General features: G+C 45.6%; 36 protein-coding genes and 1 pseudogene. 21 read left to right on the top strand and 16 right to left on the bottom strand.

The window, feature by feature from the left end:
- Window positions 1-109: 109 nt before the first annotated feature.
- A complete protein-coding gene (locus tag RIB93_RS22880; protein ID WP_446375953.1) occupies window positions 110-2,194 on the bottom strand; it encodes a cation:proton antiporter domain-containing protein in 2,085 nt (694 codons plus the stop codon).
- A gap of 218 nt (window positions 2,195-2,412) precedes the next feature.
- On the opposite strand from RIB93_RS22880, the gene RIB93_RS22875 reads away from it, so the two are divergent.
- Together RIB93_RS22875 and RIB93_RS22870 are read left to right on the top strand one after the other, a co-directional pair.
- Window positions 2,413-3,906 (top strand): anthranilate synthase component I, encoded by a 1,494-nt coding sequence (locus tag RIB93_RS22875; protein WP_446375951.1) that lies wholly within the window; start codon window positions 2,413-2,415, stop codon window positions 3,904-3,906.
- A 336-nt stretch (window positions 3,907-4,242) separates the two neighbouring features.
- Window positions 4,243-4,731 carry a hypothetical protein gene (locus tag RIB93_RS22870; protein WP_446375949.1) on the top strand — a complete coding sequence of 163 codons (489 nt, stop codon included), beginning with the start codon at window positions 4,243-4,245 and terminating at the stop codon, window positions 4,729-4,731.
- Window positions 4,732-4,745: 14 nt separating this feature from the next.
- On the opposite strand, the gene RIB93_RS22865 is transcribed toward RIB93_RS22870, so the two are convergent.
- Window positions 4,746-5,720 (bottom strand): carbohydrate kinase family protein, encoded by a 975-nt coding sequence (locus tag RIB93_RS22865; RefSeq protein ID WP_446375947.1) that lies wholly within the window; start codon window positions 5,718-5,720, stop codon window positions 4,746-4,748.
- 155 nt (window positions 5,721-5,875) lie between these two features.
- On the opposite strand from RIB93_RS22865, the gene pedR reads away from it, so the two are divergent.
- The 3 genes from pedR to RIB93_RS22850 all read left to right on the top strand — a co-directional run bounded on the left by pedR (window position 5,876) and on the right by RIB93_RS22850 (window position 7,434).
- Window positions 5,876-6,163, top strand: coding sequence for a photosynthetic electron transport-dependent transcriptional regulator PedR (gene pedR, locus RIB93_RS22860; RefSeq protein WP_446375945.1), 288 nt, complete (start codon window positions 5,876-5,878; stop codon window positions 6,161-6,163).
- A 217-nt stretch (window positions 6,164-6,380) separates the two neighbouring features.
- Window positions 6,381-6,530 carry a hypothetical protein gene (locus RIB93_RS22855; RefSeq protein WP_446375943.1) on the top strand — a complete coding sequence of 50 codons (150 nt, stop codon included), beginning with the start codon at window positions 6,381-6,383 and terminating at the stop codon, window positions 6,528-6,530.
- Entirely contained in the window at window positions 6,502-7,434 is a 933-nt protein-coding gene (locus RIB93_RS22850; RefSeq protein ID WP_446375941.1) for a M28 family peptidase, read from the top strand. Before RIB93_RS22855 ends, RIB93_RS22850 begins: the two co-directional genes overlap by 29 nt.
- A 6-nt stretch (window positions 7,435-7,440) precedes the next feature.
- On the opposite strand, the gene RIB93_RS22845 is transcribed toward RIB93_RS22850, so the two are convergent.
- From RIB93_RS22845 to RIB93_RS22835, 3 genes and pseudogenes are all read right to left on the bottom strand, one after another.
- Complete coding sequence (locus RIB93_RS22845) at window positions 7,441-8,283, bottom strand: hypothetical protein (RefSeq protein ID WP_446375939.1); 843 nt, start codon at window positions 8,281-8,283, stop codon at window positions 7,441-7,443.
- A gap of 184 nt (window positions 8,284-8,467) precedes the next feature.
- Window positions 8,468-9,113 (bottom strand): annotated as a pseudogene (locus tag RIB93_RS22840) (DNA adenine methylase).
- Between the two features lie 136 nt (window positions 9,114-9,249).
- Window positions 9,250-12,834, bottom strand: coding sequence for a two-partner secretion domain-containing protein (locus RIB93_RS22835; RefSeq protein ID WP_446375937.1), 3,585 nt, complete (start codon window positions 12,832-12,834; stop codon window positions 9,250-9,252).
- 155 nt (window positions 12,835-12,989) lie between these two features.
- On the opposite strand from RIB93_RS22835, the gene RIB93_RS22830 reads away from it, so the two are divergent.
- Window positions 12,990-14,366, top strand: a complete 1,377-nt coding sequence (locus RIB93_RS22830; protein ID WP_446375957.1) for a DUF3370 domain-containing protein — start codon at window positions 12,990-12,992, stop codon at window positions 14,364-14,366.
- 144 nt (window positions 14,367-14,510) lie between these two features.
- On the opposite strand, the gene RIB93_RS22825 is transcribed toward RIB93_RS22830, so the two are convergent.
- Window positions 14,511-15,257 (bottom strand): DUF6920 family protein, encoded by a 747-nt coding sequence (locus RIB93_RS22825; RefSeq protein ID WP_446375935.1) that lies wholly within the window; start codon window positions 15,255-15,257, stop codon window positions 14,511-14,513.
- 263 nt (window positions 15,258-15,520) lie between these two features.
- On the opposite strand from RIB93_RS22825, the gene RIB93_RS22820 reads away from it, so the two are divergent.
- Window positions 15,521-16,420: a phosphodiester glycosidase family protein gene (locus tag RIB93_RS22820; RefSeq protein WP_446375933.1), complete on the top strand. Its 900-nt coding sequence runs from the start codon at window positions 15,521-15,523 to the stop codon at window positions 16,418-16,420.
- A 627-nt stretch (window positions 16,421-17,047) separates the two neighbouring features.
- On the opposite strand, the gene RIB93_RS22815 is transcribed toward RIB93_RS22820, so the two are convergent.
- The 3 genes from RIB93_RS22815 to RIB93_RS22805 all read right to left on the bottom strand — a co-directional run bounded on the left by RIB93_RS22815 (window position 17,048) and on the right by RIB93_RS22805 (window position 19,658).
- Complete coding sequence (locus RIB93_RS22815; protein WP_446375931.1) at window positions 17,048-18,628, bottom strand: BamA/TamA family outer membrane protein; 1,581 nt, start codon at window positions 18,626-18,628, stop codon at window positions 17,048-17,050.
- 128 nt (window positions 18,629-18,756) lie between these two features.
- Complete coding sequence (locus tag RIB93_RS22810) at window positions 18,757-19,059, bottom strand: helix-turn-helix domain-containing protein (RefSeq protein ID WP_446375929.1); 303 nt, start codon at window positions 19,057-19,059, stop codon at window positions 18,757-18,759.
- Window positions 19,056-19,658 (bottom strand): hypothetical protein, encoded by a 603-nt coding sequence (locus RIB93_RS22805; RefSeq protein ID WP_446375927.1) that lies wholly within the window; start codon window positions 19,656-19,658, stop codon window positions 19,056-19,058. The genes RIB93_RS22810 and RIB93_RS22805 overlap by 4 nt, the downstream gene beginning before the upstream one ends.
- Window positions 19,659-19,900: 242 nt before the next feature.
- Between RIB93_RS22805 and RIB93_RS22800 the strand changes: the two genes are divergently transcribed.
- The 3 genes from RIB93_RS22800 to RIB93_RS22790 all read left to right on the top strand — a co-directional run bounded on the left by RIB93_RS22800 (window position 19,901) and on the right by RIB93_RS22790 (window position 23,989).
- Window positions 19,901-20,098 carry a hypothetical protein gene (locus RIB93_RS22800; RefSeq protein WP_446375925.1) on the top strand — a complete coding sequence of 66 codons (198 nt, stop codon included), beginning with the start codon at window positions 19,901-19,903 and terminating at the stop codon, window positions 20,096-20,098.
- Window positions 20,099-20,192: 94 nt separating this feature from the next.
- Window positions 20,193-22,961, top strand: a complete 2,769-nt coding sequence (locus tag RIB93_RS22795; RefSeq protein ID WP_446375923.1) for an N-6 DNA methylase — start codon at window positions 20,193-20,195, stop codon at window positions 22,959-22,961.
- Entirely contained in the window at window positions 22,958-23,989 is a 1,032-nt protein-coding gene (locus RIB93_RS22790; RefSeq protein ID WP_446375921.1) for a ComEC/Rec2 family competence protein, read from the top strand. The genes RIB93_RS22795 and RIB93_RS22790 overlap by 4 nt, the downstream gene beginning before the upstream one ends.
- A 22-nt stretch (window positions 23,990-24,011) precedes the next feature.
- Here the strand turns inward: RIB93_RS22790 and RIB93_RS22785 are convergent, their stop codons facing one another.
- Window positions 24,012-27,539 (bottom strand): glycoside hydrolase family 38 N-terminal domain-containing protein, encoded by a 3,528-nt coding sequence (locus RIB93_RS22785; RefSeq protein WP_446375919.1) that lies wholly within the window; start codon window positions 27,537-27,539, stop codon window positions 24,012-24,014.
- A 313-nt stretch (window positions 27,540-27,852) separates the two neighbouring features.
- Here RIB93_RS22785 and RIB93_RS22780 point away from each other — a divergent pair, with 313 nt between their 5' ends.
- Window positions 27,853-29,811 (top strand): hypothetical protein, encoded by a 1,959-nt coding sequence (locus RIB93_RS22780; RefSeq protein WP_446375917.1) that lies wholly within the window; start codon window positions 27,853-27,855, stop codon window positions 29,809-29,811.
- A 94-nt stretch (window positions 29,812-29,905) separates the two neighbouring features.
- On the opposite strand, the gene RIB93_RS22775 is transcribed toward RIB93_RS22780, so the two are convergent.
- Entirely contained in the window at window positions 29,906-30,061 is a 156-nt protein-coding gene (locus RIB93_RS22775) for a hypothetical protein (protein ID WP_446375915.1), read from the bottom strand.
- A 105-nt stretch (window positions 30,062-30,166) separates the two neighbouring features.
- On the opposite strand from RIB93_RS22775, the gene RIB93_RS22770 reads away from it, so the two are divergent.
- Entirely contained in the window at window positions 30,167-31,501 is a 1,335-nt protein-coding gene (locus RIB93_RS22770) for a TrkH family potassium uptake protein (RefSeq protein WP_446375913.1), read from the top strand.
- Window positions 31,502-31,562: 61 nt separating this feature from the next.
- Window positions 31,563-32,258: a potassium channel family protein gene (locus RIB93_RS22765; RefSeq protein WP_446375911.1), complete on the top strand. Its 696-nt coding sequence runs from the start codon at window positions 31,563-31,565 to the stop codon at window positions 32,256-32,258.
- Window positions 32,259-32,467: 209 nt separating this feature from the next.
- Here RIB93_RS22765 and RIB93_RS22760 read toward each other — a convergent pair whose 3' ends face one another.
- Both RIB93_RS22760 and RIB93_RS22755 read right to left on the bottom strand, forming a co-directional pair.
- Complete coding sequence (locus RIB93_RS22760) at window positions 32,468-33,199, bottom strand: HAD family hydrolase (protein WP_446375909.1); 732 nt, start codon at window positions 33,197-33,199, stop codon at window positions 32,468-32,470.
- A gap of 765 nt (window positions 33,200-33,964) precedes the next feature.
- A complete protein-coding gene (locus RIB93_RS22755; RefSeq protein WP_446375907.1) occupies window positions 33,965-34,543 on the bottom strand; it encodes a CAP domain-containing protein in 579 nt (192 codons plus the stop codon).
- A gap of 146 nt (window positions 34,544-34,689) precedes the next feature.
- Between RIB93_RS22755 and dnaG the strand changes: the two genes are divergently transcribed.
- The 3 genes from dnaG to RIB93_RS22740 all read left to right on the top strand — a co-directional run bounded on the left by dnaG (window position 34,690) and on the right by RIB93_RS22740 (window position 37,495).
- Window positions 34,690-36,657, top strand: coding sequence for a DNA primase (gene dnaG / locus RIB93_RS22750; protein ID WP_446375905.1), 1,968 nt, complete (start codon window positions 34,690-34,692; stop codon window positions 36,655-36,657).
- A gap of 59 nt (window positions 36,658-36,716) precedes the next feature.
- Window positions 36,717-36,842, top strand: a complete 126-nt coding sequence (locus tag RIB93_RS22745) for a hypothetical protein (protein WP_446375903.1) — start codon at window positions 36,717-36,719, stop codon at window positions 36,840-36,842.
- A gap of 113 nt (window positions 36,843-36,955) precedes the next feature.
- On the top strand, window positions 36,956-37,495 hold the full coding sequence (locus RIB93_RS22740; RefSeq protein ID WP_446375901.1) for a YraN family protein: 540 nt from the start codon (window positions 36,956-36,958) through the stop codon (window positions 37,493-37,495).
- A gap of 186 nt (window positions 37,496-37,681) precedes the next feature.
- Here the strand turns inward: RIB93_RS22740 and map are convergent, their stop codons facing one another.
- Together map and RIB93_RS22730 are read right to left on the bottom strand one after the other, a co-directional pair.
- On the bottom strand, window positions 37,682-38,470 hold the full coding sequence (gene map / locus RIB93_RS22735) for a type I methionyl aminopeptidase (RefSeq protein WP_446375899.1): 789 nt from the start codon (window positions 38,468-38,470) through the stop codon (window positions 37,682-37,684).
- Window positions 38,471-38,532: 62 nt separating this feature from the next.
- Window positions 38,533-38,670 carry a hypothetical protein gene (locus tag RIB93_RS22730; protein WP_446375897.1) on the bottom strand — a complete coding sequence of 46 codons (138 nt, stop codon included), beginning with the start codon at window positions 38,668-38,670 and terminating at the stop codon, window positions 38,533-38,535.
- A gap of 352 nt (window positions 38,671-39,022) precedes the next feature.
- Between RIB93_RS22730 and RIB93_RS22725 the strand changes: the two genes are divergently transcribed.
- Entirely contained in the window at window positions 39,023-39,526 is a 504-nt protein-coding gene (locus tag RIB93_RS22725) for a hypothetical protein (RefSeq protein ID WP_446375895.1), read from the top strand.
- A 523-nt stretch (window positions 39,527-40,049) separates the two neighbouring features.
- Window positions 40,050-40,748: a pirin family protein gene (locus tag RIB93_RS22720; protein ID WP_446375893.1), complete on the top strand. Its 699-nt coding sequence runs from the start codon at window positions 40,050-40,052 to the stop codon at window positions 40,746-40,748.
- Between the two features lie 79 nt (window positions 40,749-40,827).
- Here the strand turns inward: RIB93_RS22720 and RIB93_RS22715 are convergent, their stop codons facing one another.
- Entirely contained in the window at window positions 40,828-41,454 is a 627-nt protein-coding gene (locus tag RIB93_RS22715) for a phosphoribosylanthranilate isomerase (protein WP_446375891.1), read from the bottom strand.
- 124 nt (window positions 41,455-41,578) lie between these two features.
- Here RIB93_RS22715 and psaK point away from each other — a divergent pair, with 124 nt between their 5' ends.
- The 3 genes from psaK (at window position 41,579) to RIB93_RS22700 (ending at window position 43,359) form a co-directional block, all read left to right on the top strand.
- Window positions 41,579-41,857, top strand: coding sequence for a photosystem I reaction center subunit PsaK (gene psaK / locus RIB93_RS22710; RefSeq protein ID WP_446375889.1), 279 nt, complete (start codon window positions 41,579-41,581; stop codon window positions 41,855-41,857).
- 142 nt (window positions 41,858-41,999) lie between these two features.
- Complete coding sequence (locus tag RIB93_RS22705; RefSeq protein WP_446375955.1) at window positions 42,000-43,199, top strand: site-2 protease family protein; 1,200 nt, start codon at window positions 42,000-42,002, stop codon at window positions 43,197-43,199.
- A gap of 10 nt (window positions 43,200-43,209) precedes the next feature.
- A complete protein-coding gene (locus RIB93_RS22700) occupies window positions 43,210-43,359 on the top strand; it encodes a hypothetical protein (RefSeq protein ID WP_446375887.1) in 150 nt (49 codons plus the stop codon).
- Window positions 43,360-43,401: the final 42 nt, after the last annotated feature.

Here is a 43,401-nt window from a genome sequence, read left to right as displayed (position 1 = left end):
CGGAAGGGGGATCTGAAGGGGGACTTTGATCTACTGTACTTTATTACAGCGCTTTGCGCTGTAAGGGTTTCGGCAATCCAAAAATGCACGCTTTTCATTACCATTGCTCTTAATACGGTTCTCCAAACAACACTAATGAGCAGGTCAGTTCCTTAATCAATTGTGTGGTAATATCGCTCACTCCTAACCCCGCAATAGTACGGCGACGCAAAGAGCGCAAAATGACCATATCCGCTAACTTAGCTACTTTCAAAATCGCCAGCGCCACATCGTCAGCTTTAATCACTTGTACTTCTGATTTTACCTGCCCTCCCGTGACATTCAGCATACTGATATATTCGTCTTCAATCGCCGCCATGTCAGAAGGTGTCGTTTTAGCCGGACAAACGTGCAGTAATTTCACCTCCCCTTGATGGGTATCAGCCAAGAGTTGAGCCAATCTTACCGTGCGGATTGTCTGTGGCGAAAAGTTTTTCGCGGGTACCAAAATTTTACGCAGGTTGACTGGCTCATCTAAGAGTCGCATTACCGCAACTGGACAGTGAGATGCCCAAAATACCCGGTTAATGATCGTACCAAACAAACGTGCCCGCAATCCGGTATTTTTGCGCCAACTCATGACAATTAAACTGGCATCTTGTTCACGGGCGGTGTGAACAATTCCAGAGGCGATGTCATTCTCAATTCGCAGTACAGGTTTTGCATCAGCTTCAAACTCCGAACTAACCGTTAGCGCTTTGTTTAGGAGTCGCCGACTTTGGCGCAGGTTAACCTGCATCTGGGGTTCGTCCATGTAGGTATGGGCTGGAGAAATGGACAGCGGTATAATTTGACCGGATTGATGACGCGCTAGCAGGGCTGCCATTTCCATTAAATACCCCTTGGTTTGACTTTTGCTAACTGGCACGACTATCCTAAACGGAGCTGGCTCTTGTTCCTCTAACCGTTCAAAGCGATGATTTTCCCACCAAAGTTTGGACTGGCTAATTTTCGGGCTGGCTTTCGGTAAAGGGAGTTTCGGGGCGAATTTTCCGGTTAATAGAGGACCCAAAATAGAGGTGATTAGCATCAAGACAATGACGCTGTTAAAGACGGTGTCTGTGATTAACCCTACCTGCAAACCCACTAACGCGGCGGCTAGTGTGGCGGCGACTTGGGGGATAGACAGAGACCACATCACCATCATCTCGTTAAAACTGTAACGATAGAGGACTTTTGTGATCGCGGCGGCGAGGAATTTGCTTCCCAGCAATCCCACGACAATTGCTAGAGTTAGCCAAAAACTGGTGGTGAGGCTTTCGATAAACACAGGAATGTCGAGAAGTAAGCCCATGTCTACAAAGAAAAAGGGGATAAATAAAACACTACCTACAAACTCCACTTTTTCTTTAACGGGTGAGTTTCCCACCACATCATTAACCGCTAAACCTGCCATAAAGGCACCGACAATCTGATCCACCTGAATAATTTCTGCCCCCACCGAAGCCAGAAACACGGCTAGGAGTACGAACAAAAATTGATTCCCCTCATCATCTCCCGTCCGCCGAAAATGTTCCTTCCCCACCCAGTCAAAGCCAAATAAAACGATGGCGGTGTAAATGGCTAATGCCACCAATTGCTGGAACAAACTATACAGAGAAAACTCTCCCGCGTTAATCGAAACGCAAATGGCTAGGACGAGTAGCGCACTAATATCAGTAAAAATTGTCGCGCCAATGGTAACAATCACGGGTTCTTTCTCAACTAAACCCAACCGCTGGACGATAGGATACCCTAATAGGGTATGGGAGGCAAATAAAGAACCCATCAGCAGGGAGGTATTCCAACCAAAACCAAATAATCGCCCAATCATCATACTGACGATGAGTGGTACGATAAAGGTCATCAATCCAAAGACTAAAGAGCGATGTTTTTTCTTGCGAAACTGCACCAAGTCAATTTCTAGCCCAGCCACAAACATCAGATAAATTTTGCCAATATCGGAGAGCAGCTTCATGGTTTCGCTGTCAGCATCCAATAGCTGCAACCCATTGGAACCCAGGATGACTCCTGCCAACAGCAATCCGACTAACCCAGGCAATCCCAGGCGCTCGAACAACGGCGGAATAGTTAAACTGACTAACAGTAGAATGGTAAACGCAACAATGGGACCTTCGGGTAGCCCTGTTTGTAAAAATGTTATCGATTCATTCATCAGCTTTTGGCTAAAAAATTGCCACTATTTTCTCGATGTCTATTCTTCAATTCCCCGATTTTGCTTAAACCTATTGCTTCGGAATTCCTAGGATCTTGAAGACGGATAGGTAGATTCACTCGCTCAGGAAATTGACTAAATTGTTATTGTCTATAAAGGGTTGATGTTATACAAATATTGTAGCCAAAAGCACAGCATCAGGAAAAATTTACCACAGAATGGACGTGAATACCGCGATCGCACCTGAGTTATTTGCCCTCCCCCAATCCTCCCTCAAGCCCATAGAACCTTGGCATTGGCGCAAGCTTCCTCTGGCTAAGCGTAGTGGTTCGCACGTCTTCGAGGCGCTATTTCTCCATCCCAGAGGAGATTCGACTCTGGGAAACAATTTAGCGGCAAATTATCACATTGCTACTCTCCTCGAAAGCCCTGTGACCCCCTATAATACCCATCTGGCTCGATATTCGATTTGTGCAGGTTCTCCTCGCTTTTTTGAGAATCAACTTCAACTATGGACTCCGCCTGTGGGAGACATTCTACCCTTCCTACGCCGCCTGCTTCAGGTGCAAAAGGCAGAATCGCCTGCACCTGCTGAACTTCCCTTTACAGGGGGGTGGTTAGGATGGCTGGGATATGACTTAGCCTGGGAGATTGAGCAACTCCCCCACCTAAACACCGATCCTCTTCCTTTCCCCATCGCCTACTGGTATGAACCCGAATCCTTTGCAGTGCTGGATCATCACCAGCAAATTCTCTGGTTAGCGACGACGGATGCGGCTCAACTGGACTCCCTGCAACGTCAGCTAGAGGAAGCGGATAGGAAGACAGGAATAAAGACTACACCAGAACCGGACAAAAGTAATCCCATTACTCCTATTTTCCACATCTCCCAGCATGATTATATGGCGGCGGTACAGCAAGCGAAACGATATATTCAAGCTGGCGATATCTTCCAGGCGAATTTGTCATTACGGTTTGAAGCGTATACCGCTTTGGATAGTTGGTCAATTTATCGAGCATTGCAACAGATTAATCCTTCTCCCTTTGCCAGTTATTGGCAAACCCCGTGGGGAGCAATGATTAGCTGTTCGCCAGAACGATTGATTCAGTTGTCTGGCACAAAAGTTGAGACTCGACCGATTGCTGGAACGCGGAAACGTGGCGCTAATTCAACTCAAGATGATCAGTTAGCAAAAGAGTTAATTCTGAATAAGAAGGAAAGAGCCGAACATATCATGTTGGTTGACTTAGAGCGCAATGATATCGGCAAAGTTTGTGAATGGGGAACTGTACAAGTGAATGAACTTCTCACTATTGAACGCTACAGCCACGTTATGCATTTGGTTAGCAATATTATGGGAACACTTAGTTCTAAGTGTGACCCGATAGACTTGATTCGAGGTGTATTTCCTGGGGGAACCATTACAGGTTGTCCGAAAGTTCGCTGCATGGAAATTATTGAAGAACTTGAACCAGTAAAACGCAATTTATTTTATGGTTCTTGCGGTTATTTAGATTGGCGGGGAAATCTCGACTTAAATATTTTGATTCGCACATTGCTGTATCGTAAATCGAGCCATTCTCAAGCTGGGGCAACGGTTTGGGGACAAGTGGGTGCTGGCATCGTGGCTGACAGTGATCCACAAAAGGAATGGTATGAATCTCTACAAAAAGCCCAAGCTCAACTCAATGCGCTGAATCTGCAACTGTAGAGGTGTAGAGGAGATGGGGAAGCTGGGGAAGCTGGGGAAGCTGGGGAAGCTGGGGAAGCAATGTAGAGACGTGCCATGGCACGTCTGGGAGCTGGGGGAGCTAGAGGAGCCAACAAATGACAAATGACAAATGACGAATATTGTCAATCCGCCAAATAGCTGAAAAAAGTTACGAGAAATGGCTGAGGCAGTCACATCCGGATGCCGAAGACAATTATAGATAACTTTCTTAACAAATTGAAAATTAGCATCAGGGTTTTCTTTTTTCAGAGCTATATCACTCCTATAAAGTGTGTCTGCTGTCCCCATCAATTGCTTCCTTACCTACTTAAAAAAATGACAACTGAAGGAAAAGTTTTCGCCATTCTTTTGATGCAATTTAGTCTTCCTCCTGTGCCAGCCATGAAAGCAGTGGACGCTTGGCTGAAACAGCATCCTCAGGAAAATTGGGACACATTGAAAGACTTACTACAACAGAAAAAAATAACCATGGTTAACGGGAAGCTGACCATGATCACTCAACAGAGTGTTACCAATTCCGGTAACGGTGTTGCCCGAAATCAAGGGGGTCAGCTACGACAACCTCAGCCATCATCGGTGAAAACATTTCGATTTCGTGGGGTCACGTATCATAAAGTTGAAATGCCTCCAATTCAGCACTTTACGATGATTGATCCAACCGTTCCACCGGAGGTTTCCCCACCCAACTCTAATGATGATATACCCGCCTGTGATCCTCAAGTCGTGAACTTTCATGAATATGCAGAACGCAAGAAGCGATCGCAGGAAAATCCGGTGACAGAGCGATCGCAAAAACACGGTTGATCTGAGGGAAACCGTTATCCGTTTTCTTTGAGAAACGCTTCCACCTCAGCTAGGGTGGGTTGAGCCGCGATCGCACCCGGTTTGAGTGTCGTTAATCCACCCACAGCACTGGCGTATTTGACCACATCTCGTGCTGACTCTGGCGTCGCTAGACATTTAAGCCCATTCTGACAAAGTTGGTGAATAAAGCCCGCGACAAAACCATCACCCGCCCCTGTGGTATCTTGCACATTCATAGTAAAGGGTGAGAAGGTGTCCTCCTGTTCACCGAGACAGTAGGTTATATCTTGATCTCCATTCGTCACCAAAACTCCTTCAACTGAATCTAGACGATGGGTAATCGCCCCTGCATCCGAGGTATCAAAGAATAACTCCCCTTCTTCTTTGGCTATTTTGAGAAAATCGATTTGCTTGACAAATTCTTTAATCAGTGGTTTAGCTTCACTGGGATCTGACCAAAACATCGGACGCCAGTTAATATCCACTAAAACTTTGACATCGTAGCGATTGGCAAGATTCAAGGCTTTGTAAATCGCTTGTCGGGTTTGGGGATAGGCTAACTCCAGGGTACCCAAAACTAAATAATCAGCTCCCTCAAATAAGGATTCGGGTAACTTAGACGCATCAAGGAAAGCGTCAGCAAATTGGGAGGTGTCAAAATCACCAAATCCAGCAAATTCGCGATCGCCCTTTTCTGAGCGCAGGACGTAAACCTGTCGGGTTGGTGCGGTAGGATGGCGTTGGACACCACTATGATCCACACCCACATCCTTTAACAATTGCACAAGTTGGTTTCCTGGTTCATCGACTCCCACCGATCCGATAAACCCCGCCGGAGTTCCCAACTTAACCAATGCACAAGCCACATTCGCTGGCGCTCCCCCAGGATAAGCTGTCCAGGATTCAACTTGTTCCAGGGATCGCCCCACCTGATTAGCTAGGCGATCGAATAAAACTTCACCGAGGCAGAGAACACGAGGATTAGTCACGGCAATATACACCTCAACTTTTCCCTCAGACTACCAGAGCGTTAACCTTTGGTTAAAAATAATCTCTCAAACCAGGATGAGTTATGGCGTGTAGGTATCCCATAGTTCGTTAGAATTAAAAAGGCATAAGTAGATTTACCAAGGGCAAAATACCTATGGCTGGTGGCAAGTCAGATAAGTCGGTTTCTCTCTCAGACCGAGAATTACAAATTGTAGACCTGGTCGCCACTGGTTTAACCAATCAGGAGATTGCCCAGGACTTGGAAATCAGTAAGCGCACTGTCGATAACCATATTAGTAATATTTTGCAGAAAACCCATACCGATAATCGAGTCGCACTGGTGCGTTGGGCGTTGCAGTGGGGTAAAGTTTGTTTGAATGATATTAACTGTTGTACCTTACCTCCCAAGCCCAATACCAATAACGATGAGGTGGTTTCATAGAACAGAGAGCCGGGGGAGCCATCACGAGACGCGCCATGACCCATTGTGTAGGGGCGGGTTTCACCATTAACGGGAAGGTTTTCACCCAGATGTCACTAAACCCGCCCTGTCTAAATTATGTTGTATTCCCTGTTCCCTGTTCCCTGTTCCCTGTTTCCTGTGACACACCGAGCGAAGTCGAGGTGTTCCCTGTTCCCTGACAAATGACAAATGACAAATGACAAATGCTATTGAGCAAACCCTGGTGGAAAATTCCCCTCCTGAATCGCTCCGGAGCCATCCGACTCGCTATACTGAGTCTAATCCTAGTAATCGTCCTACTTGGCGCATGGTTCCTCATGATCCGAATGCCTGGAGAAAGTTATAACGGTGAACTCCCACCGCTAACTCAAAACGAAATTGTCTTGCAAACTGCGCTTCAGCAAGATGTGGAAAAATTGGCGGGTGAAATTGGACGACGCAACTATTTGTATTATGACGGTTTAATTGCGGCGACTGATTTTTTGGAACGAGAATTATCACAAGCCGGGTATAAAGTCAAGCGACAGGGATACGAGATTGATAATCAAACGTATTACAATCTTGAAGTCGAAATTCTTGGTACTGAAAAACCCCAGGAAATTGTTGTCATTGGCGGTCACTACGATTCAGTCTATACCAGTCCAGCGGCGAATGATAACGGTACGGGCGCAGCCGCAACCTTAGAATTAGCGCGTTTATTTGCCGGAAAAAAGCCGGCTAGAACGCTGCGGTTTGTGGAGTTTGTGAATGAGGAACCGCCATTTTTCCAGACAGATGATATGGGGAGTCTAGTTTATGCTAAACAATGCCGCGATCGCAATGAGAATATTGTGGCGATGCTGAGTTTAGAAACCATGGGTTATTATTCCGATAAAATTGGTTCTCAGCAATATCCATTTCCCTTAGACCGAATTTATCCCTTACAAGGAAATTTTATTGGGTTTATTGGTAATTTAGGGTCAAGAAAGCTCGTTAATAACGTCGTTGAATTCTTCCGCCGCCATGCAAAATTTCCCTCTGAAGGTGCGACATTACCTAATCTAATTCCCGGTGTGGGTTGGTCAGATCAATGGGCATTTTGGCAGCAGGGTTATCCCGGTGTAATGGTTACGGATACAGCCCCCTTTCGCTATCCCTACTATCATACTGACGAAGATACACCTGATAAAGTAGACTATGAACGATTAGCGCGAGTTGTTGCTGGGTTGGAGCAAGTTATTGCTGAGTTAGCAGGAAATAAAGTTAGATAACAAAATTCAAGGGTTATAGCAGATAAACTCAGGAAGACGGTTCTGAATCGCATTCCATTCTCTGGCTAGATTCGTTTCCCCCGGACGAATTTTGCGTTCCTTGAGTTCAGGATGACGGGCATAGAAAACGGCATCAGCAACTTCATTCGGATCATAATTAACCACATCATATCCATCCGACTCAGGCGGTTGTTCACAGTCTCGTGGCGTCCACCTAATTTTATCCGCGATCGCACGACGAATCGCTACCCATTCCTGTTGTAATTGAGTTTGGGAAGGTTGAATTTTCTCACCTTGCATTTGAGGGTAAAGGCGATAGAAGAAAAAATCTGTCCAAGCGTTAACGGCGGAGGAAGGTGCTTCGGCTAAGAGTCTTCTGCATTCATAAAGAATTTGTTGAAAATCAATATTCGATTGAATGTTTTCTAAAGGTATTTTTTTGTAGTTGTTTAGATTGATGTTTTCGTTCTCATCAAATTCCCATGATTCACGGACAGAGTTAACAATTGGTTTGGCTGACGCAGCATCAGTGACGAAGTTGCCATTTGCTGTGCCTCGCCAACAATAACTCAATGCAGTTCTATACTTATAGGCATAACCAACGACTAGGTTGCCTCTTTTTTCCAAAATCAGATAATTTTGGTCATCGGAAATGTTTCGGAAAAAATGAAAGCCGCTTGGTAATGCGTCAAGATTAACGCCTCCTCCTGATTGAGCCAACAGATCGCCTCCAGATTGAGCCACCCCAGGTTGAGGCTGGAAACCTTGGCTACTCGATTTGGCGGGCGCGATCGCAGTCGTTAGACTCAGGACAACAATAGAAAGTTGGGTGATTGTGTGGGTGTTCATGTCTTAGCAACCCCCATTACTGGACAAGAATTTCACTTCTACCTTATATTCTACTAGGCTTTTTCTCAAGTTTAAGCTAAGTTGGCTACGTTACTTGGGTTTTCCGCTTAAGTTGACACGGGCGCACGGGGCTTGCGCCCCTACAATTCTAATCAACTAAATAAGGTGTGCCACACCACTATATTTAATAATTCCTGATTAACAATTCATTAATCTGCCCTCGCCTAGTTGCTTTACTATTAATAGTGCGTTGTGCCTTTACTCGTTTTATCTGATACTCTGCATAAGCAACGTCAAAAAAATCATCCTCTAAGTCTTCATTTTTGGGGTCAGAGTTACTCAAAAGTAACTTGGCTCCTTTCTGATCAAGCACTCGAAAAAAATCTCGTAATCTTAATTGTGACGAATCATCGAAAATTTCTTGAGAATAGGACGTAAAATTAGCGGTTTTGCTTAGAGGTCTATAGGGAGGATCGAAATAAACTAGAGAGCGATTATTAACAAAAACTTCAAACTCGGTAAAATCTCCATAATGAATCTGAGTATTTTGCAGAATTTGAGCCACTGCTCTCAGGTTATCTGCCCGACAAATTTTTGGCTTTTTATATTGTCTTATATACCAGGATAAGTTCACGATTAATATCACAAATAAAAAACTCTTCGATTTTGCCCAACTGAGCAATATACAGAAATACAGAACCACCACCGACAAAAGGTTCAATATATCGATTAATTTTTCCTTGCTCTAATTCCTCAGGCAAGCTTTTATCAATTTCCTTAATCAGTTGGCTTTTTCCACCCGCCCATTTTAGAAATGGTCTGACTTGCATGATATTTGGCATTAACTATAGAGATAATCTATAAATGATGGCTAATAGGGGAATCTGTCTCATTGTATACCAACAGCGGGTTTTGTTGACATCTAAATCAATGTTCTTTTCTCGAAAAGCCTAAACTAGGGAATACCTACAACTTTCCGCAGCTATTTACTTCTGGCATAGTGGAGAGTGTAGCTGTGGGGGATTGCGCGGTAAGAATTATCGTTCCATCGGGCATTTTTACCCATCCTTGTGCCTCGATAATTGGCTTGGGTTGAACAGGAGTTGATGTCACAGGTTCTGGTTTGGGTTGAACATCAGTCTCACCATCCAACGTTACCCAATTACTAACCATTACATCATCACTGAGGAAATCTAACGGACTGGCTGGGATACCGCCGCGACCTGTTATCGTGAAGCTACTGGCTAATGCTGCACCTCCAGCATGACAGGAACGGTCAATTAGTTTCTCTGCATCCACTAACCCAGTGGGTAATTGAATTAAGCCTTGATTGGGGTCAATTGGGTTCAATAATTCCAGGTTATAGTCACCATCAATACCGAATTGGGAACTGGCAGTAATATCACTCAAGGATGTCATATTCTCCCGAAATTCTAACCCAAAGATACGCTGAGTGGTGATATCAATTCTCCCGCCTCGTCCCTCAAACGCATTCGCGGTAATATCACTATTTTCCGTAGGAATACCTGTGACGAAACCCGCATCAATGGTAATATTTCCGCCATCGCCACCCGCGCCAGCTTGTCCGGCGGTGGTGGAAATCGTACTATTACGGCGTAGGAGTAATAAGTTATCAACTTGTAGGCGAATATTACCCCCATCTCCGGATTCACTTTGGGTAATCAGTTCTCCTTGCTGGTTGAGTTGAATCGAATTGGCTTCAATTTCAATATCCCCAGCTTTCCCGCTTCCTTGGCGACTGCTGGCTGTGATTTGAGCGCGATCGCTTACAATAAGTTGTCGCGTTTGTATACTTAAATTACCTGCATCTTGCTCTCCACTGGTTTCACTGGTGATTTTACTTGTTAATTGGGGGTTATCAATCGCCGTTCCTCTCACTTCTACTGTTTCATAGGCATTAATATCCAAAAGTCCCCCTTGACCTTCACCAGTGGTTCGCACCGATACTTCTGCACCATCGCGAACAATTAACTTACCTGTATCAATGGTTATTGTCCCTGCGGTTCCCGTTCCTCGGGTTTCCGTACTAATCTGACTGGGTAAAATTTCTGTAAATTTAGTGCCAGGAATAGTACCAATCACCTCCACAGATTCAGAGGCATTAATGTCCAAGATTCCCCCTTGACCTTCTCCCAAGGTTGAAGCTAAGATTTTTCCCCCATCTCGGACAATTAATCGACCTGTATTAATTCGAGTTTGTCCAGCTATTCCCGTTCCCGCACTAAACGTCCCTAACCAACTGTACTGTATGCCATCCAGAGTAGTTCCAGCAGGGATAGAACCACTAACTTCCACTGAATCGGAAGCATTAACATCCAAGATTCCTCCTTGACCTTCTCCAACCGTAGATGCATCGACTCGTCCCCCATCTCGGATCATTAATTGGTCAGTATTAATGGTTAAATTGCCTGCCTCGCCAGCACCTAATGTAGTAGTAATTATCTGACTGGGATTGAAAAAATAAACCGTTTCACCATCAACTTTTTCAGATTTAAGGATTGCGCCACTGACTTCCACAGACTCAGCCGCATTTATCGTTAAATCTCCTGCAGGTTGGTCGCCAAAAATTTCTGCCTGAATTAAAGAACCATTACGAACAATCAGCCTATTCGTTTCAACCCAAATATTACCGGATTTTCCAGTGTCACTATTATCTATGGCTAGTCCGCTACTTGTCGATAAACTACTCCCATTATCGAGAATGACAGAATCGGTCGTTTTTACGGTGATATTGCCGCTATCTCTCCCTTGTAAAATCGGAGACCCACTATCTATTATATTGAAAGAGATAGTATTAAAACTAGAGTCGTTTTCTAATGAAAGGGATTGGGCTGTAATAGTAATATTTCCCCCATCACCCTGAACCAAAGGACCCGTGTTAATACTACTGTTTTCTAAGAAATTTACTTGACCCTCAGCTTTGACAATAACGTCACCGCCATTTCCCAGCCGTGTGGCTGTCAAAATATCACTTTCTCTAGAAAAGCTAACATTGCCATCTGCTTGCACGATCACAGTACCACCATTTCCTACACCCTCAGCCTCGGCAAAGATACCACTACTGGTAAAGATATCACTATTATCGGAAAAGCTGATCGTTTCACTGGCTTGCACCGTAACATTACCGCCATTGCCAATACCATTAGCATTTGCCAAGATATCACTATTGTCTGCAAAACGGATAGTCTTGGCACTGATAACAATATTTCCGGCATCTCCCGTAGATGCATGATCAGTCGTAGCATTAATCTCAGTATCAGTAATTTGAACCAATTCATTGGCACTAATCCTGACATCACCCGCGTCTCCCAACCCTAAACTTAGTGAACCAATCACGACACCTGATGAAGCAGTAAATGCATCACTTTTGATGAAAACGTCGCCGGAATTTCCAGAAGCATTAGTCCGGGTTACAGCGAGAACAAATGCTCCAGAGGTAGCAGAAAAGGAGTTTGTGTTAATCTCAATATTCCCTCCCTGTCCTGAACTCTCTTCAAAAACTGAATTGCTAACACCACTCCCTGAGCCATTTAAATCCACACTTGCGTTAGCATTAATAATAATATTTCCAGCATTGTCCTTGCCTGATGTACCTGCGACTAACTGCCCGCCATTCGTGACTTTAAAGGTATTAGCATTAACAATAATATTGCCGCCCCCAGTTCCCTGGACAATTACAAGGGCATTATCAGCTAAACTGACATCAGATAATAAACTATCCGGTGCAAAATTCAGGCTCAACGTATCATGATCAACCTGTAATCTTACTTCTCCTGATTCAGCTAAACCTCCTAACTCAATCCGACCCCCAAAAACATCTAAGCGACCCCCCGCTTCTATCCTGACATCACCACCAATCAGCAATAAACTCTTGCCATCTAACACCTGAAGTCCCGGTTCCAATAATTCTCCATTGATAAATCCCCCTAAAACGGGAATTGTAGAAGTGGAACGGTTAACAATTTCGGCTGAGTTCGAGAGTTTGTTAAAAAAGAGAACATTCGGATTGATAGTGAGTAACTGACTTGTTTCCGGTTGTGAGGCGCTAAATTGTCCCTGATTATTCCAGCCAATCCCATTCGCTGTAGTAGCGACAAATGAACCCCCCACATCTAGCTTGGCATTAGATCCAAAGATAATGCCGTTGGGGTTGATTAAAAATAAATTAGGAGTAGAGTCACCAAAGGTTCCCAGCGTACCGAGAATATAAGACGGATTTTTGTCAGTGACTCGTGTTAAGATATTCTGGATATTAGCGGGACTAAAAAAATAGGCTCCTCGGTCAACATCAATATTAAATTCCCCAAAACTGTGAAAGAGATTAATTCCTCGAATAGCACCGCCTTGAATGATATCAATCTGTCCAAAGGGAGTAACAATGGAACCTTCTACCCCCAATGTGTCATCTGGTGTAATCTGAGCAAGGGTGGGATCAGGGAAAGAGGCGATCGCACTCAACATCCCGAAACCCCCAATTAACCACCAGCACCAGGATTGGCGGATTATAGCTGCTGCACTTTTGCTAGTCATGTCTCGGCTTTTTCACTCTCGGTAAAAATCTGTGTTTGCGATCGCCCATTGCGATACTCTGCGATACTCTATTATTTGGCGGTGATCAAAATAATGAAGTATACTTATTCTTTTTGTTCCCCATTCCCTATTCCCGAACAGTCGTTATCCCTTATATGTTCGCATTTTTATCTATTTTACCCCTCGCCCAAGTTACACCTACACCCCCACCCCAAGTGGAAATTATCCAACCGCAAGATGTGCGTCCGTTACCGGGACAATTGGATCAGGTTCCTGTTTTCAATAGCAATAGTCCGGAACTGGTGCAAACCGAGGGAATTTTACTCTCGACGTTTCCTGGACACAACAAAGCCACTCCTAGCGCCCACTTAAACTTTCCCTTTCAGGGGCGTTTTGATATCTTTGCCCATCATGTGGCTAAAGCGCCAACACCGGATGATTTACGGACGCTATATTTGGGACTACTTGTCCATAATCCGAGTACAGAATCGGTTACGGTTGATATTTTGCAAGCGGCTAGTTATTTAAGTCAACCCGATGCACCGTTTATCCAGTTACCCTCTCAAGTTGAGAATCCCCAAGGTACAGTATATGCGGGTCCCGGTAGTCGAGTGATGAGTGATATATTGAGAGGATATCGCCAAGCCGAGTTTCCGCCGCAAGTGGTGATTCCGCCGCAACAAAGCCGCCTGTTACTCAATTTACCGATTCCGGTTAAATCATTGGAACCGCCGATTAATGGGCGTTCTACGTTAATGCGGTTACGCAGTGATGGACAAGTTTATCTAGCTAGTCTCGCCCGTTATGCACCCACCGATGAGGCGGGAAATGAACGCGCCCCCACCCTGGTAGAATGGCAACAGCTATTGGATACAGGGGAATTAGCTGGACCACGCGATCGCGCCCCTACTCCACCAGACTCAACTACGGGTAAAATCATCTATGGGCGGGTTGCAGGTGTGGCTCAAGGATCACAGTGGCAAACTCAGTTAACTGATAGTCCGAGTTCCCAGGTTTTGACGATTCCTGAACCAGGAGACGCCTTTTCTTATGGATTGAGTACCTTAGCAGGTGGACGCTTAGGTACTGATCAAAGTCAGAGTGCGCGGATGCTGGTACGTTATCACGATACGGCTTATTTTGCCCATGGAAACTATGGCGTGCAATATAGTTTAACTTTACCCTTAGTCAATCCAACTCAGGAGACGAAAACAGTTACCGTATCCTTACAAACGCCTCTAAAACAAGAGCAAATTCAGCAGGGATTACGCTTTCTGGAACCTCCAGCAAACCAAGTCTTTTTCCGAGGAACGGTGCGATTACGCTATAACGATGATGCCAGATTACCTCGAACCGGGTATTGGCATTTAGTCCAACGGCGGGGACAAGAAGGGGAACCTTTAGTGACGCTGAACATGCCACCATCAAGTCAAAGATTAGTGCAATTCGATTTTTTGTATCCACCAGATGCAACGCCACCGCAAGTTTTGACAGTAGAAACGTTGCGTGATTCAGTAAGTGGGGACAATTAAAGTTGTTATTTGTCTTGTGTCTTATGCTCCCGATTTTGAGAGTTGGACAACCACCACTCGATTTGCCATACCAACAGATGAGTTAATTGAGGTTCTTCAGGTAGAATTGTTAATTCATGCAAGCGGGTCGCCCCGACAAGGAATTTAACGATAAATTGCCTGATCAATAGTTGCTCTAAAAAATGCCCATTCTGACTCAAAATGCTCACTACCAAAGCGCCATCCAACTAACAAGCGAGTGGGGATAGTATAGCCGCCAAAGGTTCCTTCTTCTTCCACCAAGCCGCCGAAGTTTGCATAATGAAACTCACCACCTTCAGGATTACCCCAACGCTTCAGCTTGACACTCTCCAACCGCCCCTGATTATCAACCGTGAGGATCAGGTTGCTACTCTCGCCAAACCGGGTTAAACTAGCATGGGCATGAACTGCATCCGGTGTCGTCCACGATACATCACGTTGGCACAGAACAGACGGTAACCAGACAAGTTCTGCCAGCATTCGACCCACAGTTGATCGCGTAATATCGGTTCCCGTTGCTGTCATCACTGGAAACAGCCCAAACAACTTCCACCGCATCCCGCCAACACCATCCACAAGCCGATCTGAACCCCAAATCGGTAAGCCATTCATCCGTACCGCCGCCCGCCAAATAAAACCCCGACGCCAAGAGATGACTTGTTCTGCGGTGAAAGGAAGCCAACCCCGTAGTTTAATTTCGCCATGCATCCGCAGTCGCACCCCAGAGGCTAACTTTGTTCCTGGCGCGATCGCATGGTTCAGATAGCGTTGTACCGTATCAGGATACCCTACCAACTGATCCGGTTGAAATATCTGTTCGCTGGGTGGCGTTGACTCCCACAACTCGTTTAGGCAAACCGCTTGACTCATCACTACCTCCAACCCTGATTCTTAAAAACAATTGTCCGGATTAAATCGTTATAATCCAGTATTTATTATTAGTGAAGCTAACCCATTCATCAGGTTGCTATAGGAAGATACAAATCTGTTCTCAGACTACACAAACCTTCCCTCTTTCGTAATCAGCATTCTCCAATCACGAATCATCAATTACCAGGTTGCAATTCACCTAGTCATAAACCTAGCCAATCCATTTGGCGTTTATAACTGCTAGTCCTATTCAAATTGTACCGATGTCACGTCAACATTTATCCAGTCCTCAGCGAAAATTCACTCGACGTTCATTTCTAGTCCTAGGTGGTGCGGCTTTAGCCCAAGGGTTGGGACTTGTTTCCCCAGTCGCCGCCGAGTCTGTCAGTCTTCGCCGTAGTACGATTCTCGGTGTTCCTCTCTATCAAACCCATATTGATTTGACGAACCCCGATACGTTTATCGCCATTGGTTTAGCTAATAATTCCACGTTGGGAAATCATCAAGGGACAATTGGTGAAGAATCCTTTAATCGTATGGTTCGCCGCTATCATGCGGCTGTCGTGGCGAGTGGCACATTTTTTAGTAGCAAAGATCCAAAACGGCTGATGGGAAATATGGTCTCCGCTGGAAGCTTTCTCAAATACAGTCCCTGGGAAAATTATGGGACGACGCTGGGATTACGGGTCGGAAACCAACCGGAATTAGTGACAGCGCGAGTGGATGGAAAACCAGACTGGGAGGAACATTGGTTTTCGATTACTGGGGGTCCCAGATTGCTGAGGAACGGGAAAGTTTGGTTAGCGCCGCGCAGTGAAGGATTTACTGATCCGCGTGTTATGGGTGTGGCACATCGCTGTGCGATCGGGTTTCCCGCTAGTGGGAAAAAATTGGTCTTAGTCACGTTTCTAGAACCGTTACCTCTATGGCGAGAAGCGAAGGTAATGCGGGCAATTGGGTGTAGTGAGGCGATGAATTTAGATGGTGGAAGATCTAGCGCATTATACCACAGAGGGAGGATTTTTGTAAATCCCAAACGGACGCTGACGAACGCAATTGTTGTGTATGACTCTCATCATCCAGCACCGAAATTCTTACGTGAAACTTGGCAGAAGTTTCAACAAGGAGAACGACCTGTTGTGCCGCAGTTATTCAGAGTTTGAATGATTTATTATATCATTTTAAAAAGAGCGATCGCCTGTTCAGATCCCTGTAGGGGCGACCCGCTTGCATAAATTAACACCACCAGTCCATTTAATTTGATCGGGTCGCCCTCTCCTCCAACCTTTGGGTTAAAACGTGTTTATGTGAGAATGTTTGCCAATAACTATTTGAAAGACCAGGGATTTTTACTTATGTTAATGCCATTTGGTTCTGATTTCTCAAAACTAAATGGCATCTATAAAATTAATTTAGATTAGATAGTATAATGGCAACTGTCAATGGTAGAAAATTAATATGAAACGAATCCTAGCAATAGTTCTTTTGAGTGCAGCCGTTGTTAGCGTTAATGACCAACCGCATCTCCCGCTGAAAATCCTCCCGGTTCAAGCGCAAACGACAAACGGGGTTACTTACACAGAACCAAATTTGTTCTCTGTGCAATATCCCGGAAACTGGCTGGTTCAAAAAAATGTTAGTAAAGGGCGACCCGATTCAATTGAGTGGATACAGTTGTTGATTTGTGCAGGCGGGTCGCCCCTACATGAGAATTAAAGGTAAGATATTTCTATTTTTGACTGTTACGAATACATGAATACATGAATACATGAATGCATGAAGACATGATTTCAAAACCGTTCCCCTACGCCAAAATGCACCTGAGAATCTCCCTGATCATTTAAGCCAAAATCAACCTGTACTGGACCAAAGGGCGATCGCACTCTCACCCCAACCCCATAACCCAATCCACTCCCTGGCTTATCTCGCACCTCTCCCGGTTCCCCAGTAACCGTATCCCCTGAACCTAAATCTGTGGCATAATCAGCAAATATCCGACCCCCTAACCAAGTAAACACTGGAAACCGATATTCCGCCGTGGCTTGCAGGTAAGACCGACCTGCACCCACCTCCCCACTCTGATAGCCGCGCACGGAACTCCCCCCGCCGAGGCTAAAGGCTTCATAAGCAGGTAAATCGCCAATCACGGTTCCCCCCTGAAGATTAAACACCAAGGTTTGATCGCCAGAGGTGAACCCAAATAACTCCATCGGCACATACTGGGTATAACTTCCATTCACCCGGTTAAAAATAATATCGGCTTCACCCACAGGAACCGACTGATCCATCCCGACTCTGACATTAGATCCTTGGCTGGGATAATCGGTATCATCGCGATTATCTTGCACCGCTGATAGATTCACCGTCAATAAATCATCTTGACCGCGATCGCTTAAACTCAACGGATTGCCAAATTCATCCACTGGTTGCACCTGATCGGTAAACGCCTGATCCCGAATCGACACCCGCTGATAAGATACTCCTACTCCAGCCTGCCAATTCCCTCCCAGAGGACGAAACACTTCCCCGCTTCCCCCCAAACGATGCACCCAGGGCGTTTCCCCATTCGGCAAATCCACCTCGCGATCGCCGCCAATAAACACCTCCGAGGGAGAACGCTGATTAAACACTGCCAAACTGTACCCTGTCCGCAACGGATCACCCGCAATCCACGGATCAGTAAAACTCACCTCAAATCCTAGGGTATCTTCGCCCCCTTCCAGTTCTAGCGCCAAGTTCTGATTATTCCCGCCCAGATTCTCCTCCTCTAACCGCAACACCCCATAAATCCCTTTTGCCCGACTTGAACTGGGAAAAGCCGTGACATTAAAGGATGAATCCTCTACCACATTCACAATCATGACAATTTGATTGGGTTGATTGGTCTGTTGGAGACTGAGGGTAGCATCCTCGACACTATCTAACTCCGTTACTCGTTCTAACCCCTGCTGGGCGACATCCGGGCGATACACGTCTCCGGGTTGCAGGTCAAATTCTCGCGTAATGATATAAGGACGAGTGTTTCCGGGAGTGGGTTGACCGTCTTGATCAACAAAGCGAACTTGGATATCCGCGATCGCAATAGATCTCCTGGAAGGAATAGGATTACGCCTTGGTGATTGAGGACGTTGAGGCACATCGGGGAGAGTCGTCTGCTTTTGGAAGGGTTGCGATCGCCTCTGGCGGTACGTGGGGTTTAATCCCGCTTCGATGGGCATCCCCTGATTATCCACAAACGGACTATACTCAACTGGCGAAACTGCATCTATTTCCTGTCCCCGAATCGATGCAGCCGCCAATAATTCTGCACCTACCCCAGCCAATACTAGGGGAAGAATAAACCACTTGCGCCACCGTCGGTAGAATCCCATCAGCCACCTTACCCGCTACGTGCCAGTTTCGCTTTTACAACCGATGTTATCAGTATATTTCCCATCGGGGAAGGTAGAGATATTCCGGCGGAATATCTCTACAATAATATTACGCTTTGTTGAAATTCCTAGAAATTCCCAAAACCCGGACAAAGCACATTCAAAAGTTCAGGCGGAATCTCCTCATAATGTTCCAGCACAAAGTCCACAACAGCGAGATGGCGCAAATCTCTAGGTTGAGGACGGCGGTAATTGCCACCTCTTCTAAACCAACTATCAACAGTAGACATGGAACGGGAACAGATAAAAGCCATCGTTTCATGATTCACCAGCCATTTCGCATAAAACTGTTGCGGCGTCATTCCCAGTTGACAGTAGCCGTAGAGGTCAATTAAAGCCTGTTCGCGTTCAGTAATAGGACGGGGTTTCATCGGCTTTCCTCCCAAGGTTCCAGGTCATCTTCCCAAGCCGTATCAGCCACCGTCCACCGGGAACTGGGGGAACATTTGTCCAGCCAAATCAGATAACACCATGTCCAACCACAGTGATGAGACGCAAAGCCGTAGAATCTGCCGATCGCAGTTCCCCAGTCTGGAGATGTTGGCGGATTGGGGAGTTTCGGGTTGAGGCTGTCTGCGCGATCGCGAATCCATTGCAGCTTATCCCCATAGAGGAATCTCGGCGGCTTGACGTGAGGGAAACTGGTGGGGAGTTCAACGGCTGAGAATCGCTTGTGACTAAAGCTGATGGGCAAGTCGCAGCCGCCATAACCCATAGTTTTAAGGTAGCCGGATACAATTTTGCCATTAAGAGTCGCGGTTAACTCTCGGATCAGGATCGCAGCGAGGCTTTCCAGTTCCGATTGGCTTACATTCATCCCGACTGCATCAAACTCAGTGTTACAGAGGGTTTGCAGGCGAGAGAGGAGAGAGGCGATCGCAAAATCATCCAAGGCTTGCTGATAACCCCTCTGGTTGGTGGATGGGCGAATTAAGTCGCGATCGCACGTACTTTTTGAGAAATTTGGCATAGGATTGAAATTGCTCCTATTGATGGGAGTCAATGCCAGACCCGGTGCCGTCCAAAGCTGTGGGGCTGGCATTGTTTTTATTTAAATACGTATATTCTAAGCTCTTTTCAATCAATATACCAGTTAATACGTATAAACAAACATAAAACAAATACCCCGCAACCGAAAAAGTCCAGATGTTAGCATGACGTGCAGAATATGCGCGTGAACTAACAGTAGATATGCCCAAGGGAAAAAAACGAATGCGGGGGGAACCTGTTGATCAGGATGAACTCAAGCAAAGACTCAATCTAACGGTTACACCGACGGGGGCGCGTGGACTGGAAGAAATCGCGCAGGAATTGGGGCTAAAATCAAAAAGTGAGTTAGTGGAGCAGATTGGGCGTAGACGGCTAATCGTTTCTCCAAATCCAGTAGTTGAGAAGGATACAGAGGATTAACCGATTTTTTGTTGTTAGTTCTGGGCAAGAATAACGATTTTTGTAGAAGCAAAGCCTTCTTGCCTTAAACTGAGGATGAAGCGTAGATTCTGGCATGGCTGGCTCAGTGGGACTTGAATACGTAGTCGATACAGCGCGTCGAGTGTGGAACATGGAACCCCACTACAACGTGCGTATTCCGCCAGCGTCACAAGCATACAAACCTGTGGCGATTGACGCTTTATGGACAGATTATGGACTCCGCCCTAGTGCGACGAATCTGGCATTTATGGTTCAAATTGTTCCACAGCAAAGTATGGAACAGTGGCGGCGATGGCTGCGTGATTTGCCCCTCCGTGCAGGGTTACTTGTTTCGGATGAGAAGTATCTGCTTCAGTATTACGAGCCATCCGGTAAGTTAGAAGAACGGGAAATAGAACCAGAATCTCTTGCTGTAGAGCTTACTGCACCCCGAAGTCGCCTGTTTACACCAAAAGCGTTGACAGAGTTTCGTACTGGTCAGCTTTCCTTAGCTGATTTAGAAGAAGCGATTTCTGAGCGTAGCTTTTCCTTTATACTTAGACAACGAGAAGCGCTTGATCAAGCCTTTCAACAGGCAATTCAGGGAATAATTGAAGAGATTGGTCTTCCCACTCAGCGAAAACAGTCACAAAGCCATCGATCCTCTCGTACCAAGATAGCCGGTCATGGGATTCGAGTCGCGATCGCATTTCTGGCTGCCCGTATCTTAGAAGACAAGGGATTCTTTGGTTCCGACTCTATCCCAACCAATGACCCTCGAAGCTTGCTCAACCGCACTGTACCGCGTGCGAATGGTTTTTTCAAGAAAGCGCTGGAGGAATCCATCCCCCACTTAAATGATCGGGTATTGCAACATCTGGCAGTTAACCTGGGAAGCCGAGTCAGCTTTGCTCTGGTTGATCACAAAGATGTGGGATTGTTGTATGAGCGAGCCATCAAGGAATTACCGCGAGAGCTTGGAGGTACAGCCTGGAGTGATTTACAGCGACATTATACTCCAGTTGCGATCGCGGAGCGCATGTTAGAATTGCTTCCCTTAGAACGGTTAAGACCAGAAGAACGAGTTATCTTTGATCCAGCCGCAGGTTCAGGTAGTCTCCTCTTAGCTGCCACATCTCGTCTGGCGGGAATGTCTGATATTCCTGAAGATATCAACCAGCGAAAAATCTATCTTGAACAGCACGTAGCGGGTAATGATTTAGACCAATATGCAGATTTGGTAACACAACTGCGATATACCTTAGCCAAAGAGTCGCTGGGTGAGACTATACCCTTTCCCTTTCCGGCTCACTTTTCCCATCATAATTACGAGACTTTAAATAAAACGAATATCGGCATCAAGCCGCGTGTTGTTGTTGCTAATCCTCCTTTTGCCGAAGATGGAAATATTCAACGTGCTGCCAAATTCATAGAATGCGCTTTAAGTTGGTTAGAAGAGGGTGGTCAGTTTGCTTTTATCCTGCCTCAATCTTTTTTGACCAGCACAACGCATGGTGTACCAGATGCCCGTAAATTAATGACTGAACGCTGCCAATTATTTGAAGTATGGCAATGTCCAGAAAAAACAGTAGGAATTGATGCAGAGCAAGCTGTATGTGTTGTTATGGGAAGTTTTGGTAAACCTCCAATCACACAACCTACTGCTGCACGGGCAATTTTTTCTCAGGTTAGAATCGCTGAGACCCGTGAAAATGGATTTCTCGGTTCTACATGGATTTCACAGTTAGCTTCTGATGGCAGTAATTGGGCATCTTTTACAGCACCATCCATCTATATTCCTGTCTCAACGGTTCCTCTGGGCAATCTTTTCTACATTTTTAGTGGTGTCACTCTTAAGAAGGGTTACAAGCCAATTAAGAAATGCTCATCGGAGGATAAGTGTAAACTCTATTGGCAAATGAAATGGCGGGATAAAAAAAGACTCTGGGCTGATCCAACACAAGTGAATGAAAATGAGCGTTGGATCAAGTATACTTCTGACTTTCTTTACAGAACAGCAACAGAGTTTGCTGACTTGTTTGACCTACCCAAGATTTTAGTTGGTCGTGCAGTTAATCGTGGATCGGAAAATCCTTTAGCTGCCCAACTTGACACTACAGGTTTTTGCCCAAACAACCATATTTTTTGTATTTTACCCATTAAGCAGATAGGAAAGCATAACAGCGGATACAAAACGAATAAAACTCCTGAAGGATGGGAACATCTAGGCTATGAAGAGCAACAATTGTGGCTACTAGGTATTCTAGCGTCAAAGCTTGCAGGTCAACTTTCCCTAATTGGACGCAATACTCGTGGACTTACAAAGAATGCACTTTGTCAACTACCATTGCCACTAAAAATTGATTTACGGATAATTGAGATTACTCACCGAATTATCCAACGTGATCAAAATCATAGTCCTATTCCTGAACCCGATAACTTACGGGAACAACTAGATAAGGTAGTAGAAGAGTCATACGGTAATCCTACCTGGATAGAGATTAAGCGCACAGGAGTACCTCCAGAATTGGAAGAGTGGAAATCAGAACGTACAAAACCTACATTAACTGTACTGGGTCAAGTTCTCGGAATTTCCAAAGATAATCGTCAGATTCTCTTAAATCTGAGTGGTTTATTAGATGATCAGGATGAAGCATGGCTTCCACTGCTTCCAGAACTCCCCGGTTGGGCGCTTGATGGTACAGTTTTCGAGGCTGAATTAAGCGAAGATGTGGAAACATTTGAAGAACTTGCTCAACGTCCTTGGGCGCTTCGACGTTTCCGCCATATACCTTATTCCTACCTGACTAATGCTGAACTTAAAGAGAAACTTAGGATAGACAGTATTGAGAGTCGCTTATGACATGTGAGATTGCCTTTTTGCCTGTTGGAAATTCGGATAGCATCGTTATTTGTCCTGACAATGATACAACTGTTGTAGTTGATATAGGCAATCCACGCTTACTAGACAAGTGGCTTCAGAACAAGCCTCATCAAAATATAAGTCAGGTTTACATTACTCATGCTCACCGAGACCATTTTCCCCAGTTAGTTAAACTTGTACAATTCCTGAAACTTTGGATAAAACGCGGCAAGGTTGAGAAATTTATGCTTCCTCATTCGGTATACAGAGATGCTGTAGAAAAATTATCTACAAAAAGAGGACAAACTCCTGCATATCAACAACTTGAATTTGCCCTAAATCAGCTAGATGATTGGGACAGAAGGAATATTATTCGTATTTTACCCGCTTCATCGGGTTCAAACCCATACTCATACGGACAGTTGCAGATAAATGTTTTACATCCAAGAGTGCCATTTATTGAAACACACTTAGCTAAAACGAGTAGTAAGCTTAATGAGATATCCCTGGTATTACGAGTTACTTATGGTAATTTTGCCGCACTGTTACTTGCGGATATCGAAGGGGCTGGACTGAGGGAGTGTATCGATAGTTGCCAAGCAGAGGAACTGAACGCGAACCTTGTGAAAATTCCTCATCATGGCGCATTTCCTAAAAATGGAGAGGATCTCAGAGAATTACTGGAAGCAATTGATGCAGAAATAGCCATTTTATCCGTTGGGAGTACTAATCGATATGGACACGTTATGCCAAAACTTTTTGATTTACTAATCCTTCTAAAAAATGATACTTCCCGGCGACTAGACAATTTTATCTGTACTGAAGTTACCAGAACCTGCGTTTACTCAGCAAGCCAACGTGCTGAGATGGGTAAACATGGACTGAAGAGTAAACAGTTATGTGCTGGAGAAATTATTATTTTAGCTGAAACTTCTGGGGAGTGGGAACGCAAAACCCAGACTAATCATGCCGATGTCGTTTCTAAATTTAAATATGCGGCATGTGATGGTCGGGCTGACCTTGGTTAATTAGTCTCACCAACCTCCCATATTAAATTTGAACGATCGCGTAACTCCGAATCTGCCAAGGCGCTATCCTCAAGGCTTGCAGCGTCGGTGATTCTGGAGACTGATCCACAGGACGTTCTAACAAATCCACAGAACCTTCTATCGCCAAACCTAAATCACTATTGAATGAAACTTCCGCTTCCTCTCCCTGAGATTCATAACACCGCAGAATCCAACGGTGGGGATTATCTTGCGATCGCTTGAACGCAATCATGACTAAATTTTCTGTCGATAACTCTAGCAAGGAACCCCTGGGGGGCAATAATTTAACATAAATTCCACTGACTTTAGAGTTTGTAGTAAGCGCTTTAGCGCTTCTGGCACTAAAGTGCCTACTACGAACCCAAGAGTTTGTAGTAAGCGCTTTAGCGCTTCTGGCACTAAAGTGCCTACTACGAACCCAGCTTAAGTCAGTGCCATTCGATTTAACACTCTGATTGACCGTATCTTCTAGCCGGACGACTTGCAGGGGGAAATTTAACTCATACCCTCGCTGAACCGTTTTCGCGGCTTGCCAAGTTCCTGCATGAGGATAAAGGGCGTAAGTGAAGTGGTGAATTCCGCGATCGGCGTCGGGATGGGGCCACATTGGGCTTTTGAGTAGGGTTAATCGGAGTTGAGAGGGTTGGGCGTCATAGCCGTATTTACAATCATTCAGGAGACTCACGCCATAAGTTTCATCAGCCAAATCCGCCCAACGTAAGGCTGGAACTTCCCATTTGGCTTGTTCGGCGGGGGTTTGGGGTTTTGTCGGGCGTTGGATTGCGCCGCAGGGAATCTCATAGGTGGCATAGTCGGCTTCTAGGGTTAAGGGGAATGCAGCTTTGACTAATACCTGGCGTTCCTGCCAATCTACGGTTGTGGCTATTTTAAGTAGGGGTGAATCTGATGTCAGGATGTAGTCTTGGCAAAATTGGGATTGTCCTAATTGACGAATGACTTGGAGACGCGATCGCAGGTTTCCTTGTTCTAGCCATTGAATGGATTGTAGTTGGGTTGGTGGTAAGGGATGTTGATGGTAATTGGGGTCAATATTCCAGGCGTCCCAATATTGTCCTTTGTCTTCAAAGGCTTGCAGTTGATTCCCGGCACCGCTTAATATTTCTCGTTGGTTTTGTTTATCAAAAATGCTGCTTAAGTCGCCAGTATTGGGATTGACGATAACTTTCAGGTAGTCATTTTCGAGGATAAATTCGTTGTTGGGTTGGGGATTGGGGTTGTCGTTTTCTGGGGGAGTATCCGTGGGACAAAGCCAGACTATTTTATAGCCGATCGCGGGGATATCTTTTGCCAGAAATAGCAGATGGGTTTGATTCTTTGCTTCGTTTGTATGGAACCCGATTTGGCTGGGGATTTTTTCGCCGTTACTATCGTATAGTTGCCCGGATTGATTGTTGGTGATTTGGATTTGTTTTTTCAACGCAGAGGTTCGCAGAGGGAAGCGCAGAGGTTCGCAGAGGGAGAGGGGAATGAGTTCTGAACGTTGCCAGTTGAGGGGGTTGAAAATGATTAGGGGTTGGGCGTTGGGGTGAGGGGGTGAGGGGAGGGTGATTTGGGACGCGATCGCGTTTAGGGATTCGGCGATAATGGTTTGGGTTATTGTCTCGGTTTGTTGCCATTTTTGGTTGGCTTCAATGAAGACTTCGGGAATTGAGGTTCCGGGTAAGATGTCGTGGAATTGATTAAAGAGGACGTTTTTCCATGCGGTTTCTAGTTGAGTTTGAGGATAGTTTTTTTTGGTGATTAGGGTGGCGAGGGAGGCAAAGAGTTCGGCTTGATACAGTAATCCTTCACAGCGACGATTCCAGCGTTTTTGGTCAGCGTGGGTGGTATAACAGCCGCGATGGAGTTCTAGATAGAGTTCGTTATTCCAAATTGGATTAGGAATTGAATAGTTGTAGGGGCGGGTTTCACTATTATTGTTTTTTGTCCCCCTGATGTGACTAAACCCGCCCTCATCTCCTCTATCTTCCCTATCTCCTCTATCTTCCCTATCTCCCCTATCTTCCCTATCTCCTCTATCTTCCCTATCTCCTCTATCTTCCCTATCTCCTCTATCGCCTCTCTCTTCTAATTGATTCTCAAGATTCTGCAAATATTTCAACGCGGTGGTAAATTCTATTTTTGGAAAAAAGGGAGACTGTTGCCAACGCTGGGCGACTTCTAGCATATCGCGAGTGGGACCACCGCCATGATCGCCTACACCAGGTAACCAAAAGATATCCTTAATTTTTGTTTGGATTTGCCACTTAATCCCATAATTGGTCATGGTAATTGGATTCGTGTCCATGACTCCAGTAATATTAGGCGGCGACATTAAACTGAGAATTTTAGTTCCATCCGGTGATTGCCACCAAAAGAGGTGATAGGGGAATTCAGTGGTGTCATTCCAATGCAGTTTTTGGGTGACAAAATAGTTGATTCCGCCTTGTTTTAAGAGTTGAGGTAATTGCCACGTAAAGCCAAAACTATCCGTTACCCAGGCAACTTGACTAATTTGACCGAATTTTTCTTGGGTATAACGTTGACCATAAAGAATTTGGCGGACAATGGATTCACCGTCAATTAAGTTTAATTCTGGTTCAACCCACATCCCGCCAACTGTTTCCCATTTTCCGGCTATAATTTGTTGTTTTATGCGGGTAAATAAGTCGGGACGATTCTGTTCTATCCAGGCATAAAGGGCGGGGGTGGTATGGCAATAGGTTAAATTAGGAAAGTCTTGCTGTAAACTGAGAACTGATTCAAACGTTCGCACGGCAACATCCCAAGTTGCCTGAGTTGACCATAACCAAGCCATATCTAAATGGGCATGACCGAGTAAGTGGAATGTAGCGTTAGGGGTGAGGTTTTGGGATAGTAAAGTTTGGCGTAATTGAGTTAGCGATCGCGTAAACTGATTGGCATCAGATACTCTCTGCCAGTCAATCTTAGATACAGCATCAGCCAGTGTTTCTAATTGGTCGGGTGCAAAGGCGGTTAAATAGTTCTGCAATACGGTTAATTCATCCGCCACAAATCCTGGATCAAGGGAATTTGTTGATTCATAAATACAGGAAGACCGCATTAACCCGCCAATATCATGACCTGGACTGACTAACCGCATCATGACAGTAATAATTTCCCCAGGAGTAACGGCTGAACTGAGGAGGATTCTTGCTGAAGAATCAAATAAGTCTCCTTCTTGGACTAACTCACCATTCACAAAAATTTTGGCATCTTCCGCCCACCAGGTTAGCGCTAGTCGTAAGGTTAGTCCGGCTAAAGGATAGTCTTGTAAATCATGAGGAATGATAAATTGTTGCCCGAACCACATTACTTGGCGTCCGGCTGACCAGATAATATAGCCTTTTTCATTGAGTTCAGCGCTTGACCCGTTGGCAAAAATGTGGTTACTTATCTCCTCCAGAGGTAGGTCTTCAGACCACAGTTTCCAATTAGTCTGCACATTCACCTGAGTTAAGGCGCGGAGTTTGGCAATAGAGTCAGAAAGGGAGGGTAAGGAAGACATAGTAATGAATGATAAAAATGAATAGTTAACAATCAGAATTACGAAAACATCTGTCGCATTAATCCGTCTGGGGTGGAAACCTAAGAAAGCAAGCGTTTAAGTACGCTTTAGTTTACTACAGTAAAGACATTGAACCCGTTTTAACGGGTTTTAGCTTTGACGCGGAAATTTATTTCCCGGCTAGACTAAATTAAGGGTGTATGGTGGGTGATGCCAACGTTTATGGCGCTAAAGCGCAACTACGAACATTCGCGAAGAAAGCGATAGAGTATGGAATAATAAGTAAGTCATCGCTGCTTCTGCTTGCATCACCATGTCTGCTTCTACCCCAGGTCGCTACCGCAGCCGATTGTTCAATCTTATCAATCATCATTCTCGCCGACTCATCGATCGCGGTGAACGGGCGATCCGACATCTGAAAGTCGCGGCTGTTTGGGGAACGCAGATTCTCCTCTACCCTATCTATATGGTTGTCCAAGCCAGTCTCACGGCTGGGCGTCAGCTTTCGGCAGAGGCAAAAGCGGGATGGATTCGATTAAAAGCTTTGACCCACTCCCAACCGCCAGAACAACCGCCTGCTGTTGATACGCCGATTCAACGGGTTCTTCAGCAAGTTGAAACGTTATCTTTACCTGAACCATCCCAATGGAATTCGACTGGGCGGTTGAAACCGCAGCTACACAAACAAAACCTGCCTACGCAGGTTTCCCAATCCTCACGGGTAGAAATTCAAGGCGTAGCCAGTCTCCTCGCCACCCGAACTCTAGTTCTAGTATCCGTCGCTAATGAAATTTTGGATATCCTCACCCCAGAACAACAGCAAAAACTGGCGGCGAGAATAAGCTGGGAATTGGCTACCCTGTATCGTCAGTGGCGCTTAGTTGATAATTTAAAGGTTTCCTGGGTACACCGCCAACTCAGTCACTTGGCTAAACCGTCTCTGTTTCTCCCCTTAAGACTATTCTGGCAACTCATGGCATGGGTGCAAACCAGTCCGGTTGCGATCGCGATTAATCTTTTCGGTGAGTCTACCTTATCAGACTATCAGGAACCCATGCCTGCGATCGCATCTCCCACCGAAATCCCCCAAAGCTTTGCCTATTCCTGGCTGCAACAATTCGCACCGGGGGGAACATTAGCCGCGATCGATGACACCATTGCCCAATGGGAAGCGCACCCGTTACAGACATCAAATCACGTTGCGATCGCACTCCGTCACCGCAGCCAAACTCTACTGCAAACCTTCAAAACCTCGTTCATCACTCCTCGACAATCCACTGATCCAACCCAGACATCGGTATCTCACCCCTTTTGGCTGGTAGGATTAATTTACGCCGCGATCGACTACTTTTTTGGTCAGCGTAGTTCTAACCAATTCCATCACCAAGACACAACCTCAGTTAATCCTACTGAGGACATTAATCAACGATTCGCTAATTCAACAAGTTTCGTCACCCTTCCTGGGGCAGAATTCACGTATAAAACTGAACCTGATCCATGGTTAACCTGGGATGATTTATTTGGGTGTCCAAACCCCACGTTCACACCAAATTCTGCTGTCACTAACTTTATTAGCTTGAAGGGAAACGTTACCCCAACGTTACCCCAACTTTCCCCAGGATTTACAGTCAAAAAAATGACTATCCGGAACAACGCTATTGGTGCTATTCTCCAGCGTTTTGGTTTCTATAAACAAGCTGAAACCCTACGGATAAGCGATCAAGAACAATCCAAGGTACAACAACAATCTGTTAGGCTTGTACAGAGTATTCAAGCTAAATTACTACGTTGGATTCCTCTCCTGAACCTAACCGAAAACGTCGATCAAAACCACAACCAAGTTACTCACACCCAAACGCAAATAGTTAAGTCTTTCCCTCCACTGTTATATCCAATAGCATTAAAAATTTCAGGACTTTCTACATTAGAAAATAACTTAAAATCTGGAACAGTAGTCAAGGTATTTCCGGCGACCTTATCAGAGCAAAATCCAACAAGTTTACCTGAGCCTTTACCCTCCTATTCATCTTTGCCGTTATCTTTTCATTCTGCCTTATCTTCACCACCCGAAAAACCCATTTCCTATTCCCAAAACCATGATATCGAACCTGCGCCCGACTGGATTGAAACGGAGGCAATTTCCACAGGATATGTTAAACACCCCTTAGAAGAAATCCTAGAATGGTTGGATGTAGGGATGCTTTTGCTGGAGGAGGTAACAATTAAAGCTTGGCAATGGATGCGACAATTTTTTACTAAGGACAATGCATGATATTACGTTAGGTTGAAGGTAGTGGGGGAGATGGGGTGATGGGCGAGTCATGTTCCAAACATGGTGCAAGAAGTGTCTGTGTGTAGGGGCGGGTTTAGGGATTAATATTGAATGTTATCCCTAGCTTAGCTGCAAAACCCGCCCGACCAAATAATATCATGTCCGGTTGAATACCCATAATTACGGTGATGGGTTGAGGGGGAGAGGGGGAGAGGGGGAGATGGGGTGAGGGTGATTTGCCGGACATCATATCCCTCCTTCATGCATCTTGATTTATATTATGGGTGATTTGCCGGACATCATATAACAAATGACAAATGACAAATGACAAATGACAAATGACAAATGACGACGTATGACTATACCGCGCACGATTTGCCTCGGATTCTTAGCCATGATTACTGTAGGCACATTTCTGTTAATTCTACCGTTCTCGACTCAGGATGGAACGTGGACTGATCCAATTACCGCCTTATTTACCGCTACCTCGGCTGTCTGTGTCACTGGCTTAGCTGTAGTCGATACAGGCAGTTATTTTTCGGGTGTCGGTCAGTTTTTTGTCCTTGCCTTATTCCAGCTTGGGGGATTAGGCTATATGACAACCACGACCTTTATGTTACTCTTGGTGCGTCGGAAGTTTAACTTGCGCCATAAAATAGCTATTCAACAAGCTTTTGATCGTCCCGGCTTAGAAAAAAGTTCGTTTGTCATTCGCTCAATTATTGCCACAGCAATAATTTTTGAGTTAACCGGGTTTTTCCTGTTGTTACTCGTCTTTGTGCCAGATAAAGGCTGGAATCAAGGATTGTGGTTAGCTCTTTTTCACAGTATTAGCGCCTGGAATAATGCGGGATTTAGTTTGTTTTCCGATAGTTTAATGGGCTATCAATCCTCTGTTTGGTTACTTGTGATTATTTCAGGACTGATTGTCTTGGGTGGAATTGGTCAACCTGTAATTTTTGAACTGTATCTCTGGTTACGCGATATATTCAAGTATAAACGGGAAAAACTCACCTTTTCTCTGAATTTTAAAGTGGTAACCAGTACAACGCTATTCCTATTAATTTTAGGAACAATCGCCTTCTTCTTTGTCGAAGTAAATAACCCGAATATTTTAGAAAATTTAAGTTTCCGAGATAAACTTTTAAGCGCCTGGTTTCAGTCGGTGACAACAAGAACGGCAGGATTTAACACCATTGATATTAGTCAAATGACAGCAGCGGGTTTATTTATGACAATTGCCTTCATGTTTATCGGTGCCAGTCCAGGCGGAACCGGGGGCGGGATGAAAACGACAACGTTTCGGGTGTTGGCGAGTTGTACGAAGGCGATTTTACAAGGAAAAGAGGAAGTTTATCTGTACAGACGTCAGGTTCCGCTCAACCTTATCTTAAAAGCCACGGCGGTTCTGGTTGGTTCCGTCACCACTGTCATTTTTTTGACCATTTTAATCGCGATCACCGATCCCCATATTCCATTTATCCAACTCCTATTTGAAGTTGTATCCGCTTTCGCTACAGTTGGACTTTCAACGGGGATTACCGCCAGTCTCTCGGCGTTGGGAAAACTGATTTTAGTGGCAACCATGTTTATCGGGCGGGTAGGAATTATAGCATTTATGGCAACCCTCCTGGGAGATCCGCGTCCTAGCCATGTTCGTTATCCGGAAGAAAATCTACTCGTAGGATAATGCTAATCTAATGGGTGTAGGGTTATGATCAATAATATTTAATTTAGGAAAGGACAAGGGTGTGAGTTGGTCATCTATAGGATTCTGGCGGAACCTGCATCGCGAAAATAAGCAATTTGCTGTCATTGGTTTAGGGCGTTTTGGTCGAGGCGTTTGCTCATCCCTACACCATCTTGGACATGAAGTTTTAGGAACAGATATTAATGAAAAACTGGTTAGTCAAGTCTTGACCGATCAAATCGCCGCCCATGCGATTCAACTCGACTCCACCGATCCCAAAGCTTTGAAAGAGGCGGGAATTTTTGAATTTGATACGGTGATTATTGCGATTGGCAACTATTTACAGGAAAGTATTATTACCACGCTCAATATTAAGGAAGCTGGTGTCCCATACGTGGTGGCTAAAGCGTCTTCAGAAGTTCATGGTAAATTGTTAGAACGGGTTGGTGCGGATCGAGTGGTTTATCCGGAATATGAAGCGGGTTGTGCTTTGGCGCGATCGCTAACTCAGCCGTCTATTTTAGATCGCTTTGAGTTAGACCCGAATCACAGTATTGTCGAGATATCAGTTCCCGAAGACTTTAATGGCAAAACCGTGATGGAACTGCAACTGCGGAATCGTTATGGCTTAAACTTGTTGGCAGTTGGTCAAGATGATCAGTTTGAGATTAATCCTGCCCCTACAACTCGCCTGTTTAAAGGGTTTGCCATGGTGGTGATTGGTTCCAATCGAGATATTGAGCGTTTGCCTATTTAAGGAACAGTTATCAGTTATCAGTTATCAGTTACCAGGGAACCTAGGAGAGGCAATGTAGGGGCGGGTTTGACTATTATCCTTTCTTCCTTCACCCAGATGTGACTAAACCCGCCCTGATCGGTGTAGGTATCATTTTCAACAGGGCGGTTGACACCGCAACTAAACAAACTAAACCCGCCCCGATTCCCCTATCTTTGATCATTAATAATTCATAACACCTGAATTTCATCCAATTGTGCGATCGCGACATCTGCATCGGGGAAATTAACCGATGTTCCCCAGCTAATTCCAATACAACCCGCCGCACCCGCACGACTTGCCATCGCCATGTCTCCGGCTGAATCTCCCACCATCAGCGTTGCACTCACCGAAACGCCCAAACGTTCACAGGCTTGCAGAAATAACGCTGGATCAGGTTTACTAAGGTCTGTATCAACCCCTTGTTGTAATTGAATATAAGGCTCTAACTGGTGACGTTTGACAAAGGCTTGCACTCCTGCTGTGGAAGCCGCCGACAGAATTCCTAATTTTAAACCCGCTTCAGACAGGGATTTGAGGACATCTAAACTCCCTGCAAATAACGGAGAAGTTCCCGCTGCATCCTTGAGATATTGCTCCGCTTCCGCAAAGGCATTACGGGCAATCTCTAGGGATTCTAACCAACCGCGCCCCGTTTCCGCAATATAAGCCGCTGCTGCGATTTCACTTTCTCGACGGCTACCCACCGCCATCAATCCCGTCGGATCAAGGGTATCCTCCTGAATCCCAAACGCCATCAGCAAGGGTTCACCCACACCAGGAATTTGAGCATCAATCAAGCGCGATCGCTTATAGGCTAATTCTCGCAAAAAGGCTTGTGAGTCTTCTAACGTTCCATCTTTATCAAAAATGATCGCTTCTATATTCGGGAAAGTCACCTCCCGACAGCGAATAGTTACCAAGGGTTACACTCCTAGAACACGGCGCATCAGCTATTAGAGATTATCTTCCCATGTTGCTGATCATTCGTACAGGAGTGCAGGGAGTACAGGTGTAGGGGCGGGTTTTACCGATAACATTTTGCCACAAACCAATAACGTGACTAAACCCGCCCTTGGGAAAACATGGGGAGTTACAGCGCTTTGCACTTTAATAAAGTACGGTAGATCAAAGTCCCCCTTCAGATCCCCCTCCCGTCCCCCTTTTCGATCCCCCTCCCGTCCCCCTTCAAAAGGGGGAAGCCAAAGGATGCTTCGCTTTTTGTTCCATGGGGAAGCCAAAGGATGCTTCGCTTTTTGTTCCATGGGGAAGCCAGAGGATGCTTCGCTTTTTTTGCTTATGGGATTTAGGGGGATCTGACAATGTACCGCATAGCAGAGCAAACTGCTGTAGTCAGGGCGGGTTTTGCACAAACGTTACCATCAATAGTGACAAGAAAATCCCTAAACCCGCCCCTACAAACCAGGACTCTTGAGCCAAGCAAAGAGTCTTCCCAGATGTTTAATAGAACATGAAACTGTTTAAGTCTGTCGCAGGCGTTTCTTGATTCACTTGGACGGCTGGAGACATTGAGGATGTCGGCGTTAAAATTGCTGTGCCTAATAAAGTTAAAAACCCCACAAATCCTACTAATAATAGTTTAGTGGCTTTGGCGTTCGATGTTCCTTTAGGTGATTTTGCTCATGACGCCCAAACCTTTACTGTTGCCTTGCTTACTCCCTTCTGCCTTATGCCGTCTTGTACCCCCCAGCATAAGTAATGACACACATATTTTGATACTGAATATGATAGCCAAAGGCTACACCTGCAACTTGAAAGGCGGAATTAAAGATATTGTTTCGATGACCGCGATCGCGAACCCCATCATCGATAATTAATTGCATAATAATTTCATCCGCCCGCGCCACACCATAGGTAATATTTTCCCCGGCTGTGATCTGCCAACGCCCATACCGATTCAGACGGATAAAAGGAGTGCTGCGATCGCCACCAATATGTCCGATGTTTCCCGTTTCTCCTTGATCGCGAACATGATCCTTCGCCGCTTGCGACATCCCTAGAGATAGTTTTAACGGCGATAAGGGACGAGTGGATTGGAGAAAATCAATCGCCTCATCAACCGCATTGACACCTTCAATGGTACGTAAAAATACCTGTTGAGAAAGTTTGACCTGGTTCCCCGAAAACCGCTGTTTCCAGTTATCTAAAAGCGGAATATAAGACATGGGCTGAGTTCGCACTTTATTCGTTTCCTCAATCACTCTCAATTCCAATGGCGAGAGAATAATTATCTGTGCTGAATTCATGATTGATCCTTGGGTGTGGGATATCACATAATTACAATAGACGTATTGGGTTCTGGAAAAACGGCTCACGGAAGCTACCCTATCCCTGCTGTCGCCCAGAACATTGATATGTACTCGCCCATTACCAATTTCTCAGGAACAACGCCGTGCAAATTCCGCGACTGCACCCAGACACCATCGCCCAAGTCAAAGAACGAGTAGACATTGTGGATGTCGTCTCGGAGCAAGTTGTGCTGCGAAAGCGGGGTAAAGAGTATGTGGGCTTGTGTCCCTTCCATGGCGAAAAGACACCCAGTTTTACCGTCAGTCCCAACAAACAAATGTACTACTGCTTCGGCTGTGGTACGGGTGGAACTGCGATTAAATTCCTCATGGAAGCGGGAAAACAGTCCTTCAGTGAGGTGGTTCTCGATTTAGCTCGGCGCTATCAAATCCGAGTGAAAACCCTGGAACCTGAACAACGTCAGGAATTACAGCGTCAGCTATCCTTACAGGAGCAACTGTATGAGATTTTGGCACTCGCCGCCTCATTTTATCAGCACGCACTCCGACAACCCCAAGGACAGCAGGCGCTAGAGTATTTACAATCTCAGCGACATCTGGGTGAGGAAACCCTGCAACAGTTTCAGTTAGGGTATGCGCCGGCGACGTGGGAAACCCTGTACCGTTATCTGGTGGAACAAAAAGGCAAACCCGTACAACTGGTTAAAGATGCGGGATTAATTTTGCCACGCAAATCAGGAGACGGCTATTATGATCGGTTTCGCGATCGCATCATGATTCCGATTCATGATCGTCAAGGGCGAGTGATTGGGTTTGGTGGGAGAGCGTTGGGTGATGAACTTCCCAAATATCTCAATTCTCCCGAAACGCCGCTATTTAATAAAGGGAAAACCTTATATGCCTTAGACAAAGCCTACAACGCGATCGCGGATCAGGATCAAGCCGTTGTCGTCGAAGGCTATTTCGATGCGATCGCGCTGCATCGGGTAGGGATTCACAACGTCGTCGCCTCCTTGGGTACAGCCTTAAGTTTGGAGCAAATGCGCCTGCTGCTGCGTTACACCGAATCCAACCAAATCATCCTCAACTTTGACGCCGACAAAGCCGGAACCACAGCCACCGAACGTGCGATCGGAGAAATTGCCGACTTAGCCTACAAAGGACAAGTACAACTACGGATACTTAACCTCCCTGATGGTAAAGACGCCGACGAATTCCTCACCCATACCCCCGATGGGGCAGAACAATACCAACAGCTACTCCAAAACGCGCCCTTATGGTTACATTGGCAGATTGATCAACTGATAATTGGAAAAGATCTCAAGCAAGCCCCCCAATTTAAGCAAGTTGCTCAGAAAATCGTCAAATTGCTGTACAAATTAGAGGACGTTAATCAACAAACCTATTACATTGATTATTGTGCCGAAAAGCTGAGTCAGGGGCAAACTAATCTGATACCTCGACTCATCCAAAATTTCCAGACTCAACTGAATAAATTACGCCAGACTCCAATCAAAAAAGATGACAAGTCTAATCGGAAGCAGCACAACTTACCTGTCTCGATTGACTTATCCCTTAGCCAAGAACACACTCTACTCCAAGAAGCGGAAGCCTTACTCTTACGAATTTATCTGCATCGTCCCGAATATCGCCAGACCATTATCGACATCTTAGATGCAAAGGATTTGTTGTTTAGTCTTTCTCCTCACCGATTTTTGTGGCAGCAAATCTTAGACGTGCAATCTGTCGCGCAATCTGTCCTATTACAGCACCCTGAAAAGCTAATTTCCCTATTACAAGACCGCAGTATCCAGTTTCCAGAGGAAATGGTTCTGGTGGAACATTTATTCCACTTAAATGAAAAGCGTAGTCAAGATCTTACTCGCACTCCCTTAGCCATTCGCACCGCCGCTGCTTGTTTAGAAGTCGTAACCTGGAACAAACACAAGCGATATTGTATAGAACAATGGCAAAAGCTAAATTTCGCTACTGACCCAAAACGTAAGGAATACTATTCTCAAGGAATTCGGGAAGCCTATAAACGCTTGCAAGAGTTACAGAAAATCCGTCAAACTAACATCTTAGACATCCATAAATTTGCCCCCATATAGTTAGGGCTTGCTGAATAAGTTGTGGTTGTGGGTGGATCAGGGGAAGCCATGTAGTTCCGGTGGAACGTCTGGAAGCTGGGGAAGCTGGGGAAGCTGGGGAAGCTGAGGGAGATGAGGGAGATGGAGGAAATTATGTAGGGGCGGGTTTCACTACTATCTTTTCGGTTACACCCAGATGTAACTAAACCCGCCCCGACTTTACGTAGCTTGCTTCTCAAGGGAGCGAGTATGACGAATGACAAATGACGAATGACAAATGACGAATGACAAATGACAAATGACAAATGACAAATGACGAATGACAACTAACAAAGGACAACTAGGAGAACAACTCGTTGCCACCTGGTTACAAGCCCAAGGTTGGACTATTTTACATCACCGATGGCATTGTCGCTGGGGAGAAATCGACCTGATTGCCTATCGGGATGAAGAAGTAAAGGAAAATCCCGTCTCCAATCTGGATATAAATATAAACCGCCAATTTCATCCCCCTACCCCCTTGCCAGCAAACGCGGAGTCACCTATCTTAGCCTTTATCGAGGTGAAAACTCGTAGTCGAGGGAATTGGGATGCCGATGGTCAATTGGCGATTACATCCTCTAAGCAAGCCAAAATTTGGCGAACCGCCGAACTATTTTTAGCAGAAAATCCCGATTTAAGTGATCTTCCTTGTCGGTTTGATGTCGCCCTTGTTCGCTACCATCGTATCTGTAAAAACTCACGCCCTGTTAATACTAGGAATATATTGCCGACTTCAGCCCCTCAATTCGGTGAACCGTTCATTCTGGAAGGATATGAGCTTATCCTACAAAACTATATCGAATCCGCTTTCTTTTGACGAAGGGCAGGTTTTGTTGCCGCGAATTTCGAGTTCCCTCCCCTTGACAAGGGGAGGGTTAGGGAGGGGTCAAATCAAGCGATTGAAGATGTTTGAGCTTAAGTTGACACTAATGGTTTATAACTCGCCCTGACCGAGTTGTAATTGGTGATTAGGGAGTAGAAAATTCTCCCCCATCCCCATGCATCACGCCGATTTCATCGTTGTTATCGGTTCGGGTAACGTTAGAATCTCTACCCCATCTGACGTAACGGCGATAGTATGCTCAAACTGAGCCGAAAGCTGACGATCCTTGGTCACTGCTGTCCATTTATCCGCCAAAATTTCCACTTCCCACGTCCCTTCATTAATCATGGGTTCAATGGTGAACACCATCCCGGAGCGCAGACGCTTTCCTTTACCCCGAGTACCATAGTGAGGCACCTGGGGAGCCGTATGAAAGATTCGATTAACTCCGTGTCCGACAAAATCCCGCACCACAGAAAAATCATTAGCTTCCGCGTATTCCTGAATAGCCGCCCCAATATCACCAATGCGGTTTCCGGGTTTCACGGCGGCGATTCCCCGCATCATACATTCGTAGGTGACTTCAACCAGTTTTTTGGCGATGGGTGAAGGTGTACCGACAAAGAAGGTTCGGGACGTATCCCCATGAAATCCATCCACAATCGGGGTGACATCAATATTGATAATGTCCCCATCTTGCAGAATTTGTTTAGGATTGGGGATACCGTGACAGACGACTTCATTAATACTGGTACAAATTGACTTAGGAAAGTCATGATAACCGAGGGGAGCGCTTTTTGCTCCATGTTCCTGAGTCCAGCGCTCGGCTTCATCATTGAGTTCCAATGTACTGACTCCTGGCTGAATCATGGGTTCAAGGTGATCCAGGAGCTTGGCGGCTAAACGTCCCGCTTGACGCATTTTCTCGATTTCTCGGCTCGATAGGAGAACTATTCTTTCTGGTGCCATGACTATTTATGCGGTTATTTCCCTAATCAACGAGGGTGTATCTATGTGAGTCTTTCTTCACTTTACTGCGATCGCTTGCCTATTCCCCACTGCTGTTGAATTTCGTTATTGGTTATTTGTTGATTGAGAATTCGCTCCCCCAGCTCCCAGACGTAGCAGGCTACGTCTCTACATTGCTCCCCTGCTCCCAGACGCGCCATGGCACGTCTCTACATTGTTCCCCTGCTCCCCTTCTGCCTTCTTCATTAACTCTTTACATGAGAATTCAGAAATTTCCCAATGTTTTGGTGAAGTGTGGCTTAAAATAATAAATAGGTCGTTATACTCATTCAAATAAATCCAAATGACCATCTGGGTAAATGCCAGAGGATGCCCAAACTGAGCAAAATTAGCTTCAGGGAAAAGTTAATTTTATGCTCAATACTACTATCAGTGAGTTCTCGTCATTTACCATTGATCCTGATCTACGACGTCACAATTTCAACAAAATATTATCCCTTAACTATCTATCACTAATTATCGGAGATAATAGCCCGGTTTTTTTGAGGTGTCATGACAGAGCTAGCCCTAATCCGCAAACCCATTATTCAACCCACTGAAATCCTGAGTCAGTTACAGACAGGACAACTCCTCAGGGTGAATAGTACTCGTGGTAATGCATTAATCATAATGCACCGTCATCATGCAGAACTGGCGGGTTTTGGTGCTGCCGTTGGTGGGTTTTTTGATGCGGATTGTACGCGAGTTGTTCCCATTGGTACGCTTTCGTTAGTCTATCCTGAATCACGGTACGAACGCCAGAAAGCGTATCAATTACGGCAGCGCTGGATCTTGTTTACCCAACATGCCATGACCACTTATGTGCCACTACACCGTGCCAAAATCTTATTAAGTTTACTCTATAAATATTTCGACGCCCAGCTTATTGATGAACTCTCTGATGACGTGATTGCTCAGTTAGTTGGAGTTTTGCCAAAAACAATTGCTATAGTTCGTCGATCGCGAATGTCACCGACTCAACAGAAACCCCAGACGAGGAAATCCGTAGCGGTTTGACTCAATGAACAGTAATAACGGCTCCCGATCATTCGTTGTATTATTTGGGGACTAAGGGCAAACTGCAAGAAACAAGTTGATAGGGCAAAAGAAACAAGCTCCGTCATTCGTGCTTTGTAAGGGTCAGATGTTTTAACGCAGGCGCGGAAGTCCTCACCCTACTATCGTTGAGGGTGAGGATGGACATAAGTTCTACAGGACAATTGGCGCGTTCACTCTCGGCGCGTTTGGTTGCCATAGTATCGTTTTGGTAACTAGCTTACTTTCAAGTGCATACTTCCCATAATAGTGGTATGGGTTTTATAGTTGAACTATCAGGACTTACGCAGCCACACCATATATATTGGTTAAGGTGCGTTACGCTACGCTAACACACCCTACTAGCGTGGCACACCTAATTTGATAGATGAGCTTGGGTTCGTAGTAAGGGCTTTAGCCCTATATTTTGTTGGGATGCTTCCTGTGAATATCTAACCCAGTCCGATGGTTATAGGGATAACAAAGGACAAAGGACGAATGACAAATGATTAAACTTCGCCAATCTCAAGACAGAGGACATGCTAATTACGGTTGGTTAGACACCTATCACACCTTTTCTTTTGCTAACTATTATGATAGGAATGCGATGGGATTTCGTACCCTGCGGGTGATTAATCAGGATCAGGTTAGTCCGGGTGCAGGATTCGGTACTCACGGACATCGGGACATGGAAATTATTACTTATGTTTTAGATGGGGCGCTAGAACATAAAGATAATATGGGGAATGGTTCCGTGATTTATCCCGGTGATGTACAACGGATGAGTGCGGGAACAGGTATCCGTCATAGTGAATTTAATCATTCACAAGCGGAATCGGTTCACTTGTTACAGATTTGGATTTTGCCCGATAAAAATGGACATAACCCTAGCTATGAACAGAATAATTTTGGCATCGCCAAGAATCCTGGACAATTCCATTTAATTGCTTCAGGTAATGGCAGAGAAAACTCCCTGACGATTCATCAAGATGTAAACGTATATGCAGCAGTCTTGACAAAGCGCGATCGCATCACTCATTCTTTCGCCCCTCAACGCTATGGCTGGCTGCAGGTAGCGCGAGGTACGGTTACGGTGAACGGGTTAGCCTTAGAGTCAGGTGATGGTGTGGCTTTGAGTGAGGAAACAGATGTGGTGATAGCTGCGACAACCGATGCTGAAATTTTACTCTTCGATTTGGCATAATCTGACAGATGGGGGGTGCATCTCAATGTCAGCATCAGTACCATGCAAGCGTCATCGATCAAATTGGGGAATTACGCCACTATTGTCCTATCTGTTGAAACAGTAACGCCACTTGATCCAAATCTTTATCTCCGGGCGATCGCTCAACGCCACTTGATAGATCAATCCCATCGGGGTGCAATCGTTTCAACGCTTCGCCAATATTCTCCGGGGTTAAGCCGCCAGCCAGAAACCACGGCAAAGGGGGATTAAATTCAGCCAGCTTCTCCCAGTCAAGTGTCTTACCCGTACCCCCTAGCATCTGGGGATGATAAGCATCGAGTAACAAGGTATCGACGCAACTGACATAGCGATCGGCTAACTCTAAATCTTCCAGGGTTTTCACCCTCAACGCTTTGATCAATTCAATCTCAGGCAGACATTGCCGCAATTGACTGCAAAATTCGGGGGATTCATTTCCATGAAGTTGAATGGCGTTCAATCTGGCTTGGGCAACCGTGGCGCAGATGTCTTCAACACAAGCGTTGGCAAATACGCCGATAGTATCCACCGATATCGTCAATGAGTCTACGATCAATCCGATTTGATTGGGGGTGACGTACCGGGGGGAAGCGGGTACACATACGAATCCCAGGGCGGTTGCACCCTTTTGCGCGATCGCTTGTCCTTGTTCTGGTTTGGTAATGCCACAAATTTTAACCCGCATCAATAGCCCCATTCTTGTTTTTTCGTCAAATTGTTAAATATTACAACATTTTATGAATTTTATCCCGATAATTCTTTATTATTTTTTCACTTGTATGTGTTTATCAAGACCAGGAGAATATACAATGCTTAACACAACCTTATTCGCGGCAGTGCAATCGTCTGTACCCTCAACCCCTAGCTGGACTCCCACTGTGGGGCTAGTGATGATTCTCTGCAACCTGGTGGTACTGGTTGCAGGGTACTACGCGATTCAAAATCCGGGTGTGGGACCGGATTTGCCCCTGCCCAAACCCGCCATTTTCAAGCGTTTCGGTGTGACCGAACTGTTGGCAACGGCTAGCTTGGGACACCTGGTTGGCGCTGGTGTGATCTTGGGACTGAGTAACGCCGGGGCACTCTAAGTCGGGATTTCGAGATTCCTTCTTCCCTTCTGAGATCCCCGACTTCTTGAAGAAGTTGGGGATCTAAAAGCTGATATCTTAGAATACGAATACTGTCAATTACCCCTAGTCCAGGTAAACGTCAAAGGAAGCAAAAACCTTGATACAGTCAAATTGGCGAATTGGCTCATTATTCGGAATACCATTCTTTATTGACCCGTCGTGGTTTTTTATCTTAGCCTTGGTGACCTTACTCAAGGCGGGGAATTTCGATCCGAGTTTTCAGTCAGTTTCCGCCTGGAGTCTGGGGTTGGTGATGGCGCTATTATTGTTTGCTTCGGTGTTATTGCATGAACTAGGGCATAGTTTAGTGGCGCGATCGCAGGGAATTAAAGTCAATTCGATTACTCTGTTTATCTTTGGCGGCGTGGCGGCGATTGACCGTGAATCTCAGACGCCGGGGGATGCGTTTCAAGTCGCGATCGCAGGTCCTGGGGTTAGCCTCTGCCTGTTTGGTCTATTCTATGGGTTAACTCAGGTACTGCCCACGGAAAATCTGGGATATCTGGTGGCGGCGGATCTGGCAAGAATTAATCTTGTATTAACCCTGTTTAATTTAATCCCCGGATTACCCCTCGATGGTGGACAAGTTCTCAAAGCGGCAATCTGGAAGCTGACGGGGAATCGCTTGCAAGGAGTGCGTTGGGCAGCACAGGCGGGTAAACTGATTGGCTCTTTAGCGATCGCGGTATCCTTAGGACTGGCTTTGTTGACTGGAGTATGGACAGTCCTGTGGTTGGCGTTGATCGGCTCTTTTGTGTATCGCAATGCCAATGCTTATGATCGTCTGACCATCTTACAAGAAGCCTTACTCGAGCTTCAAGCTTCCGACACCATGACCCGCAATTTTCGTGTCTTGGATGCCACCATGAGCTTACGGTCTTTTGCCGATGAGTACATTCTGGCAGATATTCAGACGAATAAGCCCTATTATGCCGCGTCCGAGGGACGTTATCGCGGTTTAGTCAAGATTCAAGATTTACAAACAATCGAACGCAGTCGCTGGGAAATGGAGTCCCTGGAGAGTCTGGTTCACCCGTTATCGGACATTGCCACAGTTGAGGAGAAAACTCCGTTAATAGACGTAATTAATACTCTGGAAACTTGGCAGCTAAAGCATCTAACCGTACTTTCTCCCGCAGGCGCGATCGCGGGTGTTATTGACCGAGGCGACATTGTCCGGGCGGTAGCAGGGCGTCTCAATTTACCGATTTCCCAGGAGCAAATCCAGCAGATTAAGGCAGAGGGGAGTTATCCATCCTGGTTAAAGTTATCTGCGATCGCTAAAGCTACAACGTCCTAGTGCAGCGCCCTTGGAAATACTTGAGCAGCTTCGTAGATACGATGAAGCTGGGGAAGCTGGGGGAGCTGGGGGAGCTGGGGGAGCTGGGGAAGCTGGGGGAGCTGGGGAAGCCGGGGAAGCCGGGGAAGCTGGGGAAGCCGGGGAAGCTGGGGACGAATGACAAAGGACGAATGACAAAAGACGTAGCTTGCTTCTCGCGAAG

Origin of the sequence: Coleofasciculus sp. D1-CHI-01, assembly GCF_040218875.1 — a bacterium.
GTDB lineage: Bacteria > Cyanobacteriota > Cyanobacteriia > Cyanobacteriales > Coleofasciculaceae > Coleofasciculus.
The sequence above is the reverse complement of the archived record's forward strand: the minus strand, read 5'-3'. Positions and strand labels throughout refer to the sequence as shown.

What these genes read in the sequence shown, in the direction of transcription:
- RIB93_RS22880 (WP_446375953.1), bottom strand. Translation starts at nt 2,194, where the DNA reads ATGAATGAATCGATAACATTTTTACAAACAGGGCTACCCGAAGGTCCC.
- RIB93_RS22875 (WP_446375951.1), top strand. Translation starts at nt 2,413, where the DNA reads ATGGACGTGAATACCGCGATCGCACCTGAGTTATTTGCCCTCCCCCAA.
- RIB93_RS22870 (WP_446375949.1), top strand. Translation starts at nt 4,243, where the DNA reads ATGACAACTGAAGGAAAAGTTTTCGCCATTCTTTTGATGCAATTTAGT.
- pedR (WP_446375945.1), top strand. Translation starts at nt 5,876, where the DNA reads ATGGCTGGTGGCAAGTCAGATAAGTCGGTTTCTCTCTCAGACCGAGAA.
- RIB93_RS22855 (WP_446375943.1), top strand. Translation starts at nt 6,381, where the DNA reads ATGACAAATGCTATTGAGCAAACCCTGGTGGAAAATTCCCCTCCTGAA.
- RIB93_RS22850 (WP_446375941.1), top strand. Translation starts at nt 6,502, where the DNA reads ATGATCCGAATGCCTGGAGAAAGTTATAACGGTGAACTCCCACCGCTA.
- RIB93_RS22845 (WP_446375939.1), bottom strand. Translation starts at nt 8,283, where the DNA reads ATGAACACCCACACAATCACCCAACTTTCTATTGTTGTCCTGAGTCTA.
- RIB93_RS22835 (WP_446375937.1), bottom strand. Translation starts at nt 12,834, where the DNA reads ATGACTAGCAAAAGTGCAGCAGCTATAATCCGCCAATCCTGGTGCTGG.
- RIB93_RS22830 (WP_446375957.1), top strand. Translation starts at nt 12,990, where the DNA reads ATGTTCGCATTTTTATCTATTTTACCCCTCGCCCAAGTTACACCTACA.
- RIB93_RS22825 (WP_446375935.1), bottom strand. Translation starts at nt 15,257, where the DNA reads ATGAGTCAAGCGGTTTGCCTAAACGAGTTGTGGGAGTCAACGCCACCC.
- RIB93_RS22820 (WP_446375933.1), top strand. Translation starts at nt 15,521, where the DNA reads ATGTCACGTCAACATTTATCCAGTCCTCAGCGAAAATTCACTCGACGT.
- RIB93_RS22815 (WP_446375931.1), bottom strand. Translation starts at nt 18,628, where the DNA reads ATGGGATTCTACCGACGGTGGCGCAAGTGGTTTATTCTTCCCCTAGTA.
- RIB93_RS22810 (WP_446375929.1), bottom strand. Translation starts at nt 19,059, where the DNA reads ATGAAACCCCGTCCTATTACTGAACGCGAACAGGCTTTAATTGACCTC.
- RIB93_RS22805 (WP_446375927.1), bottom strand. Translation starts at nt 19,658, where the DNA reads ATGCCAAATTTCTCAAAAAGTACGTGCGATCGCGACTTAATTCGCCCA.
- RIB93_RS22800 (WP_446375925.1), top strand. Translation starts at nt 19,901, where the DNA reads ATGCGGGGGGAACCTGTTGATCAGGATGAACTCAAGCAAAGACTCAAT.
- RIB93_RS22795 (WP_446375923.1), top strand. Translation starts at nt 20,193, where the DNA reads ATGGCTGGCTCAGTGGGACTTGAATACGTAGTCGATACAGCGCGTCGA.
- RIB93_RS22790 (WP_446375921.1), top strand. Translation starts at nt 22,958, where the DNA reads ATGACATGTGAGATTGCCTTTTTGCCTGTTGGAAATTCGGATAGCATC.
- RIB93_RS22785 (WP_446375919.1), bottom strand. Translation starts at nt 27,539, where the DNA reads ATGTCTTCCTTACCCTCCCTTTCTGACTCTATTGCCAAACTCCGCGCC.
- RIB93_RS22780 (WP_446375917.1), top strand. Translation starts at nt 27,853, where the DNA reads ATGTCTGCTTCTACCCCAGGTCGCTACCGCAGCCGATTGTTCAATCTT.
- RIB93_RS22775 (WP_446375915.1), bottom strand. Translation starts at nt 30,061, where the DNA reads ATGATGTCCGGCAAATCACCCTCACCCCATCTCCCCCTCTCCCCCTCT.
- RIB93_RS22770 (WP_446375913.1), top strand. Translation starts at nt 30,167, where the DNA reads ATGACTATACCGCGCACGATTTGCCTCGGATTCTTAGCCATGATTACT.
- RIB93_RS22755 (WP_446375907.1), bottom strand. Translation starts at nt 34,543, where the DNA reads ATGAATTCAGCACAGATAATTATTCTCTCGCCATTGGAATTGAGAGTG.
- RIB93_RS22740 (WP_446375901.1), top strand. Translation starts at nt 36,956, where the DNA reads ATGACAACTAACAAAGGACAACTAGGAGAACAACTCGTTGCCACCTGG.
- map (WP_446375899.1), bottom strand. Translation starts at nt 38,470, where the DNA reads ATGGCACCAGAAAGAATAGTTCTCCTATCGAGCCGAGAAATCGAGAAA.
- RIB93_RS22730 (WP_446375897.1), bottom strand. Translation starts at nt 38,670, where the DNA reads ATGGCGCGTCTGGGAGCAGGGGAGCAATGTAGAGACGTAGCCTGCTAC.
- RIB93_RS22725 (WP_446375895.1), top strand. Translation starts at nt 39,023, where the DNA reads ATGACAGAGCTAGCCCTAATCCGCAAACCCATTATTCAACCCACTGAA.
- RIB93_RS22720 (WP_446375893.1), top strand. Translation starts at nt 40,050, where the DNA reads ATGATTAAACTTCGCCAATCTCAAGACAGAGGACATGCTAATTACGGT.
- RIB93_RS22715 (WP_446375891.1), bottom strand. Translation starts at nt 41,454, where the DNA reads ATGCGGGTTAAAATTTGTGGCATTACCAAACCAGAACAAGGACAAGCG.
- psaK (WP_446375889.1), top strand. Translation starts at nt 41,579, where the DNA reads ATGCTTAACACAACCTTATTCGCGGCAGTGCAATCGTCTGTACCCTCA.